42 protein-coding genes are annotated in these 41,004 nt (G+C 66.8%); 23 read left to right on the top strand and 19 right to left on the bottom strand.

Going from position 1 to position 41,004, the window contains the following annotated elements; genetic code table 11:
* The first annotated feature begins 262 nt into the window (after positions 1-262).
* The 3 genes from V5A38_RS03635 (at position 263) to V5A38_RS03625 (ending at position 4,549) form a co-directional block, all read left to right on the top strand.
* On the top strand, positions 263-1,363 hold the full coding sequence (locus V5A38_RS03635) for an aldo/keto reductase (RefSeq protein ID WP_332324388.1): 1,101 nt from the start codon (positions 263-265) through the stop codon (positions 1,361-1,363).
* An 86-nt stretch (positions 1,364-1,449) separates the two neighbouring features.
* A complete protein-coding gene (gene ppsA / locus V5A38_RS03630; RefSeq protein WP_332324387.1) occupies positions 1,450-3,717 on the top strand; it encodes a pyruvate, water dikinase in 2,268 nt (755 codons plus the stop codon).
* A 154-nt stretch (positions 3,718-3,871) separates the two neighbouring features.
* Entirely contained in the window at positions 3,872-4,549 is a 678-nt protein-coding gene (locus tag V5A38_RS03625) for a serine hydrolase domain-containing protein (protein ID WP_332324386.1), read from the top strand.
* A gap of 25 nt (positions 4,550-4,574) precedes the next feature.
* On the opposite strand, the gene V5A38_RS03620 is transcribed toward V5A38_RS03625, so the two are convergent.
* Positions 4,575-5,960, bottom strand: a complete 1,386-nt coding sequence (locus V5A38_RS03620; RefSeq protein WP_332324385.1) for a serine hydrolase — start codon at positions 5,958-5,960, stop codon at positions 4,575-4,577.
* A gap of 176 nt (positions 5,961-6,136) precedes the next feature.
* Here V5A38_RS03620 and nikR point away from each other — a divergent pair, with 176 nt between their 5' ends.
* Positions 6,137-6,604, top strand: coding sequence for a nickel-responsive transcriptional regulator NikR (gene nikR, locus V5A38_RS03615; RefSeq protein ID WP_332324384.1), 468 nt, complete (start codon positions 6,137-6,139; stop codon positions 6,602-6,604).
* Positions 6,605-6,643: 39 nt separating this feature from the next.
* On the opposite strand, the gene V5A38_RS03610 is transcribed toward nikR, so the two are convergent.
* Entirely contained in the window at positions 6,644-8,071 is a 1,428-nt protein-coding gene (locus tag V5A38_RS03610; RefSeq protein WP_332324383.1) for an amidohydrolase family protein, read from the bottom strand.
* A gap of 646 nt (positions 8,072-8,717) precedes the next feature.
* On the opposite strand from V5A38_RS03610, the gene V5A38_RS03605 reads away from it, so the two are divergent.
* From V5A38_RS03605 to mutL, 4 genes are all read left to right on the top strand, one after another.
* Positions 8,718-9,428 carry a DsbA family protein gene (locus tag V5A38_RS03605; protein WP_332324382.1) on the top strand — a complete coding sequence of 237 codons (711 nt, stop codon included), beginning with the start codon at positions 8,718-8,720 and terminating at the stop codon, positions 9,426-9,428.
* Positions 9,429-9,980: 552 nt separating this feature from the next.
* Positions 9,981-12,707, top strand: a complete 2,727-nt coding sequence (gene mutS, locus V5A38_RS03600) for a DNA mismatch repair protein MutS (protein WP_332324381.1) — start codon at positions 9,981-9,983, stop codon at positions 12,705-12,707.
* Positions 12,708-12,788: 81 nt separating this feature from the next.
* Positions 12,789-13,184 carry an NUDIX domain-containing protein gene (locus V5A38_RS03595; protein WP_332324380.1) on the top strand — a complete coding sequence of 132 codons (396 nt, stop codon included), beginning with the start codon at positions 12,789-12,791 and terminating at the stop codon, positions 13,182-13,184.
* Positions 13,181-15,508, top strand: a complete 2,328-nt coding sequence (gene mutL / locus V5A38_RS03590) for a DNA mismatch repair endonuclease MutL (RefSeq protein ID WP_332324379.1) — start codon at positions 13,181-13,183, stop codon at positions 15,506-15,508. Before V5A38_RS03595 ends, mutL begins: the two co-directional genes overlap by 4 nt.
* A 48-nt stretch (positions 15,509-15,556) precedes the next feature.
* Here the strand turns inward: mutL and V5A38_RS03585 are convergent, their stop codons facing one another.
* The 3 genes from V5A38_RS03585 to thpR form a co-directional block, all read right to left on the bottom strand.
* The gene (locus tag V5A38_RS03585) at positions 15,557-15,913 is read right to left on the bottom strand and encodes an Imm49 family immunity protein (protein ID WP_332324378.1); all 357 of its coding nucleotides are present in this window, start codon (positions 15,911-15,913) and stop codon (positions 15,557-15,559) included.
* A gap of 190 nt (positions 15,914-16,103) precedes the next feature.
* Complete coding sequence (locus V5A38_RS03580; protein WP_332324377.1) at positions 16,104-16,394, bottom strand: hypothetical protein; 291 nt, start codon at positions 16,392-16,394, stop codon at positions 16,104-16,106.
* Positions 16,395-16,482: 88 nt separating this feature from the next.
* On the bottom strand, positions 16,483-17,109 hold the full coding sequence (thpR, locus tag V5A38_RS03575) for an RNA 2',3'-cyclic phosphodiesterase (RefSeq protein WP_332324376.1): 627 nt from the start codon (positions 17,107-17,109) through the stop codon (positions 16,483-16,485).
* A 177-nt stretch (positions 17,110-17,286) separates the two neighbouring features.
* Between thpR and V5A38_RS03570 the strand changes: the two genes are divergently transcribed.
* The 4 genes from V5A38_RS03570 (at position 17,287) to sufU (ending at position 20,192) form a co-directional block, all read left to right on the top strand.
* Complete coding sequence (locus V5A38_RS03570) at positions 17,287-18,033, top strand: tetratricopeptide repeat protein (protein WP_332324375.1); 747 nt, start codon at positions 17,287-17,289, stop codon at positions 18,031-18,033.
* On the top strand, positions 18,034-18,336 hold the full coding sequence (locus V5A38_RS03565) for a DUF424 family protein (protein WP_332324374.1): 303 nt from the start codon (positions 18,034-18,036) through the stop codon (positions 18,334-18,336).
* A gap of 117 nt (positions 18,337-18,453) precedes the next feature.
* Complete coding sequence (locus tag V5A38_RS03560; protein WP_332324373.1) at positions 18,454-19,725, top strand: cysteine desulfurase; 1,272 nt, start codon at positions 18,454-18,456, stop codon at positions 19,723-19,725.
* Between the two features lie 47 nt (positions 19,726-19,772).
* Positions 19,773-20,192, top strand: coding sequence for a Fe-S cluster assembly sulfur transfer protein SufU (gene sufU, locus V5A38_RS03555; protein ID WP_332324372.1), 420 nt, complete (start codon positions 19,773-19,775; stop codon positions 20,190-20,192).
* Positions 20,193-20,298: 106 nt separating this feature from the next.
* Here sufU and V5A38_RS03550 read toward each other — a convergent pair whose 3' ends face one another.
* On the bottom strand, positions 20,299-21,468 hold the full coding sequence (locus V5A38_RS03550; RefSeq protein WP_332324371.1) for a hypothetical protein: 1,170 nt from the start codon (positions 21,466-21,468) through the stop codon (positions 20,299-20,301).
* A complete protein-coding gene (locus V5A38_RS03545; RefSeq protein WP_332324370.1) occupies positions 21,465-21,641 on the bottom strand; it encodes a hypothetical protein in 177 nt (58 codons plus the stop codon). Before V5A38_RS03545 ends, V5A38_RS03550 begins: the two co-directional genes overlap by 4 nt.
* Positions 21,642-21,842: 201 nt before the next feature.
* Here V5A38_RS03545 and V5A38_RS03540 point away from each other — a divergent pair, with 201 nt between their 5' ends.
* The gene (locus V5A38_RS03540; RefSeq protein WP_332324369.1) at positions 21,843-22,178 is read left to right on the top strand and encodes a helix-turn-helix domain-containing protein; all 336 of its coding nucleotides are present in this window, start codon (positions 21,843-21,845) and stop codon (positions 22,176-22,178) included.
* A 3-nt stretch (positions 22,179-22,181) separates the two neighbouring features.
* On the opposite strand, the gene V5A38_RS03535 is transcribed toward V5A38_RS03540, so the two are convergent.
* Positions 22,182-22,928, bottom strand: coding sequence for an ATPase domain-containing protein (locus V5A38_RS03535; protein WP_332324368.1), 747 nt, complete (start codon positions 22,926-22,928; stop codon positions 22,182-22,184).
* A 100-nt stretch (positions 22,929-23,028) separates the two neighbouring features.
* On the opposite strand from V5A38_RS03535, the gene V5A38_RS03530 reads away from it, so the two are divergent.
* Positions 23,029-23,643 carry a HalX domain-containing protein gene (locus V5A38_RS03530; RefSeq protein WP_332324367.1) on the top strand — a complete coding sequence of 205 codons (615 nt, stop codon included), beginning with the start codon at positions 23,029-23,031 and terminating at the stop codon, positions 23,641-23,643.
* A gap of 155 nt (positions 23,644-23,798) precedes the next feature.
* On the top strand, positions 23,799-24,608 hold the full coding sequence (locus V5A38_RS03525; RefSeq protein WP_332324366.1) for a creatininase family protein: 810 nt from the start codon (positions 23,799-23,801) through the stop codon (positions 24,606-24,608).
* A gap of 41 nt (positions 24,609-24,649) precedes the next feature.
* On the opposite strand, the gene V5A38_RS03520 is transcribed toward V5A38_RS03525, so the two are convergent.
* On the bottom strand, positions 24,650-26,107 hold the full coding sequence (locus V5A38_RS03520) for a DHH family phosphoesterase (protein WP_332324365.1): 1,458 nt from the start codon (positions 26,105-26,107) through the stop codon (positions 24,650-24,652).
* Positions 26,108-26,201: 94 nt separating this feature from the next.
* Here V5A38_RS03520 and V5A38_RS03515 point away from each other — a divergent pair, with 94 nt between their 5' ends.
* On the top strand, positions 26,202-27,119 hold the full coding sequence (locus V5A38_RS03515; RefSeq protein ID WP_332324364.1) for a PhzF family phenazine biosynthesis protein: 918 nt from the start codon (positions 26,202-26,204) through the stop codon (positions 27,117-27,119).
* Positions 27,120-27,258: 139 nt separating this feature from the next.
* Here V5A38_RS03515 and V5A38_RS03510 read toward each other — a convergent pair whose 3' ends face one another.
* Entirely contained in the window at positions 27,259-27,531 is a 273-nt protein-coding gene (locus V5A38_RS03510; RefSeq protein WP_332324363.1) for a universal stress protein, read from the bottom strand.
* Positions 27,492-27,662: an HVO_0758 family zinc finger protein gene (locus V5A38_RS03505; RefSeq protein ID WP_332324362.1), complete on the bottom strand. Its 171-nt coding sequence runs from the start codon at positions 27,660-27,662 to the stop codon at positions 27,492-27,494. The genes V5A38_RS03510 and V5A38_RS03505 overlap by 40 nt, the downstream gene beginning before the upstream one ends.
* A gap of 87 nt (positions 27,663-27,749) precedes the next feature.
* On the opposite strand from V5A38_RS03505, the gene V5A38_RS03500 reads away from it, so the two are divergent.
* The 5 genes from V5A38_RS03500 (at position 27,750) to V5A38_RS03480 (ending at position 32,423) form a co-directional block, all read left to right on the top strand.
* Complete coding sequence (locus tag V5A38_RS03500; protein WP_332324361.1) at positions 27,750-28,958, top strand: MFS transporter; 1,209 nt, start codon at positions 27,750-27,752, stop codon at positions 28,956-28,958.
* Positions 28,959-29,047: 89 nt separating this feature from the next.
* Entirely contained in the window at positions 29,048-30,232 is a 1,185-nt protein-coding gene (locus V5A38_RS03495; RefSeq protein ID WP_332324360.1) for a 3-dehydroquinate synthase II, read from the top strand.
* A gap of 242 nt (positions 30,233-30,474) precedes the next feature.
* A complete protein-coding gene (locus tag V5A38_RS03490; protein WP_332324359.1) occupies positions 30,475-30,645 on the top strand; it encodes a hypothetical protein in 171 nt (56 codons plus the stop codon).
* Positions 30,646-30,651: 6 nt separating this feature from the next.
* Entirely contained in the window at positions 30,652-31,866 is a 1,215-nt protein-coding gene (locus V5A38_RS03485; protein WP_332324358.1) for an inorganic phosphate transporter, read from the top strand.
* A gap of 284 nt (positions 31,867-32,150) precedes the next feature.
* Positions 32,151-32,423, top strand: coding sequence for a hypothetical protein (locus tag V5A38_RS03480; protein ID WP_332324357.1), 273 nt, complete (start codon positions 32,151-32,153; stop codon positions 32,421-32,423).
* Positions 32,424-32,428: 5 nt separating this feature from the next.
* On the opposite strand, the gene V5A38_RS03475 is transcribed toward V5A38_RS03480, so the two are convergent.
* From V5A38_RS03475 to V5A38_RS03465, 3 genes are all read right to left on the bottom strand, one after another.
* Positions 32,429-32,923 carry a cupin domain-containing protein gene (locus tag V5A38_RS03475; protein ID WP_332324356.1) on the bottom strand — a complete coding sequence of 165 codons (495 nt, stop codon included), beginning with the start codon at positions 32,921-32,923 and terminating at the stop codon, positions 32,429-32,431.
* Between the two features lie 131 nt (positions 32,924-33,054).
* Positions 33,055-33,408, bottom strand: a complete 354-nt coding sequence (locus tag V5A38_RS03470; RefSeq protein WP_332324355.1) for a cupin domain-containing protein — start codon at positions 33,406-33,408, stop codon at positions 33,055-33,057.
* A 131-nt stretch (positions 33,409-33,539) separates the two neighbouring features.
* Positions 33,540-34,628, bottom strand: coding sequence for a molybdopterin-dependent oxidoreductase (locus tag V5A38_RS03465; RefSeq protein ID WP_332324354.1), 1,089 nt, complete (start codon positions 34,626-34,628; stop codon positions 33,540-33,542).
* Positions 34,629-34,752: 124 nt separating this feature from the next.
* Here V5A38_RS03465 and V5A38_RS03460 point away from each other — a divergent pair, with 124 nt between their 5' ends.
* Positions 34,753-35,481 carry a glucose 1-dehydrogenase gene (locus V5A38_RS03460; RefSeq protein WP_332324353.1) on the top strand — a complete coding sequence of 243 codons (729 nt, stop codon included), beginning with the start codon at positions 34,753-34,755 and terminating at the stop codon, positions 35,479-35,481.
* Between the two features lie 333 nt (positions 35,482-35,814).
* On the opposite strand, the gene V5A38_RS03455 is transcribed toward V5A38_RS03460, so the two are convergent.
* From V5A38_RS03455 to V5A38_RS03435, 5 genes are all read right to left on the bottom strand, one after another.
* Positions 35,815-36,990: a pyridoxal phosphate-dependent aminotransferase gene (locus tag V5A38_RS03455; protein WP_332324352.1), complete on the bottom strand. Its 1,176-nt coding sequence runs from the start codon at positions 36,988-36,990 to the stop codon at positions 35,815-35,817.
* A gap of 81 nt (positions 36,991-37,071) precedes the next feature.
* Positions 37,072-38,130 carry a glutathione S-transferase family protein gene (locus V5A38_RS03450; protein ID WP_332324351.1) on the bottom strand — a complete coding sequence of 353 codons (1,059 nt, stop codon included), beginning with the start codon at positions 38,128-38,130 and terminating at the stop codon, positions 37,072-37,074.
* Between the two features lie 77 nt (positions 38,131-38,207).
* Positions 38,208-39,128, bottom strand: coding sequence for a thiamine-phosphate synthase family protein (locus V5A38_RS03445; protein ID WP_332324350.1), 921 nt, complete (start codon positions 39,126-39,128; stop codon positions 38,208-38,210).
* Positions 39,125-39,769, bottom strand: coding sequence for a dCTP deaminase (gene dcd, locus V5A38_RS03440; protein WP_332324349.1), 645 nt, complete (start codon positions 39,767-39,769; stop codon positions 39,125-39,127). The genes V5A38_RS03445 and dcd overlap by 4 nt, the downstream gene beginning before the upstream one ends.
* A 55-nt stretch (positions 39,770-39,824) precedes the next feature.
* Entirely contained in the window at positions 39,825-40,616 is a 792-nt protein-coding gene (locus V5A38_RS03435; RefSeq protein WP_332324389.1) for a Yip1 family protein, read from the bottom strand.
* Here V5A38_RS03435 and pth2 point away from each other — a divergent pair.
* The gene (pth2, locus tag V5A38_RS03430) at positions 40,615-40,953 is read left to right on the top strand and encodes a peptidyl-tRNA hydrolase Pth2 (protein ID WP_332324348.1); all 339 of its coding nucleotides are present in this window, start codon (positions 40,615-40,617) and stop codon (positions 40,951-40,953) included. The genes V5A38_RS03435 and pth2 overlap by 2 nt on opposite strands.
* Positions 40,954-41,004 lie beyond the last annotated feature (51 nt).

Here is a 41,004-nt window from a genome sequence, read left to right as displayed (position 1 = left end):
ACAGCGCCTCGTTCTCCCGCGGGCGGTTAACCGAAGTTCTGTTTGAAAGCCTCGAGGGGGACGTCTAACCAGTCACGGCGCGCGACCTGTCGCGAGCCCCGTCTCGCGGCCCCGGAGCTTACGCCCTGACTGTGTCGAGCCAGTCACGGCCCTCGACCTGTCGCGAGCCCCGTCTCGCGGCCCCGGAGCTTACGCCGTGACTGTGTCGAGCCAGCCATCAAAACAGTAGCCATTTTAGACACGGCCCCCTCGTACCGGCACCATGGCGACCCACGAGGCCACCTGGCGCTACCGCGACCGGTTCGGCGACCGGTACGGCCGCACCTACTTCCGCCGGTTCGGCCCGGGCGTCGTCTCTTCGATCGGCGTCGGGACGTATCTCGGTGCGCCGACCGATGCCGTCGACAACCGGTACCGGGAGGCCATCGTCACCGCGCTCGAGCACGGCTGTAACGTCATCGACACTGCCATCAACTACCGCTGTGGCCGCTCCGAGCGGGTCGTCGGCGAGGCGCTCGCGGACGCGGCGGTGGACCGCGAATCCGTCGTCGTCGCAACCAAAGGCGGCTTCATCCCCTTCGTCGGTACACGGCCGGACGACCCGGGCGCCTACATCCGCCGGGAGTTCCTCGAGCCGGGACTGGTAGATCCGGAGGACCTGGCGAAGGGGAGCCACTGCATCGCCCCCGAGTTCCTCTCGACGATGCTCGACCGTTCCCGGGCAGCGCTGTCCGTGGAGACCATCGACTGTTACTACGTCCACAACCCCGAGACACAGCTGACAGCGCGGAGTCCTGAGGAGGTCTACGACCAGCTCCAGGCCGCCTTCGAGCTACTGGAACAGGCCATCGAGAACGGCCGGATCGGCCGCTACGGCGTCGCCAGTTGGGAGGCGTTCCGGGTGCCGCCGGATCACGAGAAGCATCTCGCGCTGTCGGAGGTAGTCGCCCGCGCGGAGGCCGCCGCCGAAGCGGTCGGAAAGCCGCCGGATGCACACGGCTTCGAAGCGCTCCAACTCCCGTTCAACGTCCACATGGCCGACGGGTTCACCGCCACGCACCACAACTCTCCGGCGAACGGTGAGCCGATCAGCGCGTTGTCGTTCGCCGAGCAGGAGGGGCTCTCGGTGTTCGCCAGCGCAAGCGTGCTCCAGGGGGAGCTCGTCGAGGGGCTCCCGCCGGAGGTCGCCGCAGAGCTGGCGGGAGATACACCCGTCCAGCGCGCGATCAACTTCACGCGCTCGGCGCCTGCGGTGACGTGTGCGCTCGTGGGGATGGGTCGCCCGACACACGTCCGGGAGAACCTGGCTGCGGGGACGTTCGACCCTCTCGGCGCCGCGGCGTTCGATGCCGTCTTCGAGTGACGCGACTCCAGTAGCTGACACCGCGTAACCAGCTTCGAGGAGCGTTGTCGGAACCTTCTTTAGATGCTGACCAGGTTCATTAGACGATGGGAGTACTCTGGCTCGACGACGTTCGTGCCGCGGACCTCGAAACGGTCGGCGGGAAGGGCGCTTCTCTCGGTGAACTCACCGAGGCGGGGCTTCCCGTGCCGCCGGGGTTCGTTGTCTCGGCGGGAACGTATCGAGCGTTCATTGAGGAAGCCGGAATCGATGACGAACTGTTCGCGGCGATGGACTTGGACCCGGAGGACTCCACCGCGTTGAAGCGAGCCTCCGAGACGGCCCACGAACTGATTCTCGGCACGCCACTGCCGGAGTCGGTTCGGGAGGAGATCATCTCGGCGTACCGAAGTATCGGCGACGGCGAGGCGTTCGTTGCGGTGCGCTCCTCGGCGACGGCCGAGGACCTCCCCGATGCCTCCTTCGCCGGGCAGCAGGAGACGTTCCTCAACGTCACGGAGGCTGCGCTTATCGACCGCGTGAAGGAGTGTTGGGCGTCGCTGTTCTCTCAGCGGGCGATCTACTACCGCGAACGCCAGGATTTCCCCCACGATGCGGTCGATATCGCAGTCGTCGTCCAGCGGATGGTCGACGCCGAGAAGTCCGGCGTGATGTTCACCTCCCACCCCTCGACGGGCGAGAAGCGCCTGATCATCGAGGCCGCATGGGGGCTCGGCGAAGCGGTCGTCTCGGGCACTGTCTCCCCGGACAACTACGTCTACGACCGGACCGCCGACACGGTCGACGAGGTGACCGTCGCCGACAAGAAGGTCAAGATGGTCAAAGACGAGGAGACCGGCGAGACCGTCGAACTCGATGTCGAGGAGTCACGGCGCAACGAGCGTGTGCTCTCCGACGAGGAGATCGAGAAGCTGGTGGTGCTGGGCGAGCGTGTCGAAGACCACTACGAGACCCCACAAGACGTCGAGTGGGCCATCGTCGGCGACGAGGTGTACATGCTGCAGTCTCGACCGATCACCACCATCGCCGATGAGGAGGGTGAGCTCACCGAGGAGCGCCAGACCACGGGCAACGAGAGCGGCGACGTGCTCGTCCGGGGGCTCGGTGCGTCGCCGGGCATCGTCTCGGGTGAGGTCCGGGTGGTCACTCAACTTGACGAACTCGACAAGGTCGGCGATGGCGACGTCCTCGTCACCGAGATGACGATGCCGGACATGGTGCCGGCGATGAAGCGTGCGGCGGGCATCGTCACCGACGAGGGGGGGATGACGAGTCACGCCGCTATCGTCTCCCGCGAACTCGGCGTCCCGGCGGTCGTCGGCACCGGAAGCGGCTCCCGAGAGCTGAAAGACGACCAGATCGTCACCATCGACGGCGACAAGGGGACCGTTATCTCCGGTCGCACCGAACCCGCCGAGCCGGAGCACGAGCCCGTCGAAGAGGTCCGCCCGAAGACGCCGGTCAAACCCATGACTGCGACGGAGGTCAAAGTCAACGTCTCCATCCCGGAGGCCGCCGAGCGTGCGGCCGCGACCGGTGCAGACGGCGTCGGCCTGCTCCGGATGGAGCATATGGTGCTCACGTTGGGCAAGACGCCAGAGCGGTATATCGAAGCGGAAGGTGAGAAAGCCTACCAGGACCAGCTCGTCGACGGCATCCAGGGCGTCGCCGAAGAGTTCTACCCCCGGCCCGTCCGGGTGCGGACCCTCGACGCGCCGACCGACGAGTTCCGCTCGATGGAGGGCGGCAAGGACGAGCCCGTCGAGCACAACCCGATGCTCGGCTGGCGCGGCGTCCGGCGCAGCCTCTCGAAGCCGGGCGTGTTCCAGCACGAACTGGCGGCGTTCCGCCGACTCTACGAGATGGGCTACGACAACGTGGAGCTGATGCTCCCCCTCGTGAACGACGCCGCGGACGTGATCCAGGCGAAGAAGCTGATGGAGGAGGCCGGCATCGACACCGAGAAGCGCAAGTGGGGCGTGATGATCGAGACGCCCGCGAGCGCCCTCACCGTGGAGGACATGGCCGAGGAGGGCATCGACTTCGCTTCCTTCGGGACGAACGACCTCACCCAGTACACGCTGGCGGTCGACCGGAACAACAGTCACGTCGCGGACCGGTTCGACGAGCTCCACCCCGCTGTGCTGGAGCTCATCGCCGACACCATCGAGACGTGCCGTGAACTCGACGTCGAGACCTCCATCTGCGGGCAGGCCGGCTCGAAGCCGGAGATGGTGAACTTCCTCGTCGAGGAGGGGATCTCCAGCATCTCGGCGAACATCGACGCGGTTCGGGACGTTCAGCACGAAGTGAAGCGGGTCGAGCAGCAGCTGATTCTGGACTCGGTGCGCTAGGCCTGCGCACCGCGGTTCGCTTTGCAGGAGTAGGGGAGTGCCCGCGAGCCAGGAGCCGATCTTACCCGACGAGAGCCGGGTACAGCCCGACGGTTCGAAGCTGTATGTGTACCACTGCCAAAGGTTCACGGCAGCTGTCAGCGACAGCGGGACGATGAGCAACCTGTCAGCAGACCGGGTTCGGAAACTCGACTCGCTCGTCCACAACTGGCTACCGGAGGCGGATATCCCAGGTGCCAGCGTCGTCGTGTTCGATACCGACGGCGAGCTGTACGCCGAAGGCTTCGGGGCCCGCGACCTCGAGAGCAACGCCCCCGCGACCCCCGAGACGCTGTACGGTGTCGGCTCGATTACGAAGCCGATCACCATCGCCGAACTGCTCTCGCACACGTCGGGGATGCCGACGACCAGCGCCGGCCTGCTCTCGCAGGCCGTCGAGGGCTACCCAGCCGGCGTGGCGGACGAAGCGGACCGCGAGCGACTGGTCCGGGAGGCGACGGAGCTCCGGGTGACTGACCGCGAGCGGTTCTTCTACTACAACACCGGTTACGACGTGCTCGGGCGCGTCATCGAGTCCGTCGACGGTCGCACTTACGCCGAGTACATCCAGGAGGAGCTGATGGCGCCGCTGGGGATGCACCGGGCGACGTTCCACAGGGAGAGTTTCGAATCCGACGACGACCAACTCACTGCGACAGTCGAACGCGATCGGGGCGGGATAGCGGTGACCATCTCCGAGTCGTGGGGTGAGGAGGAGTTCACCGCCTACCCGGAGACGCTGGCTCCCGACGACCACACGTTCTACACACGTTCACGGCTGCAGCGGGCGTGAGCCGGGGCGGGGGCGCCGAATTCGGCTACTCCCCGTGGAGCCGCCAGCGCTGGACGAACAGGTCGTGGTGGTCGTCGTGCTCCTCGAAGCGGAGTTCGGTCCGGGCGCCGTCGGCGCTGACACTGTAGAACTCGGTTTCGTCGGGATCGAGCGACTCCGGCACGAGCGGCATCGTCTGGTCGCCACGACCGGCAGAGAGCGTGAGTGAGAGGCCGCCCGCCTCCCGCTCGACCTCGCCGCTCATCAGCCCGCGGGAGGACTCGTACTCCCCGGTCAGCCCATCGCGTTTCGCCGCAAGCGCGTAGTGGGGTTCGACCTGCTCTGGCTCCTCGCCCTGCAGAATCGCCAGCAGCGCGGGGCCGACGTGCATCGGGTGCGGGTCGGCACTGGTGTTACAGAGCACGACCACGCCGAGGCCCTCGTCCTCGAGGAACCCCTGCCACGCCGTCGAGACGCCGACACTGCCGCCGTGGGCCACCATGCGGTCGTCGAGATACTCCTCGATCATCCAGCCGTAGCCGTACCCCTGTTCGGCGCCGTCGATGCGGGTCTTCCGGGTCGAGTGCTGTTCGTGGGCCTGGGCGACCGTCTCCTCCTCCAGCAGGCGCGTGCCGTCGACTTCGCCGCCGCGCATCTGGCAGCGGAGATACGTCGCGAGTTCCGAAACCGACGAGACGATACCGCCCGGCGCTTCGACGTTCCGGTCGAACGGGAAGCCACCCTCCGTCGAGCCGTCGTCGCCGGGGTAGTAGGGGGTCATGCGGTCCTCCTCTCCGTCGAAGGCGTCGCGGTCGAACGTCGTCCGGGCCATATGTAGTGGCTCGAACACCCGGTCCTCGACGGCCGCAGCGAACGACTGGCCGGTCACTGCCTCCACGATCTCGCCGAGGACGGTGTACCCGGAGTTGTAGTAGAAGAACTCCTCGCGGTCGGTCACCCGGTCGTCGGCGGCGTCGGCGACGTAGCGCCCGAAGTCAGCTTCGCCGGAGACGGGTACCTCCGTCGGGTCGACGCCCATGTACCGCTGGATGAGCGCGACGGCCATCCCGTCGCTCGGGAACCCCGAACTGTGGGTCAGAAGCTCCCGCAGCGTCGGCGGCTCGCCCGGCGCGTCCGCGTAGCGGTCGACGTACTCGGTCACCGGGTCCGAGAGCGAGAGCTCGCCCTCCTCGACGAGCGAGAGTACCGCAACCCCGGTGAACGATTTCGAGCAGGAGCCGATGCCGAACAGTGTCTCCTCGGTGGCCGGCGTGTTGTGCTCGAGATCGCGCGCACCGAACCCCTCGGCGTAGCGGGTGCCGTCTCGATCCACCACGGCAACGGCGGCGCCCGGGACGCTCGCCTCGGCAAGCCAGTCACTGACGAACGATTCCAGGTCGCGGCGCGTCTCCGAATCGAGGTCGGAACTCATGTGGGGTTCCTTCACACGGGCGAGCAAAAGCGTGTGTACAGGGGCAAGCGTCGCAGCAGCACGGGTCGCCGTCGCCACCGACCCGGGGAGCATCTGTCGTCGAGACCACTGTCGAGGTCAGCCGCCGAGACCACCACTTGCTAAGAATTAATAGCTGAGGCTATCTAAGTTCACATATGACCGTCGTCAGCGTCTCCATGCCCGAAGAGCTGCTCAATCGCATCGACAACTTCGCCGACGAGCACGGCTACACCGGTCGGAGCGAAGTCGTTCGGGAGGCCGCCCGGAACCTCCTCGGGGAGTTCGAGGACCGCCGGCTGGAGGACCGTCAGCTCATGGCCGTCGTCACTGTGCTGTTCGAGTACGAAACCACGAACGTCGAGGAGCGGATGATGCAGCTTCGTCACGAACACGAGGGGCTGGTCGCTTCGAACTTCCACTCCCACGTCGGCGGCCACCATTGTATGGAGCTGTTCGTCCTGGAGGGGAGTCTCGCGGACGTGTCGACGTTCGTCGGCAAGATCCGGGCGACCCGTGACACGCTCACCGTGGACTACTCCGTCACGCCGGTCGACGATTTCGACCCTGCAGCAGGGCTGGAGTCCGGCGAGGACGGAGACGGCCACGGGCACGGCCACAACTAGCCACAGAAAGACGGTACAACCCGAACGGCCGGCCGGCGTTCAGAGCCAGCCGGCGTCGACCGCATCGACCAGTTCCGAATCTGCCTGCCGCCAGTTCTCGCTTGCCCGTTCGTAGAGCGCGTTCGCCCGTTCAGTCGCCACAGCAACCGCGGCGTCGGGGTCGGCGTCGACGAACGTGCCGTCCCGGAGCACCGCGTCGCCGGCCACGAAGCTGTCCCGGACCTCCCGGCCAGTCGTGGAGTAGACGAGGTTCGGGACGGCGGTGTGGAGCGGGGAGTCGACCACCGGCGCCGTCGAGAGCCGGTCGGTCTCGACGACGATGAGGTCCGCCCGCGTGCCTTCCTCCAGCGTTCCGACCTCGTCGTCGATGCCGAGCGCACGGGCGCCGCCGACCGTCGCCATCCGGAGCGCGGCCCAGGCAGGCAGCGCCGTCGGGTCGGTGTGTTCGACTTTCGAGAGCGTCGCCGCAGTCCGGGCCTCCCGGAACATGGAGTGATGACCCGGCCCGGGCGCCTGGTCCGTCCCGATACCGACAGCGGCGCCGTATTCGCGGAACTCCGCGACCGGCGGGACGATGCCGTCGATCGCCGAGATGGAGGAGGGGCAGCCGAGCATCGCCGCACCTCCCGAAGCGAGGCGCTCGCGTTCGGCCGGCGTCGCGCCGTGGCAGTGGACCGCAACCAGCGAGTCGTCGACGATCCCGAGTTCGTCGAGCACCGAGACGGTCGACTCGTCGGCGCCGTAGCGTTCCTCGATCTGGATGGCCTCGCGCTCGCCCTGAGCGGTGTGGAGGTGGAGTTTCGTGTCGCGCTCTTCGGCGTGGCGCTGGACCGTCTCGAGCAGCTCAGGCGAGACCATATCAAGCGCCTGCGGGCCGTAGGCCGGCGTCACCAGGGGATCGTCGCCGAACTGCTCGAACAGGTTATCCGCCCGGGCCAGCGCCGTTTCACCCTGGTCGCGGTCGAAGGGGTAGAGGTCGCGGGGGCCCAGGTCGCTCCGGTCGTCGGGCACCTCGTTGATGGTCTCGACGGCGACGACGCCGACACCGAGGGGCTGGTACACCTCCGCCACCAGCGTGCCGACCTCGCCAGCGTACTCACAGAGCGTCGTCGCCCCGCCGCGAACCGCTTCCAGCACCCCGAGTCGGGCGCCAGCCACCCGGTCGGCCTCGTCGGCCTGGGCCGAGAGCGGGCCCAGCGCGCGGTTCATCCATTCGATTTCGGGGACGTCCTGTGCACCACCGCGCAGCAGCGTGTGGCTCGTGTGGGCGTGAGCGTTGACGAGCCCCGGCATGATGACGCCGCCCTCGGCGTCGACGATGTCCGTACTGTCCGGGTCGGGTGCTTCTGTGGCCTCGCCGACGTAGGTGATGCGGCCGTCCTCGATGGCGACGGCGCCGTCGTCGACGATTCCAAGCTGGTCCCCCCGCATCGTGAGGAGTGTTCCGCCAGTGACGAGTCGGTCCATGGCCGGCCGGTCGGGGCGGGGGTTCTTCAAAGTTCGGCGGGGCCGGCTGGGACGGGATGCGGTCGGTACGGCGGGGCGAAACCGCAAGCAGGCTTCTCCTGTTTTCGCCCCTACATGTCTCTGTGACCGAGTGCGTGTTCATCATGGGTACGGCGGGCCGGGACTTTCACGACCTCAACGCCGCCTACCGCGGGCGCAACGACGCGACGGTCGTCACGTTCACCCGTGCGCCGGGGCAGAACGTCGCCGAAACGGCGGAACGCAGCCTCGAGCGCACCATCGAGAACGCCGGCCCTGAACTCGTGCTCGCGGGGGCGCCCCACGTCCTCGAGAACGTTATCGACGTGAACATCCCGATTGTGCGGGTGCGCTACCGAGCCGAACCGAAGGGGTTCATAGTGATTACTGCGAATCGGTGCATCGACGGTGTCGAAAGCCGCCGGTTCAGGGGCTCCCATCACCGACACGGATGGTCACGGCGGGACAGACTCGCAGTAATCACTATCAGCTTCGGTGGCCTGGTCGACCGCCACGCCGACGAGTTGGGGCTGGAACAGGGAGCTCGCACCGAGCAGACCGGTGATAGCCGCTTCTGGCACAGCTCGCGCACCCGCGCGCTTTTCCGGCTCCGCTACCTCCAGGTGGTATGGGAACGCAGGAATCCGAGGAGCCGGACACCGGCGACGGCTTCGACGCCGACGAGCGGCGCTCGTCGAGCGGTCAGACTGCGTCTGAGGACGCCGATCGGGACGAAGTCGTCGTGTTCAGCGACTACGTCTGTCCGTTCTGCTATCTCGGGCGCGCCTCGCTCGAACAGTACCGTGAACAGCGCGACGCGCCGCTCGAGGCCGAGTGGCACCCGTTCGACCTCCGGGGCCATCGGCGCGACGAGAGCGGCGCAATCCAGGAGGACGTCGACGACGGGAAAGACGAGGCGTACTTCGAGCGCGTCCGCGAAAACGTCGAGCGCCTGGGCGAGACGTACGACGCCGAGATCGATATCGACGCCGTGCCTGATACGGACTCCTGGGACGCACAGCAGGCCGCTCTCTACGTCCGCGAGGAGCACCCCGAACAGTTCGACGCGTTCGACGACGCGCTGTTCGAGGCGTTCTGGATCGACCACCGTGATATCGGCGACGAGGCGGTCATCGTCGAGGTGGCCGAATCGGTCGGCCTGGACGGCGAGAGGGTCCGCAAGGCAGTGACCGACGAGGAGTGGGCCGACCGACTGGCGGACTCGTTCAAGCAGACCCGCCAGCGCGGCGTGACCGGCGTCCCCACGTTCGCAAAGGACGGCCACGCAGCCCGCGGGGCCGTTCCGCCGGAGCAGCTCCGCCGGCTCATCGAAGGGTAACGCCGTGGGTAAACCGCGTCGGGGTTGCGGAGCGCAGCGGGTTCCGGGAATTCGATCCCACGCTGAATCTATCCAAATCAGGCAGAGCACTCATTCTGAACGCGTTGGAGTCGGATGGCTGCCAGTTTCAGGGTAACCCAGCGGGTTCCCCCCCAGCGAGCCGACGAACCCGCGGGCTGGGCGTCGGCGCGCTGGGCGCGCTCGGGCAACAGGGCGGGAGCGACCTACTTGCCGGCCGCTGCGAGACGAAGTAGCGGCAGGGCTGGCTCGTTCCCAAGAAACACTTATACCTTGATTCCGTTAGCCACGACGTCGCGATGCCGGTCCGGGCGGGGTAGGGGCCATCCGGGGCGGCACGCGACGATGCGCGCATCGTCGTGGCTCGGTCAGACGTGACCGTTCGCCCACGGCGGTTTATCCGAGATACTGAAACGCTCACGACCGACGGGAGCGAGCGGCAACCGATCTCGGACCCGCGAAGAGGAGACACTCCACGAGCCACCCCGCCGCCGACCCGCAGGGCTTTAGCCGCCGAGCCACCGAGAGAGCGCTATGTCGCAGAGTATCGTCGAGGAGTTCCTCTCCCTGAAAGCCGACACCGATGCCGACCTGCTGCTGATGCAGTGTGGGGACTTCTACGAGTTCTTCGCCGAGGACGCCGAGGTCGTCGCCGATGAACTCGATCTCACGGTCTCCCAGAAATCCTCGCACGGCTCCTCCTACCCGATGGCGGGCGTCCCGCTTTCGGAGCTCACCCCCTATCTCACCGCGCTGGTCGAGCGCGGCTACCGCGTCGCTGTCGCCGACCAGTTCGAGACCGAGGACGGCTCCAAATATCGCGAAATCACGCGCCTCGCCTCGCCCGGTACCCTGCTGGAAACGACTGACGACGAGGCGCAGTATCTCGCTGCGGTGGTGGAAGGCGACGCCGCACGTGGAGGCGCGTCGTCCGAGTCGGAAGGCCGCTACGGCCTCGCCTTCGCCGACATCACCACCGGGCGTTTTCTCGTGACCGCAGTCGAGGACGCCGACGCCGCCCAGGCCGAGCTCTATCGCTTCTCCCCCACGGAGCTTCTCCCCGGCCCGTCGGTCCGAAACGACGACGCGCTTCTGAACCGGGTTCAGGACCGACTCGACCCCACGCACACCCTCCGCCCGAGCGAGGAGTTCGGCCCGGCCCGCGCGCGCCACCGCGTGACCGAGCAGTTCGGCGAGGCAGCCCTCGACAGTATCGGCTTCGAGGACAGCCGGTCGCCTGCAGTCGCCGCCGCGGGCGCAGTGCTCGCGTACGTCGACGACACCGGCGCGGGCGTGACGGCGGCGATGACCCGCCTCCAGCAGTACGAGTCGAGCGACCACCTCAACCTGGACGCGACCACCCAGCGCAATCTCGAACTGGTCGAGACGATGCACGGTGGCGCCAGTGGCTCGCTGTTCGACACCATCGACGCCACCGTCAGCTCCCCAGGCCGGCGGCTGCTCAAGGAGTGGCTCACGCGGCCGCGGCGGAATCGCGAGGAGCTGAGCCGGCGCCACGACGCCGTGGAGGCACTGGCCTCGGCGGCGCTGGCCCGCGAGCACGTGCGGGAGAGCCTTGAGGACGCCTACGATCTGGAGCGGCTGGCATCCAAAGCGACCTCCGGCTCGGCGGACGCCGGCGACCTACTCTCGGTGAAGCGCACGGTCGGCGTGCTGCCCGCACTCGAGGAGGCCATCGACGGCACGCCACTCGCAAGCTCCCCGTTGGCGGCGGTGCTGGGCCGCCCCAACCGCGATGTTGCCGCCGCGCTGCGGGAGGCGTTGGAGGACGCGCTCAGAGAGGACCCGCCGAAAACCGTCACCCAGGGTGGCATCTTCCGCCCCGGCTACGACGAGGAGCTCGACGACCTGGTCGGGAAACACGAGGAACTGGCGGAGTTCCTCGAGGGCCTGGCCGACCGCGAGAAGCGCCGCCACGGGCTCTCACACGTCACCGTCGACCGGAACACGACCGACGGCTACTACATCCAGGTCGGCCGGAGCGTCGCCGACCAGGTGCCAGAGCACTACCGCGAGCTGAAGACGCTGAAGAACTCCAAACGGTTCGTCACCGACGAACTGGAGGAGAAGGAGCGCGAGATCATGCGGATCGAGGAGGCCCGCGGCGACCTAGAGTACGAGCTGTTCGAACAGCTCCGCGAACGAGTGGCGAGCCACGCCGAACTGCTGCAGGACGTCGGCCGGGCCGTCGCCGAGGTGGACGCGTTGGCTTCCCTCGCCCACCACGCCGCGAACAACGACTGGACACGCCCCGAACTCACCGACGGTGAGGCGCTCCACATCGAGGCCGGCCGGCATCCCGTGGTGGAAACGACGACGGAGTTCGTCCCCAACGACCTGCATCTGGACCGGGGCCGCCGGTTCCTCATCGTCACAGGGCCGAACATGAGCGGGAAATCCACCTACATGCGGCAGGCGGCGCTGATCACGCTGCTCGCCCAGGCCGGGAGCTTCGTACCCGCGCGCTCGGCGGAGGTAGGGCTGGTCGACGGTATCTACACCCGGGTCGGCGCGCTGGACGAGTTGGCGCAGGGCCGTTCGACGTTCATGGTCGAGATGCAGGAGCTCTCGAACATCCTCCACTCCGCGACGGAGGACTCGCTGGTGATTCTAGACGAAGTCGGTCGGGGGACAGCGACGTACGATGGGATCAGTATCGCGTGGGCCGCGACGGAGTATCTCCACAACGAGGTGCGGGCGAAAACGCTGTTTGCAACCCACTATCACGAACTGACGACGCTGGCAACCCACCTCGACAGTGTCGCGAACGTCCACGTCGCTGTCGACGGCGACCCCGATTCGGGCGATGGGGACGTGACGTTCCTGCGGACAGTCAGGGACGGCCCGACCGACCGCTCCTACGGGATCCACGTCGCCGACCTGGCTGGGGTTCCACGGCCCGTCGTGGATCGCGCGGGCGACGTGCTCGACCGGCTGCGCCAGGAGAAAGCCATCGAGGCACGCGGCTCGGGCGGGGATGGGGAGACGAAGCAGGCAGTGTTCGACCTCTCCTCCGGGAGCTTCCAGAAGGGAGCGCCGAAGCAACCAACCGATGCCGAACAGGAGCCCCTCGCCGGGGATGGACGAGGCGCAGATGTATCGTCGGCCGAGTCCGAAGCCGAGCGCCTGGACCCCGAGTCCGAAGCGGTGCTGGCGGACCTGCACGAGACCGAGATCGCGGAGCTCTCGCCGGTCGAACTGATGGCCCGCGTCGAAGAGTGGCAGTCCCGACTGGAGTAAGCCGAGCGCATCGTTCTTTTACCCCCGCGCCGTGGGTTCGGGCATGTCCAGCGGCGAACCAGTGACCGGAGGCGGTCCCGCATGAGCGAGCGCTTCGCCGTCACGCAGAAGGCGGTGCTGATCGGACCCGAACCGCAAAAACGCATCCTCCTGCTCGAGAACGAGGACGGCATCTGGGAGCTCCCGGGCGGGCAGCTCTACGTTGGTGAGGACCCAGAACGGGGGCTCAAACGGGCAATCAGCGAGGTGACCGGACTCGACGTGCAGGTTGGCGAGCCGGTGCTGACGACGGCGTGGGAGCTCGGTGCAGACGGCGCGTTCGCCGCAATCTACGTCGCTCACAGCACGACGGAGCAGGCGTCGCTGGCCGGCGGGCATGCACGGGCCGTCTGGCTCGACCCCGAACTGGCCGTGAAAAGAGAGCTGAACGACACCCAGCGGCACGCAATCACGCGTGCCACAGAGACAGAGCCGTGAGCGAGGACAGTGACACGCCCGCGGGGCGGGACGGCGACAGTCCGAGTATCACCTCACTCGACGAGGCGACGGTGCAGCGCATCGCCGCCGGCGAGGTGGTCGAGCGCCCCGCCTCGGTGGTGAAGGAACTGCTGGAGAACGGCCTCGACGCCGACGCCTCCCGGGTATCTGTTGCTGTCGAACGCGGCGGGAAAGACGGCATCCGGGTCCGGGACGACGGCGTGGGAATGACTGAAGCCGAACTCGACCTTGCGGTCCGGGACCACCACACCTCCAAAATCGGCGATATCTCGGACCTGGAGGCCGGCGTCGGTACGCTCGGCTTTCGGGGCGAGGCGCTGGCAGCCGTCGGCGCCGTCTCGCAGATGACGCTGCGCTCGAAACCCCGCGGCGGCGAGATGGGCCACGAACTCACGGTTACCGGCGGCGATATCGGAACGGCCGGACCGGCCGGCTGTCCCGTCGGCACCGTCGTCGAGGTGGCGGACCTGTTCTTCAACGTCCCCGCGCGGCGGAAGTTCCTCAAAACCGACGCCACGGAGTTCGACCACGTCAACACCGTCGTCACCCAGTACGCGCTGGCAAACCCCGACGTGGCCGTCTCGCTGGAGCACGACGGCCGCGAGGTGTTCGCGACGGAGGGGAACGGCGACCTGCGCTCGACGGTGCTCTCAGTCTACGGCCGCGAAGTGGCCGAGGCGATGGTCGACGTCGAGTGGCGTGCGGAGGGAGCTACCGCCGACGCGGAGGCTACGGAAGTGGACGAGTCGGTGCTCACGGTCCAGGGGCTCGTCTCCCACCCCGAAACGACACGCGCAGGCCGTGAGTATCTCTCGACGTTCGTCAACGACCGCTACGTCACCGCATCGGTGCTTCGCGAGGCCGTACTCGACGCCTACGGCGGCCAGTTGGCGAGCGACCGCTACCCGTTCGCGGTCCTGTTCGTCGAGGTCGACCCCGTGATGGTCGACGTGAACGTCCACCCGCGGAAGATGGAGGTCCGCTTCGACGACGAGGCGGGTGTGAAGAAGACCGTCGAGGAGGCGGTGACGGCGGCGCTGCTCGACCACGGGCTGGTCCGCCGGTCGGCGCCGCGGGGGCGCTCGAAGGCCGACGAGGCGGCGGTGAGCCCGGGCGACGATGAGGTGGTTGGCGGTGCGAACACTCCTCACGAGACAGAGAGCGGTGTCACAGAGCGCCGGAGGGAACGCTCTGAGAGCGGGAGTTCGCGGCAGCGTTCGGGACTCGATCGGTCCGGTGGGTCCAGCAGTTCCAGAACGACCAGCGGTGATCCCCATTCGCCCACAGAACACAGCAGCGACGCACCGGGTGGTGACTCCGACACTGGGGAGTCAGCACGCGCCGACGCCGAAGCGTCCGGCGAGAGCCTCGAGGAGTGGACCGACGGGAGCGATAGCGGCGACGAGGATCCACCGGCGAAGGCGAGCGACGCGGCGACCGTCGACCGAGCCAGCACGTCATCCAGCGATGACTGGGCAGTCGACCTCTCCAGCGGGTCGGTAACCTCTTCAGCGAACCAACCCGAGAGCACCGAGGCCGGCGGCCAGAATCGCGTCCCTGAGTCAGGAACGGAACCTGGAGTGGAGCAGCCCGCCGACGCAGCCGGCACAGACCATGGCCCCGACCAGTCCTTCACTGCGGCTCGACAGCAGGCCCTCGGCGGCGGCGAGGTCGACACGGGCGGCGAGTTCGATTCGTTGCCGGCCATGCGGGTGCTCGGGCAGCTGCACGACACCTACGTCGTCGCCGAGACGGACGGCGGACTGGTACTGGTCGACCAGCACGCCGCCGACGAGCGGGTTAACTACGAGCGGTTGCGCCGGCAGTTCGCCGACGGGATGGCGACCCAGGCGCTCGCCTCACCAGTCGAGATCGAACTCACCGCGCGGGAGGCCGAACTGTTCGCGAGCCACGCCGACGCGCTGGCGGAACTCGGGTTCGACGCCGAGCAGCGGGCTGACCGCAGCGTCGCAGTAATCGCGGTACCGGCGGTGTTCGACACGACACTGGAGCCAGAACTGCTCCGGGACGTGCTCGGCGCGTTCGTCTCCGGCGACGGCGAGGAGGCCGTCGACGACGTGGCCGACGAACTGCTCGCGGATCTGGCGTGCTACCCCTCGGTGACAGGAAACACCTCGCTGACCGAGGGCTCGGTGAGCGATCTGCTGTCAGCGCTCGATAGCTGTGAGAACCCCTACGCCTGCCCGCACGGCCGACCGGTGGTTATCGAGCTTTCGGACGATGAAATCGGCGAGCGGTTCGAGCGTGACTATCCGGGGCACGCCGGACGCCGGCGAGAATGAGGCGGCGTCGGCCACGCAGGACGCCGGGGGAAATACTCAGCAGGAAACTCAGGTAAGCTTCGACAGCGTCTCCCGGAGGAACGAGGAGGGGACGAATCGGCTCTGGGGTTCGTACTCCAGCCCGCGGTCCCACGCGAGTAGCGTCAGCGCCGTCGGCTCGGCGGCGAACACTGTCGCGTGAAGCGCGCGATGGTCGGCCTCGTCGACGCGATTCCGGTGGCGCTCCAGCAGACCCTCCACCCCCGTCTCGATACCCCCGCGGTCACCCTCGACGGCGCCACGCAGCAGCCTCGTCGTACCTTCGGCCCACGGATTCCCGGGGTGGGTGTGGTTTAGCGCCTCGAACGCGTCCTCGCCTCTGCGCGCCGGCCGAACTCCTCGGGCGTCCTCGCGTCGGTCCCGCATCGCTGTTCGCTCTCCTCGTAGCGCCGGTGGGCCAGCGACTCCTCCTCCGAGGAGAACGGAACGTCGAGCATGGGCGGAATCAGGACGGGACGGCGAAAATCGCATCGCTATTCGTATCAGGTGAGAGCAATCGAAAAATCGGTCGCTCGAGCCGCAGTCGGGCGGTACGGAGAACCGCGAATCGGACCGATTATCGCCGCAGGAGGGCGCCGCCGACCGCGCCAACGACGACGCCGGCACCGAACGCGAGACCGGCGGTTTTGCGTCGCCGCTCGGCCACTTCCGCGGGGAAGTACTCCTCAGTCAGGTCGACCATGCGCTCGCCCAGGTGTTCCCGGACGACAGCGCTCTCCTCGCTCTCGAGAGCGCGGCGCTTCATCGCCTCGAATCGGGCGCTCGCGGTTCCCTCGATGGGGATGGCGGCTTCTCGGTCGGCAGTCGAACGGTCGGCTCCGGAACGGCGGATCTTACTGATGTCCATAGTTACGGATTGTCTGCTGAGGGGATAACTGTTGCGTGACGCGGGACAGAATTGCGGACGGTCCGGATGGCCTCCCATTCGGCAGTTCTCAGAGCGGGAAGCGGGCAATCGTCTCGTACTCTGAGCCCGCAGCGCTGAGCTCCGAGCGCTTGAGTTTGAGCTCCGAGACCGCGAACCGGCCCACGGTCGGCCCGAGGTCGCGCAGCCGGTCCTGGATCAGCTCCTTCCCGCGGGGATCGTTCATCCGGGCGAGCGTGAAATGCGGGGTGAACGCGTGGTCCTCGGCGTCGAAACCGAGTTCGGTGGTTTCGGCCTCCAGCGCGTCGTGGAGCCGGACCAGTTCGTCGGCGCCGTCACGGACACCGGTCCAGAGCACCGAGATGTACTCCGGCGAGGGGAAGACACCGATGCCACCGACTTCCGTCTCGAACGGACCGCTCGCGACGCTTTCCCCGGTTTCCTCGGCTGGTTCCGGCTGCTGCCCACCCTTGTAGGCGTCGACGGCGGCGGCGCCTGCGAGCTTCACGTCCGCGAGCCGGGTATCGCCGTACTCTCCCTCCGCATCCGCGTCGACCTCGCCGAGGAACTTCATCGTCACGTGGGCCTGCTCGGGGTCGGTGAAGCTCAGCCCCTCCGCTGCCTCGAACTCGGCCTGCAGGGTGGCGAACGCCTCCGTCAGGTCGTCCGGGAGGTCGATAGCGAAGAACAGTCGCATAGCTTGCGGGAGGGGGCGAGCGGAGCTAAACGTTTGGGGTCGGGTCCAGAACGTCCCTCCAGAGCCGGCGGGCGTGTTCAGCTGCAGCACCAGCAGAGCAAACCCCGGTACGCCGGTAGCCCGTGCCGCGCTACGGGACGCGTAACGCTTACCCCCGACAAACGCGAACTTCCAGTAATGACCGACGACCCCCGTGAAGACGGCAGTCACGAGTTCTCGGAGGGGCAGGGACTCCCCGACGATTACGAGGATTTCGACCTCGACCCGCCGGAGCTGAAAGTCGACCCGGCGAAAGTCGATCCCGTCGACTCGCGGGTGCTCTCGGACCTGCTCGACGAGCGCGACATCCCGACGGAGAAAGTCGACGCCGAGGAGCTCCTCGATGTCGGACTCTCCTACACCCAGATCAACCGCTTCGAGGAGGCGGCGACCACGTTCGAGCGCGCCGCGAAGTTCGCCGATGACGGCAGCCTGCTCCAGCAGGAGGCCTGGGTGAACAAGGGTGCCGCCCACAGCGAACTCGAGGAGTACGACGAGGCCATCGGCGCCTACAAGGAAGCGCTAAAAATCGACGACGAGTCCGAACACGCTGCCACCGCCGAGACGAATCTCGCCTACGCGCTCTGGGAGTTCGGCCGCAGCGAAGACGCCCTGCGACACGCCGAGAACGCCGTCGAGATCGACCCCCGCTTCGCCCAGGCCTGGTACAACCGCGGCTTCTTCCTGCTCGAGCGTGGCCTCGCCGAGAAGGCCGTCGACTGCTTCGACAACGCCCAGCGGCTGGGGATGCGCAACCCCGAACTGCTTGAGGAGAAAGTCCGCGCCCTGGAGGAGGTCGGCCGCGAGGAGGAGGCCGAAGAGGTCCGCCAGCGCGCCGAGGAGATCCGCGAGGAGGCCGAGCAGGCGATGGTCGAGGAGTACTGAATGCTCCTGCGCGAGCGCGAGACCGACCGCGGGCTGCTGGTCTCGGTCTGTGACGCTGGCTTGCTCGGCGAGACGTTCGAGAACGGCGAGGTTTCGCTGACGGTCCGCGAGTCGTTCTACGGCGGCGACGAGGCCGAGGAGGTCGACGCCGACGCGGTCGTCGCGGGGCTCCAGCGCGCCACTGTCGCGAACCTCGTCGGCGAGGAGTGTATCGACGTCGCCATCGACGCCGGCTACATCGACGAGGCGACAGTCATCGACATCGGCGAGACGCGGCACGCGCAGTTGTTGAACCTGAAGTAGCGTCGAGGCTTTCCAGCCTCGCGTATCGGGGTAGTTTGCCTCCGCTCACGGTGTTCGCGGAGTTTCCCCACCCCGGTACCGAAGGGGTGTTGGTTCTCCAGCCCCACAGTTCACATAATGGCTACTCAAGACGCCACCACCCTCGACGTCGACGCCATTCGCGAGGACTTCCCGGTGCTCGACCGGACGGTCGGCGGCGACGTCACTGTCCCCGGCCCGGACGAAGGCGATGACACGCCGCTCTACTACCTCGACAACGCGGCGACCAGCCACACGCCCCGCCAGGTCGTCGAGGCGATGACGGAGTACTACTACGAGTACAACGCCAACGTGCACCGCGGCATCCATACGCTGAGTCAGGAGGCCTCCGTCGCCTACGAGAAGGCCCACGACCGCGTCGCGGAGTTCATCAACGCTGCTGGCCGGGAGGAGGTCGTCTTCACCAAGAACACCACCGAGGCGTTCAACCTCGTCGCCTACACCTGGGGGCTCACCGAACTAGAAGCGGGCGAGAACATCGTCACCACCGAGATGGAGCACCACGCCTCCCTGGTAACCTGGCAACAGCTGTGTGAGAAGCAGGGCGCCGAGGTTCGCTACGTCGAGATCGACGAGAACGGTGAACTCGACATGGACGACCTCCGCGAGAAAGTCGACGACGACACCGCGATGGTGAGTGCGGTCCACGTCTCGAACACGCTCGGAACAGTCAATCCCGTGGTGGAAATCACCGAGATCGCCCACGAACACGAGGCGCTCTCGTTCATCGACGGCGCGCAGGCGGTGCCGACCCGCCCGGTCGACGTGGCGGCCATGGACGCCGACTTCTACGCCTTCTCCGGTCACAAGATGCTCGGCCCGACGGGGATCGGCGTGCTCTACGGCAAGCAGGAGCTACTGGAGGCGCTCCCGCCGTTCCTCGTCGGCGGCTCGATGATCCGCCGGGTCAAGTTCGAGGAAACGACCTGGGAGGAGCTCCCCTGGAAGTTCGAGGCCGGGACGCCGCCCATCGCTGAGGCAATCGGTCTCACTGCCGCCATCGATTACCTGGAGGAGATCGGGATGGAGACCGTCGAGCGACACGAGACCGAACTCGCGACGTACGCCTACGACCGGCTGAACGAGTTCGACGACGTCGAAATCTACGGGCCCACGGACCGCGGCGGACTGGTGAGCTTCAATCTCGATGGCGTCCACGCCCACGACCTCTCCTCCATCCTCGACGACCACGGCGTCGCCGTCCGGGCCGGCGACCACTGTACGCAGCCGCTGCACGACATCCTCGACGTCCCTGCCTCGACGCGTGCGTCGTTCTACATCTACAACACCAAGGCCGAAATCGACGAGCTCGTCGAGGCCGTCGACACCGCCCGGCAGCTGTTCGCCTGACGGCCAGCCCCGGAACCCTTTTCCGCCGAAACCACCTCGTTTGGAACATGAGTGGCTCGGACATGTACCGCCAGCTGATTCTCGACCACTACAAGAACCCCCGGAACTACGGGGAGCTCCCCGACCCCGACTTCAGTCACGTTGGAGAGAACCCCTCCTGTGGGGACACTATCCAGGTCGACGTCGCGCTGGAGGACGACGACGAGACGATCGAACGGGTCGCCTTCTCGGGCGATGGCTGTGCTATCTCCCAGGCCGCCGCCTCGCTGCTGACCGAGAAGCTCCCCGGGAAGAGCGTCGACGAACTGCAGGCGATGGACACCGACGACATCGTCGACATGCTCGGCGTCGATATCTCGCCGATGCGTATCAAATGTGCGGTGCTCGCCCGGCAGGTGGCCCAGGACGGCTCGAAGCTCTACCGCGGCGAACTCGAGGGGAAGGACCGCACAATCACCGAGGAGTAGCGGTTTTTCGCGTCGTTACTGTCGGCACGCACCGAGCTGAGAGGTTCACCGGACCGAACAGCGCTCCCCAGGAGGCGAATCAGCCGGACGCCTGTGCCGAACCGTCTTAGTTGCAGTCTGGCCGCCCGAGCGACCGAAGCTCCGCGAGCAGATGGTCAGCCGGGAGCGCGAGCATGCTACAGCTGAGCGCCCCGTCAGCGGTCCGAATCGTCGTGTCGAGGACGAACGCGTACTCGCGCTGGGCCGCGATACGGCTCAGGAGTGGGTCGAGCACGGTCGCCCCAGCGCCATTGACGAACGCGGGTGAGGTGTGCTCGACAGAGTCCTCGAACACGCCGGTCCAGCCGTCGAGAAAGCTATTGGTCATCACGCCGCCGATCTCCTCGATGGCCGAGCGGGTCATCTCGTCGAACCGCCCGTTGGCGCCGACTGGAAGCATCGCGTCGGCGACCGAGAGTGCGCTCGACTCGCCGAACAGGACCGCCAGATATCCGTCGCGGCCGTCGTTCAGGCCGAACACGGTCCCAGCGACGGGGTCCGCATCGAGATAGAACGGGACCGCCGAGACAGGAACGAACCGCAGCCGACTCAGCTCGACCCGAGCCTCGAGATCGGTGATCGCCCAGAACAGCCCGGTAGCCTCCGCGGCGCCGGCGCGCAGCCGGCGGTCGAGTTCGGCGAGGCCGTCGAGTGAGACCGCGACACCAGCATCGGTTTGATCGGTCGGCAGGAGGTCGACTGCGCTGGGCCCGAGCACGGTGACGAGCGAGAAGCTACGGCCCGTGTTGCGGTCCGACAACTCGCTCTCGAACAGTAGCGCCCCCGAACCCGGCGTTTCGGCGAACAACATCCCGTCCTCGATACGCTCGTGATAGGTGGCCGGCGTGAGTTCGACGGGCTCGTCGAAATGGGCCCGCAGGCTATCGGTGAACTCACCAGCTGCGATAGTGACGGCCTCCTTGACGCTACTCCGGTCCATCGCGTTCAGCCCCGCTCCCGTGGTAGAACGGGGCCCGTCGACGAACGCCTCGGCGCCGGCTCCGTCGAACGCGAGCAGCGTCTCCCCGGGGAACGCTCCGATCAACCCAAGCGTGACGCCGACGTGGCCGGTGTCGCCGAACTGCTGGCAGAGATCAGCCTCAGTCACCACCGAGAGGCCGGTGGTGTCAACGGCGATTTCGGTCCCCGAGCGCCGTGAGAGCGCGTCAGCCGCCGCCCGGGCGCCCTCGTCTGTGACGCCCACGAGTTCTCCCAGCCTGCGGGTGTCGAGCCTCATACAGCCACGTCGTCGAGAGTCACTGATACTGGCAGCCGCCCGACCCGGCTGTTGTCGTCGACGATCAGTTCGGTAGTCCCCCCTGCATCCGTGAACAGACAGAACCAGGAGGCGGTGATTCCAACCCAGTGGGTGAGGCAGGAGTACGCCGGTACGAGCGCTCCCGAAGTCATACTCGTGTCCCGGACAGCGGTTACTTAGTAGCCGGGGGCGCAGTTATCTACGATGATACTGGTCGTCGGGCCCGGTGTGGCGACGACCGTGTGAGTAGCCAATGGATAACGGGCGACGGCTCTCGGAGTAGGTGGGAGCCGCTTCAGCGTATTAACGAGCCGGTACGTTTTTGAAACATCCAGTCTCATGTCCGATAACGAATGGATTCGGACGAGATTATCGAGGTGCTGGGAAACAAGTACAACCCGGAAATCCTCGACGCCGCGAGCGAGCCAAAGTCCGCACAGGAGCTTTCGGACGAGCTCGATGTGCCGATTGCGACCTGCTACCGGCGCATCAACGAACTCACCGAGGTCGACCTGCTGGAGCTCCACGACCAGCCACTCTCCGAAGAGCACCGACGCATCAAGGTGTACCGCCGGTGCATCGACGAGGTGAGCATCGATTTCCGTGACGGGCTCGATATCGACCTGCAGCAGCGCTCGGACGTCAAAAACACCCTCGACGAGGTCTGGCGACGGACCTCCAGGGGATAGTTCTCAGAACTGCGGCCCGCTGTTGCCGCGCATCCCCTCCTCGCGGCCCATCATCGAGAAGCCGCCCGCACGCTCGTAGACCGAGATCCCTCCCTCGCCGATCTCCATCGGGAAGATATCGGTGTTGATGTCCTGTTTCCGCATCTTCGCCACCCAGACGTACCGGTTGACGCCGTCCTGGGTCGGGGTCTGGATGAAGTAGATGTTGCCGTCGGTGAGGAAGTTCTCCAGCCCGATTTCGGTCTCCGGGAACACCGCTCCCTGCTCGTTGATAAGCAGCGAGGTGAGGCCGTTCTTTTTCAGGATGTCCGAGAACTTCAGGAGATAGGTGCGTTTCTCCTTCTCGTCGTCGAAGAAGAGACTGAACATCGTCAGGGAGTCGAGCACCAGTCGGTCGTACGTGGTGCCGGCGAAATCCTCCATCAGCCGGTCGATCGCCGTGTTGAAGTCCTCCTCGCGGAGCATCGTGGATTTGTCGTACACCTTGATGTCGCCGTTCTCGACCAGTTCACCCCAGTTCTCGAAGCCGATGGACTCGGCAGCCTGGCGAATGTCTTCGGCGTTCTCCTCGAAGGAGATGTAGATCCCTTTCTCGTCGTGATCGGTCACGCCCGCATGGAGATACTGGATGCCGAAGATACTCTTCCCGGTACCGGGGTTCCCGCTTACGAGCACCGTCGAGTTCTCGACGACACCGCCGTTGAGGATGGAGTCCAGACCGTCGACTCCGGTTTCGGTCACGTCAACCATGTACTACCGAGTGTACCGGCGGGGGAGGAATTAAGCCCACCGGGTGACGCAGCAACACGTGACGGTAGAGTTAACTGAACCCAGGCGCTCGGGGGAGTCAATGACGCAGGCGGAAGAGGGAGCAAGTAGGGACGAACTACCCGGCGAGCCGCCGACAGCCCAACTCCTCATCGTGGAGGACGAGCCCGACGTGGCTGGGCTCTACGAAGGGACGCTGGAAGCGGAGGGCCACGAGGCCGAGACTGTCCACAGCGTCGGCAACGCGCTGGCGTCCGTCGACGACAGCTACGACGTGATCTTGCTCGACCGCCGACTCCCCGACGGCACCGGGACGGAGGTCCTGGCAGCCGTTCACGACCGCGGGCTTGACGTGCGCGTCGCGATGGTAACCGCCGTCGTCCCGGATTTCGACATCGTGGAGATGGGGTTCGACCTCTACCTGCTCAAACCCGTCTCCCAGGAAGAGCTCACCGGCGCCATCGAGACGCTCTCGCGTCGGAGCCAGTACGACGAGACGCTCCAGCTGACGGCCTCGCTGGCCTCGAAGCGCGCGGTGCTCGAAGCCGAGAAGCCCAACGCCGAACTCGAAGCCAGCGAGGAGTACCGCGAACTGACCGAGCAACTCGACGAGTTGGACGAGGAGCTCAGCGAGATCACCCAGGAGTTCGAGAGCGAGGATTATCGGCGGATGTTTCGGGATATCGGTGGGAGTTAGTCAGTCACGGCAAGTGACCTGTCGCCGGCCTCGTGCGGTCGTTGCGGAAGTGTCACTCTGGCTAAGTTTCACCGACCAGGGACGTGAATTCAGTCGCGAGACGACAGATAGCCACTGTCGAGAGGACTAAGATGACCGCCGACGAGTGGTCGGGCATGGATGATTCAGACGGAATCTACCGACTCGCAGAGCTGACATGGCAGGAGGTCGAGGCCGCTCTCGAGGAGACACGGACGATGCTCCTGCCGGTCGGAAGTACCGAACAGCACGGCCACCACATGCCCCTCGGCGTCGACGTGTACATGCCTGACGCCGTCGCGGAACGCGTCGCCGAACAGACCGACTGCCTGCTCGCGCCGCCGATCTGGTACGGCGTCAGCCCTCACCACACGTTCAAGCCCGGCACCTTCACCGTGGAGAGCGAGACGTTCCAGCACTACGTTCGTGATATCTGTGTCTCCGCGGCGGAATGGGGCGTCGAGAACGTGTTACTGATCAACGGTCACTACCTCGTCCAGGACCCGGAGCTCGACGTGGTCGTGCGCGAACTCACGAACGAACACGGGATGCGGGCGTTTCACGTCCCGCTAATTTCGGTGTTCAGAGACGCTGCCGAGGCGGTCCGGACCAGCGAACTGTCGTTTCACGCCTCCGAGTTCGAGACCAGCATGATGCTCGAACTGTTCCCGGAGCTCGTCGACATGGACCGTGCAGAAGCCGTCGACGGACCCGAGGACGCGCTCCCGCTGACCGACTACGACGCGTTCGGTGACAATCGAGTCGGATGGTCTCTCTCCGCTGACCGGATGGACGAGCTCACCCATACCGGCAACCTCGGCGACGCGACGGTCGCCACTCGGGAGAAAGGGAAACGAATGGTCGACGACGTCGTCGGGAACGTGACACAGCTCGTGGACGCACTCGCCGGTCTCGATGCGCCCAGTGCAGACGACGCCACAGAGTGACCGGGCGACAGCCCCGCGAACAGCCGAAACTGCATCTTCGATTACTGCGACGCCGTTTCGTCGCCCGCGGCCAACTGCTCGCCCACGATTTCGTCGGCGTGTTCCAGGAACTCGTCACGGCGTCCCTGTGGAATCGTCGCGCCCGCAGCGACGTCGTGGCCACCGCCGCCACCGTCGACGGCCGCCGCGGCCTCGCTCATCACCGCAGAGAGGTCAAGTCCGTCCCGGACGAGGAAGCCGCTGCCCCGGGAGGAGACTTTCAGTTCCTCGGCGCTCTCCTCGGCGAAGGCGATGATTGGGTGGTCCCGGCGGACGCCGCTTTCGCCCAGGGCCATGCCGGCGATGATCCCGACGACCGTCTCCCGGATACGGGTTCCAGCGTCGAACCACTGGAGATGCTCCTCCTGGGTGACGCCCTCGGTTTTGACCCACTCCAGCCCCTCCGAGAGGTTGCGCCGGTGGTTGCGTAGAAGTGACCGCGCTTGCTCGAGCGCCTCGTCGCGGTAGCCCAGACAGATCGCGAGCCCAACGTCGGCGCGTTCGTAGCGCGCCGTCGCGTTCAGCACCGTCGAGAACTCGCTCACGTCCCGGAGCTCGGTGCCGACCTCCTCCGCCGAGAGCGTGTAGGTCGTCGTCGTCACACTGTTGACCCGCTCGGGCGGGACACCGCGGTCGATTGCGTGGCGCATCAGCGCGCTCGCAACGGTCTGGCGCTCCTCGAAGGAGAGGTCCACCCACCGGCGCCATTCCCCGTCGAGCTTCAGGTCCACCGCAAGTTCTGAGAGGAAACGAATCGAGCCGCGCTCGTCGCCCGAGATTCCCGGAATCCGGAGTTCGCTCGCGTACTCCAGGAGCTTGGGGAGTGGACGGGTTTGGCGGCCGTAGAGGGAGATATCCGTCACCTCGTCGATGACGCCGTGCTCGACGCCCTCGGCGACGATGTTTTCATTCGCGCCGACGAGGCCGCCGTCAGTGTCCTGCATGTCGCCGACCGCGCCGACGACGGCGAGCGCAGCCAGGTCGCGGTTGTCGCCGCCAGCCCGCTCCAGCGCGCGGGCGAGCACGTACGTCGTGCCGGCACCCGACAGCGCCGAGGCGCCGTCGATACCGAACAGCAGCGGGTTGAGATGGAGGTCGGTGTCCGGGGGTTCCGCACCCTCCTCGGCCGTGGCGGGCTGGTGGTGGTCGGCGACGACTGGGGTGAACTCACCCCGCTCCTCGTGGGGAACGATATCGTCGAGTTGCCCGCTGCCGAAGTCGGTGAACAGCGCGACATCGTGCTCGGTTGCGGCGATACGCTCGATAGCGGCTGCATCGAGCTGTTTCTCGAACGTCGTCTCGAAGGGGATGCCCGCCCGGTCGAGCGCCGTCGCGGCGATCGCACCGCTGGTGAGGCCGTCGGCGTCGATGTGGGAGGCCAGAAGCACGGAGTCGGCGCCGCGGAGCCGGTCGGCGCAGGCTGCCGCGCGCTCGGCCATCGCGGGGACGGGGTCGCTCATCGCTTGTACGGTGGTGGGCGCGGCCTCCTGTTTAACCTCTCGCTCCCGCGTCCCAGCCCAGTACTCATAAACCGGTCCCGGCCGACCCCTCGGTATGGAGAGCTATCGAACGCTGTTGGTCGACGCCTTCACCACGGAACCCCTGGCGGGGAACGCGGCCGGCGTCGTCCCCGACGCGAACGGGCTGAGCGAGGCGCAGATGCAGTCGGTCGCGCGCGAGCTGTCGGTCTCGGAGACCGCGTTTCTCTGCCCCTCCGCGGAGGCAGACCGGCGCGTCCGGTATTTCAGCCCAACCCAGGAGGTCGACCTCTGTGGCCACGCCACCATCGCCTCCCACGGCTTCCTCTTCGAGGATGGCGTCATCGGCGCGGGCACGCACACGCTGGAGACCGAAATCGGCGTCCTGGATATCGAACTCACGGAGAGCGGCGCGGTCTGGATGACCCAGAACGCGCCGGTCGTCCGCCGTGTCGACCTCGACTACGAGACCGCCGGCGAGGCGTTGGACATCGACCCGGACGCGTTCCGCGACGTCGGCGCTGATCTCCCCCCCGCCTCCGCCTCGACGGGGCTCCCGTTCCTCATCCTCCCGGTGAATTTCCTCGAACATCTCTCGGGGATGGAGCCGGATATGGCCGCGGTAGAGGCGCTCGCCGACGCCCACGGCACCGCGGGAATCTACGTGTTCAGCTTCGACGCCCTGGGTCGCAGCCAGCCCGACGGGACGACGCTCCACGGGCGGGCGTTCGTGCCGGGGCTGGGTATCGATGAGGACCCCGTCACCGGCACCGCTTCCGGCGCCTGCGGCGCCTATCTCGACCGGTTCGCCGCCTTCGAGGGGGAGATTCCGGACCGGATGACGTTCGAGCAGGGCCACTTCCTCGACCGCCCGGGCCACGTGGGTGTCCGCGTCGACGGCGAGACGGTACAGGTCGGCGGCGATTCCGTGATCTCGATGGACGGCTCGCTCGTGGTCCCGCCTGAGGAAGAGGACGAGATCATTCAGGCTTAGCCGGTCACGGCAAACTTAGCCAGTCACGGCAAACTTAGCCAGTCACGGCAAGCGACTCCCCGCAGCCTCGTGCTGCGGGCACGGAGACTACGCCGTGACTGTGCTGACCAATCGCGGTTGTCTCTGAGAAAGAGCGCCTTCAGTCCGCGCGGTCGAAGCGCACCGGACAGGGCGCGTCAAGCATGATCTCCTGGAAGGTCGAGTCAAATACCGCGTTCCCCGTTTGCGAGCGCTTGCGCCCGCCGACGATGATGAGGTCGGCACCGAGCGGCCCCGCGATCTCGACCAGCTGCTCGCCGTTCTCGCCGAGGGCGCCATGACGGGTGAACTCGACGCCGGCGTCGTCGAACAGGCCGGGCTCACAACCCCGAGTCAGGGGAGCTCCCTGAACTCGCGTTCGCAGTCCGGGCATCGACGCACGTTGTACACCTCGTCCGGGGCGTTCTCGGTGGCGAGCGTCTTTTCGCACTCGGCGCAGTTGAGCCGCCCGTACGTGTCCTTGTAGAGGTCGTCGTTACGGAGGCCCTTCCGGGTACTCTTCATACGTCTGAGTTCGCCGCCGAGTATAAAAAGGCCCGCGTCGCCCGCCGATTCGGAACGCTTGAACCGGCCCGGGGCGAACGCCGACTCGTGTCGCGAACCCGTCTGTTCGGTTCTCTCTGTGGTCACGCCTTCCTCGTGAACTTCGCGCGGGTGGTGATGGCGCCGCTGGTCGCCGTCTTCATCGCGACGTTCGGCGTCGGTGAGGGGACGGCCGGGCTGGTCGTCTCCGCAGTCTGGATCGGCAGCGCGCTCCCCAGAGTACCGACGGGCTATCTGCTAACGAAGCTCTCCCGGCTGCAGGTCGTGTTGCTGTCCAGCGTCACCCTCGCGATTGGCGCGACGCTCACTGCCGTTTCGGTCGGCGTGCCGGCGCTCATCCTCGGTGCGGGCGTGATGGGGCTCTCCTCCGGGCTCTACTTCGTCACCGGCAACACGCTCGTAAGCGAACTGTTCCCGACCCGTGTCGGTCGGATGATCGGCATCCACGGCACCGCCAACCAGGTCGCCGCCGTCATCGCCGCCCCAGCTATCACGTTCGCGCTCGCCATCGGTGCCGACTGGCGCCCCCTGTTCGTCGCGCTGGGCGTCCCGGCCGGCGAGGAGTGGCGCGCGGTGTTTCTCGCACTCGCGGCCGCCGCGGTGGCGCTGACCGCGGCGACGTATTTCCTCGGCCGCGGGACCCCGCTTCCCGACGCCGGGAACGAGGACCGTGACCTGCTCGGCGCGGCCCGCATGGAGTGGCGAGGGGTTCTCTTCGGCCTCGCGGTGATGGGCACCGTCGGCTTCGCGTGGCAGGGGGTGTTCAACTTCTACGTGCTGTTCGCCGAGGGCCGCGGGCTCTCTCCCTCGATGGCTCGGAACGCGCTGACGGTCGTCTTTGCCGCGGGCATCCCCGCGTTCGCCATCAGCGGCCGTCTCGCCGACCGGCTCCCCCAGCCCGCGTATCTCCTCGCCATCGTCACGGCGTTCGTCCTCCTCCTGTTCGGCCTGAGCGCGGTGCGCACCGTCGCTGGGCTGTTCGCCCTGTCGGCGGCCATTGGCTACGTCGTTCACAGCCTCTATCCCGCACTTGACACGTTCCTCCTCGGCACGTTCCCGGACCGGACCCGCGCGAGCGCGTACTCCGTCTACAGCGGGGCGATGATGCTCGCACAGGCGCCGGGGTCCTGGTTCGTCGGGACGCTCGCCGAGGCGGGTTTTGCGTACACTGCCATCTTCCGCGGCTTCGCCATCGCCGTCGCCGTCGTCGCAATCGGCCTGTTCTGGCTCCACCATGACGACCAGTTGCCGTCGTAGCCCGTCCCTGGCGGCCCTCCGCGGCTGTCTCCCGGCGACTCGGACGGTGATTCGCCACGTTCAAGCCGGCTGGCGGAGTGGAGTCGGCCATGTCCCGTTCCGTGTGGCTGAAAGCCGACGACTCAGTCGGCGACTGGGAGGAGCGAAAACAGCGCATCACCGCCGGACTCGAGGCCGGCATCGACTGGGTGCTGGTCGACGAGGCCGACGTCGGTCGGGTGCGCGAACTGGGCAGCGTGAACGTCGCCGCGTTCAGGGGGACGGGCGAGCGCGAAGACGACGTCATCGACGCCAGTCAGGACACCGACCCCGACATCTTCGTCGTCGGCAAGGAGGGCGAGGGTGACGGCACCGTCGACCTGCCGTCCGATTTCTCCGGCTCCGCGGATCTGACGACGCTCCGGCGGTCAGACGACCGAGCGCAGGCAGAGTACGTCCGCATCTTCGGCGAGGATTACGAGGAGTTCGCCGAGGAAGCCGCCCGCGACGCCGAGTACACCATCGTCGTCGCCGAGGACTGGCAGATCATCCCGCTCGAGAACCTCATCGCTCGCGTGGGCGAGGAGACGAACCTCGTCGCCGGCGTCGAGTCGGCGGAGGCCGCCGCGACAGCGTTCGAGACGCTCGAAATCGGCGTCGACAACGTGCTCCTCGACACCAACGACCCGGACGTCGTCCGGCGGACCGTCGAGGTGCGCGACCAAGCCGAGCAGGAGACGCTCGACCTGCAGTTCGCCGAGATCCAGAAAGTCGAAGAGACCGGCGGCGCTGACCGGGTCTGTATCGACACCGGGTCGCTCCTGGAAGACGACGAGGGGATGCTCGTTGGCTCGCTCAGTCGCGGACTCTTTTTCGTCCACGGCGAGACAGCCGATTCGCCGTACGTCGCCTCCCGGCCGTTCCGCGTGAACGCCGGCGCGGTCCACGCCTATGTCCGGACGCCGGAGGGTGAGACGAAGTATCTCGCTGAGCTCCAGTCGGGCGACCGCGTCCAGATCGTCAACACTGCAGGCCACACGCGAGAGGCGCTGGTCGGCCGCGTCAAAATCGAGAAGCGACCGATGTTCCGCGTCCAGGCCGAGATCACCCCCGAGGACGGTGAAGTCGACGTCGTGGAGACGCTGCTCCAGAACGCCGAGACGGTGAAAGTCTCGACAAAAGCGGGGCGGAAAGCGGTTACCGACCTCGAACCGGGCGACGAGGTTCGGATGTACTACGAGGCAGGCGGGCGCCATTTCGGCGAGAAGGTCGAAGAGAGCATTATCGAGAAGTAACCAATCACGGCGCGCGACCTGCCGTGACCGACGTGTCACGGCCACGGAGCCCATGCCGTGATTGTGTAAAGCCAATCACGGCGCGCGACCTGCCGTGACCGACGTGTCACGGCCGCGAAACTCATATTGCGACCGTGCGAACTCCCTCGACCAGCAGTCGGCGACGGCTGGTTCCGTTCCAGGACCACAGGTCCCGTCAGACGCTCCGAAACGCCTAACAGCGACCCCCAAATAAGCCACCCATGGTCGTCATCGCCAGTGTAGTGGGCGAGACAGTCGATTTCCTCGTCTCGAACCCGATATTCACCCTCATCCTGTTCGCAATTCTTGGGTTCATCTTCTTCATGTACCTCCTCGTCCGTCGGACACTACAGGGGCTCCGGGACGGGTTCGACACCGGAAAGGGGAGCTAACTTACGATGGTCGGAGTCGCGACTGTCGCGACAGCGGTCATCGCGGCGCTCGCAAGTCTCTTTATGGCATGGGCCATCGGCGCCGGCTCCTCTGGCTCGACGCCCTTCGCCCCCGCGGTAGGTGCCAACGCCATCTCGGTGATGCGTGCGGGGTTCGTCGTCGGCATTCTCGGCTTGGCCGGCGCAGTCCTCCAGGGCGCCAATGTCACCGAAGCGGTCGGCTCCGAGCTCATCGGCGGCGTCTCCATCACCGCGCTCGCGGCCACCGTGGGGCTGTTGACCGCCGCGATTCTGGTCGCACTGGGCGTGTTCAAAGGCTACCCCATCGCGACGGCGTTCACCGTCACCGGCGCCGTCGTCGGCGTCGGTCTCGCGCTGGGGGGCGAGCCCGCATGGGCGAAATACCGCCAGATTGCGACGCTCTGGGTGCTTACCCCCTTCGTCGGCGGCGGCATCGCCTACACCACCGCACGGCTGCTCCGCGCCGAGGGCGTCCCCGAGAAGGTGGCCGTCCCCGCCCTCGGGGGGCTTATCGGCGCTATCGTCGCCAACATCCAGTTCGCCGTGCTCGGCGCAGCCGACGGAAGCGGCGCCATCTCCGGGGAAGTCGCGGGCTGGCTCGTCGACCTGCTGTTTGCCGGCGCCATCACCCCCCAGGAGCTGCTCATCGTTCGTGCACTCATCACCCTCCTGTTCGGGGCCGTCGTCGCCGCGGCGCTGGCTGCGGACACGCGGCGCGACGAGGCCGGCGCACAGCGACGGTTCCTGCTGGCACTGGGCGGGCTGGTCGCGTTCTCCGCCGGCGGCTCACAGGTCGGGTTGGCGATCGGCCCGTTGGTGCCGTTGCTGGAGACGTTCGAATCCATCCCCATCATCGCGCTGCTGGTCGGTGGCGGATTCGGCCTGCTCGTCGGCTCGTGGACGGGCGCGCCGCGGATGATCAAGGCGCTCGCCCAGGACTACTCCAGTCTCGGACCGCGGCGCTCCATCGCCGCGCTCATCCCGAGTTTCGCGATCGCCCAGACCGCCGTCGCATTCGGCATCCCCGTCTCGTTCAACGAGGTCATCGTCTCGGCCATCATCGGCTCTGGCTACGCCGCCGGCGGCGCCGGCGTGAGCCGGAAGAAGATGGTGTACACCGTCCTGGCGTGGGCGGGCTCGCTGGTGCTCTCACTCGTCGTGAGCTACGGCACAATGGTCGCCGTGCAGTCGGTTTCTTGATCAGCCGTGACATGCACCGCCACTCACGGCGCGCGACCTGTCGCCCCCTCCGTGGGGTGACGACGGAACCCATGCCGTGATTGTGTAGAGCCACTCACGGCGCGCGACCTGTCGCCCCCTCCGTGGGGCGACGACGGAGCCCATGCCGTGATTGTGTAGAGCCACTCACGGCGCGCGACCTGTCGCCCCCTCCGTGGGGCGACGACGGAGCCCATGCCGTGAGTGTGTAGCGTAACGACAGGCGGAACACAGCACCTTTGCCCGTCCCCCGCATCCCGATAGCCATGAGCGGCGTGCCACAGCAGCCCGACGAGAACGACGCCAGCTATCGACTCGACCGCTGGGCCGGGCTTACTATCGTCGGTTCGATCGTCCTCTCGCTGCTGCTCCTGTTCATCGGCGAGCCGCTGTTCTGGGTCCCCTTCGCCGCCGGCATCGGCATCGGCGTGCCGACACTGGCGATACTGGCCGACCGGGAGCGCGACCGGGCTACGAGCGAGGAGCAGGCTGCAAGCGAGAAGCGAGAGCGTAATGCGGGCGAAGAAGAGTCGGAGTAATCCAGTTAGGGCACTTCGCCTTCCATCGACCCGCGGTACCATCGCCCCGTCTCAGTGCCACACTCCTTGCAGCACGCGATGACGGCCGCTTCGTCGTCCGCCCGGTCCAGGTCGTTATCCGTCTTCTCACCGCAGTTCGGGCAGTGCCGGAGCTTCACCTGTTTCCCATACTCGAGCGGCGCGCCGAGCGCGAGTGCGACCACTCGCTCGTCGCCGCGGTTCCAGCCGCGCTGGAACTCCGTCCGGTCGAACCGAATCACCTCGCCGGGGGCGACCTCGACGGGGCCATCCTCGGTTTCGAACGTCGCAATGCCCGAAATCACGTAGAACACCTCCTCCTGCACCGCGTGGTTGTGGTAGGCGAACGCGAAGGAGTCCCCCGGCTCGAGTTCGTAGTAGTTCATCGCGAAATCCGTCAGTCCCAGTGGTTCCGTGAGGTGACGCATCACTGCGGCGGCCTGGATGCTGTCATCGAGGTCGGCGACGGCGGTTTTCTCCATAGCCACGCTCCGAGATGAACGGACAAAACAGTGGCCGTTACGGCTATCGAGGCAACTGGACCGGAACTCATAGTGATTACGGCGAATAGGTTCATCGACGGTGTCGAACGCCGCCGGTTCAGGGGCTCCCATCACCGACACGGATGGTCACGGCGGGACAGACTCGCAGTAATCACTATCAGGGAACCACGCCCCCAATCGAGCCGCGCTCCCGCTGGCCAGTCTCCGCACCGCATCGTCCCGCCGCCGTACTCGAGCGGTGCGCCGAACGCCAGCGTACCCACCCGCTCGTCGCCGCGGTTCCGGCCGCGCTGGAACTCCGTCCGGTCGAACCGAACCGCCTCACGCGGACCCACCGTCACCGCCCCGTCACCAGTCTCGAACGTCGCGGTGCCAGAAATCACGTGGATCACCTCCTTCTGCAGCTTGTGCTCGTGGTAAGCGACGGACGAGGAGTGCCAGGGCTCGAGTTCGTAGTGGTTCATCGCAAAATCCGTTAGCCCCGAGGGTCCGTGAGCCCGTGCCGGACCGTCGCGGCCCGGATATCGTTCTCCACGTCCTCGACGGCGAGCTTCTCCAGAGCCGCAGGGGGAGGTGGGACTGAAAAATCCGGGTGTCAGTCGAAGCCGCTGACCAGCGTCACGAACCACTGGGCCGGGTCGGGGTCACGCCGGAGTTCGACCCGCTCGACCCACTTGACCCACTGGAAGCCGCGGCGCCCGGGCGCGACGAGCCGTGCGGGCGCGCCGTGCCCATGCGAGAGCGGTCGGCCACCGACGTGAGTGGCAAGCAGCGCCTCCCTTGCCTCCGCGAGCGGGAGGCTCCAGCGATAGCCCGTGACGCTGACGAACCGAACCCACGCTGCCTCATCCGTGACGCCGGCCTCGTCGAGCAGATCACCGATCCGTACGCCGCCCCACTCCTGGATCGTGTACCAGCCGCTCGTGCAGTCGAGCGTCTCGCGCTGGACAGTCCGCTCGTCGCCGCTCGGCAGGTCGCCGTGGCCGAGTTCGAGTTCCTCGTCAACCTGTCCCGACACCGCGAGCGACCACGTTTCGGGCTCGACCGGGTCCGGGTCGTCGGCGACCCACGAGGTGACCGGGAACGAGCCGCCCTCCGTGTCGGTATCTGCCAGGTCACCGATCGGTTTCGAGCCAGTCTCGCGCGTGACGACATCACGGGTCGCGGCGACGAACTCCGTCGCCCGCCACGCGAGCACGCCGGCGACGAGCAGCCCACCGGTTTTGAGTGCGCTTCGACGGGAGGCGTCGGTTCGAGAGGGGAGCCTGAGGCGCGCTCGGAGATGGAGCAACAGGAGCGGAATCGCGAGCAGTCCGAACCCGATGTGGACGTTGAGTGTGGTCCAGGGCCCGACCGGAACGTTGCCGCCAAGACCCCAGAATATCCCGAGCGCGAGCACGGCGACGACGACAGCGCCGAGGAGTACCGAGATGGGCGTCGCTCGGTCCCAGTTCCGGGAGTCTCTCACCCGGTTCGCGACCCGCGCGAACTTGAACAGGAGGAGGCCGACGAGCGTGAGACTGACGACGGTATGGAGGGTGACGAGCAGGGCCGGACTGAGCCAGCCGGTCCACGAGAGCAGCCCCGTCCCGACGGCTGTGGTGACGACGACGAGGATGCTCCAGTCGACGACGCGCGGCGGTGGAGCGATCCGGCGGAGCGCTCGGGCGTCGAGGCGGTCCATAGCCGAGTCAGGGGCTGGACTCCCAAGAGTTCGTCGCGCACCCCGCTCGCTTGCTCGTCACCAGTACCGGCCAGCAAGGCGACCAAGCCGCAGGCACAAGTGGGGGCGGGGCGAGAGCCGATGCGTGCCTGCAGCTATCGTCACCGGCTCATCGCGGGGTATCGGTCGCGGAATCGCCGTTCGCTACGCCGAGGATGGCTACGATATCGCGGTGAACTACCACACCAGCGAAGCGGAAGCTGAGGAGACGGCCGAACTGGTCCGCGAGGCCGGCCAGGATGCCGTCATCGTCGGCGCCGACGTCTCCGAACCGAACGGGGCCGAGGCGCTGGTCGACGCCGGTGTCGGGGCGTTTGGCAGCGTCGACCACCTCGTCAACAACGCTGGCATCGACCAGCACGTGTACACCGCGGAGCTCCCGCCGGAGGATTTCGACCGTGTGATGGACGTTAACGTCAACAGCGCGTTCAACACGACGAAAGCCGCGCTCCCGCATCTGAAGGCCTCCGACGACAACCCCTCGATCGTCAACATCTCCTCGATTCTCGCCTACACGGGCGCGCCGGTGGAGGTCCACTACGCCGCCTCGAAGGGCGCGCTCATCTCCCTGACCAAGAGCCACGCGGGCGATTTCGCACCGAATATCCGCGTGAACGCCGTCGCGCCGGGTCACATCGAGACAGACATGGTGAGCGACCGGACCGAAGAAGAGATCCAAGAGGAGATTGCTCAGATCCCGGTCGGGCGCATCGGGCAGGTCGAGGACATCGCCGACGGGTGTGCGTATCTTCGGGACGCCGGATTCGTGACTGGTGAGACGTTGAACGTTAATGGTGGAGAGTTGATGCGGTAGGTCCCGGTTACAGGTTCTTCAGTACCGACTGCGTCTCGGAGAACTGTATCACTGATGGGTTGCGGACACCGTCAAAGCCCCTGCCTGCTCGGCTGGGGGGGCCTCGCTGCGCTCCTCAGTCGCTTCGCTCCTTGCGGTGCTTACTTCGTCCGCCTTCGCCGAGCAGGCAGCCCCTTTCAATCCCACCCACCGCACAGCGATGCAGAGCCCACGTCCTCCCCGGCCGACTCGTTCCTTCACCGACGTTCAGTCACTCGTCTCTCGCGCTCGCTCGCGCACGGAGGCGCTCCCGCTTCGCGCCGACGCACCCGCAAAAACGACACCCACTCCCGTTTAGTCGCTGATCACTTCGTCCCGGTGCTCTTGCACCGCTGCCTCGATGCTGTCGAGGCCCGTCTCTAGCTGCTCCAGCGAACTCGCAAAGGAGAGCCGAAGCGACCCCTCGCCGGCCTTGCCGAAGCCGTCGCCGGGTGCGAGCACCACGTCTTGCTCGCGCAGCAGGCGTTTGGCGATGTCGAGACTACTGCCGGGCAGGTCCACGTCGAGGAATGCGTAGAACGCGCCATCGGGCGTTGGACAGGAGACGCCGTCCATCGCCTCGACGCGCGCGGCGACGTACTCGCGGCGTTCTGCGAACGCCTCGTACATCTCCTCGACCGGCTCCTGTGGGCCGGTGAGGGCGGCGATGGCAGCGTGCTGGGCGACCGAGCCAGCACAGGCGGTCGTGCTCTCGTGTATCTTCGTCACCTCGTCGACCAGTTCGACCGGACCGCCGAGCCAGCCGACCCGCCAGCCAGTCATCGCGTACGTTTTCGAACAGGAGCCGACCGTGAGAACGTGCTCGGGGTGGCCGGTGAGTGCCGCGATCCCGACCGGGTCCCGGTCGTAGGTCAGTCCGAGATACACCTCGTCGGCGATGACGTAGGCGTCGTGCTCGGCGGCGGCCTCGACCACCTCGCGCATCGGCTCGGGGTCGAACACCTGCCCGGTCGGGTTGGAGGGCGAACAGAGAACAACGGCACCCGTATCCTCGCTCATCCGGTCGATAACCCGGTCGGCGTCGAGCGCGTAGCCCGATGCCGCCGACATCGGTATTTCGACAGGGACGCCGTCCGCGAGTCGGGCCTGCATCCAGTAGTTTGGCCAGGCTGGCGACGGGATGAGTAGCTCCTCGCCGTCCTCGATTGTCGCGAGCACAGCGAGATGGAGCGCTTCCATCCCGCCGTTGGTCACCGTTAGCTGGCCGGGGTCGTACTCGATAGCGAAGTCCTGGTGGAGCGTGTCGGCGATAGCCTCCCGGAGCTCGGGGAGCCCCGCGTTGGAGGTGTAATGTGTCTGGCCCGCTCGCGCGGCGTCGGCGGCGGCCTCGACGACGTGCTCTGGCGTGTCGAAATCGGGCTCCCCGACTTCGAGACGCACCAGGTCGCGGTCGGCGGCCTCGGCCAGGTCGAACATGACGCGGATCTTCGAGCGCTCGCAGGAACGGACGCGCTCGGTGGGCGTAAGCATAGGCCAATGGTTGGTCCGCGGTGGCAAAAGCCTGTGTTCCCGCGGGGGCGTTGCCGGGAGCCCAGGTCGGCATGAGACAGGTTACTGCTCGACCGGAACCCCCGGCGGGCGACCGGCCAGTTCGTCGCGGCTGTGGGGCTCCGTGAACTCGATGTCCGGCCCCGTCGGCACCAGTCGCTTCGGGTTGAGGTCGCCGTGGCTGACGTAGTAGTGCCTCGTGATCTGCTCGACGTTCACCGTCTCGGCGATCGCCGACTCACGAGTCGTACCACTCCCCGTTCGTCCGTCCGGCGAACCCGAGGGTTCGCCCGTCTGATAGATATCCTTCGTGTAGCCCCAGAGGTTCGGATACTCGTGAATGGGCCGGCGGTTGCATTTGAAGTGCGTGTGATAGACATGGTCGAAGCGAACGAGCGTCGCGAACATTGCCACGTCCGCGAGGGTGAGCCGCTGGCCGTCTCCGGCGAGATAGCGCTGGTCAGCGAGCACACTCTCCCAGTGATCGAGCGCGTCGAACAGTTCGGCAACGGCCTCGTCGTAGGCCGCCTGCGTGGCCGCGAAGCCCGCGCGGTAGACGCCGTTGTTGATGGGTTCGTAGATGGCTTCCACGATATTGTCGATGTCGGCACGGAGCCTCTCGGGGTAGAGCGACACCTCGTTGCCCTCGAAAGCGGTATCGAGCATCCGCATGATTTCGCTCGATTCGTTGTTGACGATGGTCTCCTCCTGTGTGTCCCAGAGGACAGGCACTGTCACCCGACCGGTGAACTCGGGGTCGGCGTCGGTGTACACCTCGTGCAGGTAGCCGTGGCCAGAAATCGGGTCGGGATGCTCCGCGGAGAACTCCCAGCCCTGGTCGTAGCGCTCGGGCTGGACCAGCGAGATGGAGATATCGTCCGCCAGGCCCCGAAGCTGTCGGACCATCGCCGCGCGGTGGGCCCACGGACAGGCCCGGCAGATGTAGAGATGGTAGCGCCCTGACTCGGGCCCGAAGCGGCTCTCCGTCGGTTCCTTGCCGGCGGCCGCGACGCTGCCGTCGAGCCAGTTCCGAAATGTGGTCTTCTGGCGGTCGAACTCCCCTTTCTCGTTCGTCGAGTCGTAGGCGTCCGTCCGCCACTCACCGTCGACGAGCATGTTCATACCGAGGAGATAGGTCGCGAGCCGTATAAGCCGACCGTCGGCGGAGGAACAGCGCCGTCCCCGGTCGAAAACGCGCTTCAGCGCAACAGCGTCTCGACGACGACTCGGGCAACGGTCGGCGCGTCCGGGCCGAGCACGTAGGTGATGGCCTCGACGCCGTGTGCGCCTCTCTGGTAGAGGACGAACGGCTCCTCGGGATCGCCGCCCTCGTCGAGGAACTGCGCCACAGCGGCCCGAACCGCGTCCGTCGGCGCATCCGGGTCGAACTCGATAGCCGGATAGCCGGCCTCCTCGAATCGGTCGACTACGTCCGGATCGTAGTAGAGATTCACCGCCGCGTTGGCTGTGGCACCGCCATCACGGGCCGAAAGCAACACGTTCGCGACGTGTTCGCTGACGCCGAACTCCGGCTCGCCCGGCACGGTCGCGGCCCCTTTCACGTCGACGATGCGGCCGGGGATGCCGCCGACGTCCTCGATACCCTCCGGGTTTGGAAGCGCTTCGACGAGGTTCGTGCCGACGTTCGGGATGAGCCCCGCGAAGCTGGAGGCGTTGGTGAGCACCCGGAGCCCGCGCCGGACCGAGGAGAGCACCTGTTCGCTGGTGCGGAGCGCGGATTCGGGGTCGTGAATCGCGAAGGAGACGTCCGCATCAGCCAGTTCGGGCCACGCCTTTTCGTGGAGGCGAGCGAGCAGGTCGCCGTCCTCCAGTCGACGGATCAGCACCTCTGCCTCGACGAGTGCGCCGACCCGGGTGATAGTTCCCTCGGCGAGCCCAGTCGCGACACGGTCAGCGAGCGCCTGCACCCGCTCGTCGCTCTCGACTGCCGGGTGCGTGTCGACATCGCCGTGGGCGTATTTCGAGACGGCCGACTGGCTGATGCCCAACAGGTCGCCGACCTCGGCCTGGGTCAGCCCTTTCTCTCGAAGGCGCTCGGCCAGCATCGAGCGGTAGGTCGGGAGGAACGTGTCGACGACGACTTCCTCGATAAACTTCATCCGTCCCGGTCCTCCGTCCCTGTCTCTGTCTCCCCCTCTTTCTCGGCGGCCGCCGCTCGCTCCGCGACGAACTCGGGGTCGCTTCCGATGCGAGAGGCCTGTGGGCCGGACTGGTTCTGGTACTTCGAGTCGCGATCGCTGCCGTACGGGCGTTCGGCTGGTGAGCTGAGTTCGGTGAAGATGAGCTGGGAGACGCGCATTCCCGGCGAAAGCGCGACCGGCGCAGTACCGAGGTTCGAGAGTTCGAGCGTGATCTGGCCCCTGTAGCCGGGGTCGACGATGCCCGCAGTGGCGTGGACGACGATCGCAAGTCGCCCCAGCGATGAACGACCCTGGACGTGGGCAATGAGGTCCGCCGGGATGTCGACGCGCTCTTTGGTCGTGCCGAGGACGAAATCACCCGGGTGGAGAATGAACTCGTCGCCCTCTGCCACGTTCGTCTCCTGAACGTACTCGCCGACCTCCTCCTCGCGGTTCGGGTGGATACAGGAGATGTTGGTTCGCTGGAACTCCAGGAACTCCTCACCGAGCCTGAGGTCGACGCTCGCAGGCTGGACCTGCATATCGATGTCGTCGATTGGGTCGATAACCAGGTCGCCAGCCTCCAGCCGGCGGAGGATATCGCCGTCCGAGAGTATCATACAGGAGGCGGGGCGGCGCGCGGCCTAAAAGCTCCCTCATCGCCGCTCCGGTCGCCTATACCAGTTCGAACAGCAGGCCGAAGACGGTGAGTGCGCCGACCACCCCCGCCGCCGTCGTGGAATGGAGGCTCCGGGCGTCGGCCAGCCCGAACGTGCGGATGGCGCCGGCCCAGACCGCGGTGACGATCGCGAGGCCGAACACCATCGGCTGGAGGCCGGAGAGCGCCGCGCGCAGCGCATCGACGGCCCCGTCGGGGTTGGCCGGACCCGTCAGCGACTGAACTGTGGGGACGATGAACGCCGTGACGCCGAGGATCCACAGGAGGCTGGGAACCATCCCCCAGCCGGCAACCACGAGCGTTTCGCCGAACGAGCCCTCGCCGCCGACGACGGCGCTCGCGGCGTGGAGCACGCCTGTTTGGAACAGCCACCAGACTGGGACGAGGACGAACGAGACGGGCGGAAACCACGAGAACTCCCGGGCGACGAGCGCCCCGAGTTCCCGCTGGACCGTCGGGGGCTGGTCACAGCCGGACGGGGTGTCCTCGAACGCGGGGTTCTCACAGATGCCTTCGCCGGGGTCGGCGGGGTTGTCGACGGTGATTACCACGTCGAGCGTGGCAGCCAACTGGCCGACGATGCGGGCTGCGCCGACGGCCGTGGCGATGGCCACGGCGAGGGCGGCGTGGGACAGCGGCGGCGCGTCGTCGTGGGCCGCGAAGTAGCGATCCGGGCGGAGGAGGGGGTTCGGGGACCAGCCATCGGGTGGACATGCTGGGCAACCAACAAATCCTCTGTCGTTGGAGGTGGGAAACGCTTTCCGGACCGCCCGGCTGGGTAGTGGTATGAAGCAGGCAATCGTGGCCCGAACCGATCTCGGGATGGGGAACGGGAAGCTCGCCGCGCAGGTCGCACACGCGTCGCTTTCTGCCTACGAGGACACCGACAGGCGGACGCGCAAGCGATGGAAGGGGGAGGGCCAGAAAAAAGTCGTCCTGAAAGCGAGCGGCGAGGACCAGCTGTTCGAGCTGGCCGACAAAGCCGAGCGGAAGGGGCTCGCCAACGCCGTGATTCGTGACGCCGGGCACACCCAGCTCGACCCGGGGACAGCAACGACCGTCGCGATCGGTCCGGGCGAAGACGAAATCGTCGACCGCGTGACGGGTGACCTCTCACTATTTTGACATCCTCCCGCGCCTGAAGACGCGGGAATCCCACGGCACCGCGCCGCTTGA

It is taken from the genome of Halolamina sp. (assembly GCF_036626355.1).
GTDB lineage: Archaea > Halobacteriota > Halobacteria > Halobacteriales > Haloferacaceae > Halolamina.
Note: the sequence above shows the minus strand (reverse complement) of the source record. Positions and strands in the feature narration are given on the sequence as shown.

Excerpts from the sequence above, each read along its gene's own strand:
- V5A38_RS03635 (WP_332324388.1), top strand. The coding sequence starts at position 263 with ATGGCGACCCACGAGGCCACCTGGCGCTACCGCGACCGGTTCGGCGAC.
- ppsA (WP_332324387.1), top strand. The coding sequence starts at position 1,450 with ATGGGAGTACTCTGGCTCGACGACGTTCGTGCCGCGGACCTCGAAACG.
- V5A38_RS03625 (WP_332324386.1), top strand. The coding sequence starts at position 3,872 with ATGAGCAACCTGTCAGCAGACCGGGTTCGGAAACTCGACTCGCTCGTC.
- V5A38_RS03620 (WP_332324385.1), bottom strand. The coding sequence starts at position 5,960 with ATGAGTTCCGACCTCGATTCGGAGACGCGCCGCGACCTGGAATCGTTC.
- nikR (WP_332324384.1), top strand. The coding sequence starts at position 6,137 with ATGACCGTCGTCAGCGTCTCCATGCCCGAAGAGCTGCTCAATCGCATC.
- V5A38_RS03610 (WP_332324383.1), bottom strand. The coding sequence starts at position 8,071 with ATGGACCGACTCGTCACTGGCGGAACACTCCTCACGATGCGGGGGGAC.
- V5A38_RS03605 (WP_332324382.1), top strand. The coding sequence starts at position 8,718 with ATGGGAACGCAGGAATCCGAGGAGCCGGACACCGGCGACGGCTTCGAC.
- mutS (WP_332324381.1), top strand. The coding sequence starts at position 9,981 with ATGTCGCAGAGTATCGTCGAGGAGTTCCTCTCCCTGAAAGCCGACACC.
- V5A38_RS03595 (WP_332324380.1), top strand. The coding sequence starts at position 12,789 with ATGAGCGAGCGCTTCGCCGTCACGCAGAAGGCGGTGCTGATCGGACCC.
- V5A38_RS03585 (WP_332324378.1), bottom strand. The coding sequence starts at position 15,913 with ATGCGGGACCGACGCGAGGACGCCCGAGGAGTTCGGCCGGCGCGCAGA.
- V5A38_RS03580 (WP_332324377.1), bottom strand. The coding sequence starts at position 16,394 with ATGGACATCAGTAAGATCCGCCGTTCCGGAGCCGACCGTTCGACTGCC.
- thpR (WP_332324376.1), bottom strand. The coding sequence starts at position 17,109 with ATGCGACTGTTCTTCGCTATCGACCTCCCGGACGACCTGACGGAGGCG.
- V5A38_RS03570 (WP_332324375.1), top strand. The coding sequence starts at position 17,287 with ATGACCGACGACCCCCGTGAAGACGGCAGTCACGAGTTCTCGGAGGGG.
- V5A38_RS03565 (WP_332324374.1), top strand. The coding sequence starts at position 18,034 with ATGCTCCTGCGCGAGCGCGAGACCGACCGCGGGCTGCTGGTCTCGGTC.
- V5A38_RS03560 (WP_332324373.1), top strand. The coding sequence starts at position 18,454 with ATGGCTACTCAAGACGCCACCACCCTCGACGTCGACGCCATTCGCGAG.
- sufU (WP_332324372.1), top strand. The coding sequence starts at position 19,773 with ATGAGTGGCTCGGACATGTACCGCCAGCTGATTCTCGACCACTACAAG.
- V5A38_RS03550 (WP_332324371.1), bottom strand. The coding sequence starts at position 21,468 with ATGAGGCTCGACACCCGCAGGCTGGGAGAACTCGTGGGCGTCACAGAC.
- V5A38_RS03545 (WP_332324370.1), bottom strand. The coding sequence starts at position 21,641 with ATGACTTCGGGAGCGCTCGTACCGGCGTACTCCTGCCTCACCCACTGG.
- V5A38_RS03540 (WP_332324369.1), top strand. The coding sequence starts at position 21,843 with ATGGATTCGGACGAGATTATCGAGGTGCTGGGAAACAAGTACAACCCG.
- V5A38_RS03535 (WP_332324368.1), bottom strand. The coding sequence starts at position 22,928 with ATGGTTGACGTGACCGAAACCGGAGTCGACGGTCTGGACTCCATCCTC.
- V5A38_RS03530 (WP_332324367.1), top strand. The coding sequence starts at position 23,029 with ATGACGCAGGCGGAAGAGGGAGCAAGTAGGGACGAACTACCCGGCGAG.
- V5A38_RS03525 (WP_332324366.1), top strand. The coding sequence starts at position 23,799 with ATGGATGATTCAGACGGAATCTACCGACTCGCAGAGCTGACATGGCAG.
- V5A38_RS03520 (WP_332324365.1), bottom strand. The coding sequence starts at position 26,107 with ATGAGCGACCCCGTCCCCGCGATGGCCGAGCGCGCGGCAGCCTGCGCC.
- V5A38_RS03515 (WP_332324364.1), top strand. The coding sequence starts at position 26,202 with ATGGAGAGCTATCGAACGCTGTTGGTCGACGCCTTCACCACGGAACCC.
- V5A38_RS03510 (WP_332324363.1), bottom strand. The coding sequence starts at position 27,531 with ATGCCCGGACTGCGAACGCGAGTTCAGGGAGCTCCCCTGACTCGGGGT.
- V5A38_RS03505 (WP_332324362.1), bottom strand. The coding sequence starts at position 27,662 with ATGAAGAGTACCCGGAAGGGCCTCCGTAACGACGACCTCTACAAGGAC.
- V5A38_RS03495 (WP_332324360.1), top strand. The coding sequence starts at position 29,048 with ATGTCCCGTTCCGTGTGGCTGAAAGCCGACGACTCAGTCGGCGACTGG.
- V5A38_RS03490 (WP_332324359.1), top strand. The coding sequence starts at position 30,475 with ATGGTCGTCATCGCCAGTGTAGTGGGCGAGACAGTCGATTTCCTCGTC.
- V5A38_RS03485 (WP_332324358.1), top strand. The coding sequence starts at position 30,652 with ATGGTCGGAGTCGCGACTGTCGCGACAGCGGTCATCGCGGCGCTCGCA.
- V5A38_RS03480 (WP_332324357.1), top strand. The coding sequence starts at position 32,151 with ATGAGCGGCGTGCCACAGCAGCCCGACGAGAACGACGCCAGCTATCGA.
- V5A38_RS03475 (WP_332324356.1), bottom strand. The coding sequence starts at position 32,923 with ATGGAGAAAACCGCCGTCGCCGACCTCGATGACAGCATCCAGGCCGCC.
- V5A38_RS03470 (WP_332324355.1), bottom strand. The coding sequence starts at position 33,408 with ATGAACCACTACGAACTCGAGCCCTGGCACTCCTCGTCCGTCGCTTAC.
- V5A38_RS03465 (WP_332324354.1), bottom strand. The coding sequence starts at position 34,628 with ATGGACCGCCTCGACGCCCGAGCGCTCCGCCGGATCGCTCCACCGCCG.
- V5A38_RS03455 (WP_332324352.1), bottom strand. The coding sequence starts at position 36,990 with ATGCTTACGCCCACCGAGCGCGTCCGTTCCTGCGAGCGCTCGAAGATC.
- V5A38_RS03450 (WP_332324351.1), bottom strand. The coding sequence starts at position 38,130 with ATGAACATGCTCGTCGACGGTGAGTGGCGGACGGACGCCTACGACTCG.
- V5A38_RS03445 (WP_332324350.1), bottom strand. The coding sequence starts at position 39,128 with ATGAAGTTTATCGAGGAAGTCGTCGTCGACACGTTCCTCCCGACCTAC.
- dcd (WP_332324349.1), bottom strand. The coding sequence starts at position 39,769 with ATGATACTCTCGGACGGCGATATCCTCCGCCGGCTGGAGGCTGGCGAC.
- pth2 (WP_332324348.1), top strand. The coding sequence starts at position 40,615 with ATGAAGCAGGCAATCGTGGCCCGAACCGATCTCGGGATGGGGAACGGG.